At 68.5% G+C, this 57,671-nt stretch carries 50 protein-coding genes and 1 pseudogene (1 of these 51 running past the window's edge); 17 read left to right on the forward strand and 34 right to left on the reverse strand.

The annotated features are described in order from the left end of the window. From TY25_RS15490 to TY25_RS15505, 4 genes are all read right to left on the reverse strand, one after another. On the reverse strand, nt 1–1,508 hold a 1,508-nt coding region (locus TY25_RS15490), incomplete at its 3' end, for an acyltransferase family protein (RefSeq protein WP_042256926.1). A gap of 108 nt (nt 1,509–1,616) precedes the next feature. Continuing rightward, the gene (locus tag TY25_RS15495) at nt 1,617–2,813 is read right to left on the reverse strand and encodes a helix-turn-helix domain-containing protein (RefSeq protein WP_042256882.1); all 1,197 of its coding nucleotides are present in this window, start codon (nt 2,811–2,813) and stop codon (nt 1,617–1,619) included. Between the two features lie 88 nt (nt 2,814–2,901). Continuing rightward, a complete protein-coding gene (locus TY25_RS15500; RefSeq protein WP_042256927.1) occupies nt 2,902–4,182 on the reverse strand; it encodes a lipase family protein in 1,281 nt (426 codons plus the stop codon). 211 nt (nt 4,183–4,393) lie between these two features. Continuing rightward, nucleotides 4,394–5,035 (reverse strand): TetR/AcrR family transcriptional regulator, encoded by a 642-nt coding sequence (locus TY25_RS15505; RefSeq protein WP_042256884.1) that lies wholly within the window; start codon nt 5,033–5,035, stop codon nt 4,394–4,396. Here TY25_RS15505 and TY25_RS15510 point away from each other — a divergent pair. Further along, nucleotides 5,034–6,419, forward strand: a complete 1,386-nt coding sequence (locus tag TY25_RS15510) for a lipase family protein (protein WP_042256928.1) — start codon at nt 5,034–5,036, stop codon at nt 6,417–6,419. The genes TY25_RS15505 and TY25_RS15510 overlap by 2 nt on opposite strands. 7 nt (nt 6,420–6,426) lie before the next feature. On the opposite strand, the gene TY25_RS15515 is transcribed toward TY25_RS15510, so the two are convergent. Both TY25_RS15515 and TY25_RS15520 read right to left on the reverse strand, forming a co-directional pair. After that, a complete protein-coding gene (locus TY25_RS15515; protein WP_042256886.1) occupies nt 6,427–7,386 on the reverse strand; it encodes an acyl-ACP desaturase in 960 nt (319 codons plus the stop codon). A 9-nt stretch (nt 7,387–7,395) separates the two neighbouring features. Beyond that, nucleotides 7,396–8,160: a sigma 54 modulation/S30EA ribosomal C-terminal domain-containing protein gene (locus TY25_RS15520; protein WP_052382991.1), complete on the reverse strand. Its 765-nt coding sequence runs from the start codon at nt 8,158–8,160 to the stop codon at nt 7,396–7,398. Between the two features lie 246 nt (nt 8,161–8,406). On the opposite strand from TY25_RS15520, the gene TY25_RS15525 reads away from it, so the two are divergent. Continuing rightward, nucleotides 8,407–10,230 carry a hypothetical protein gene (locus TY25_RS15525; RefSeq protein ID WP_042256888.1) on the forward strand — a complete coding sequence of 608 codons (1,824 nt, stop codon included), beginning with the start codon at nt 8,407–8,409 and terminating at the stop codon, nt 10,228–10,230. Between the two features lie 55 nt (nt 10,231–10,285). Then, complete coding sequence (locus TY25_RS15530) at nt 10,286–13,111, forward strand: hypothetical protein (protein ID WP_042256889.1); 2,826 nt, start codon at nt 10,286–10,288, stop codon at nt 13,109–13,111. A gap of 12 nt (nt 13,112–13,123) precedes the next feature. Here the strand turns inward: TY25_RS15530 and TY25_RS15535 are convergent, their stop codons facing one another. Then, nucleotides 13,124–14,269: an acyl-CoA dehydrogenase family protein gene (locus tag TY25_RS15535; protein WP_029900652.1), complete on the reverse strand. Its 1,146-nt coding sequence runs from the start codon at nt 14,267–14,269 to the stop codon at nt 13,124–13,126. 244 nt (nt 14,270–14,513) lie between these two features. Between TY25_RS15535 and TY25_RS15540 the strand changes: the two genes are divergently transcribed. Next, nucleotides 14,514–16,502 carry a glycosyltransferase family 39 protein gene (locus tag TY25_RS15540; protein WP_042256891.1) on the forward strand — a complete coding sequence of 663 codons (1,989 nt, stop codon included), beginning with the start codon at nt 14,514–14,516 and terminating at the stop codon, nt 16,500–16,502. Nucleotides 16,503–16,987: 485 nt separating this feature from the next. On the opposite strand, the gene TY25_RS15545 is transcribed toward TY25_RS15540, so the two are convergent. From TY25_RS15545 to TY25_RS15570, 6 genes are all read right to left on the reverse strand, one after another. Then, the gene (locus TY25_RS15545; RefSeq protein WP_052382992.1) at nt 16,988–17,887 is read right to left on the reverse strand and encodes a lysophospholipid acyltransferase family protein; all 900 of its coding nucleotides are present in this window, start codon (nt 17,885–17,887) and stop codon (nt 16,988–16,990) included. Between the two features lie 975 nt (nt 17,888–18,862). Beyond that, nucleotides 18,863–20,308 carry a GTPase HflX gene (hflX, locus tag TY25_RS15550; protein WP_042256932.1) on the reverse strand — a complete coding sequence of 482 codons (1,446 nt, stop codon included), beginning with the start codon at nt 20,306–20,308 and terminating at the stop codon, nt 18,863–18,865. Nucleotides 20,309–20,549: 241 nt separating this feature from the next. Further along, nucleotides 20,550–21,440 (reverse strand): diaminopimelate epimerase, encoded by an 891-nt coding sequence (gene dapF, locus TY25_RS15555; protein WP_042256892.1) that lies wholly within the window; start codon nt 21,438–21,440, stop codon nt 20,550–20,552. A gap of 24 nt (nt 21,441–21,464) precedes the next feature. Further along, complete coding sequence (locus tag TY25_RS15560) at nt 21,465–22,301, reverse strand: TrmH family RNA methyltransferase (RefSeq protein WP_042256893.1); 837 nt, start codon at nt 22,299–22,301, stop codon at nt 21,465–21,467. Beyond that, nucleotides 22,298–23,230 (reverse strand): tRNA (adenosine(37)-N6)-dimethylallyltransferase MiaA, encoded by a 933-nt coding sequence (gene miaA, locus TY25_RS15565; RefSeq protein WP_042256894.1) that lies wholly within the window; start codon nt 23,228–23,230, stop codon nt 22,298–22,300. Before miaA ends, TY25_RS15560 begins: the two co-directional genes overlap by 4 nt. A 61-nt stretch (nt 23,231–23,291) precedes the next feature. Beyond that, entirely contained in the window at nt 23,292–24,047 is a 756-nt protein-coding gene (locus TY25_RS15570) for a class III extradiol ring-cleavage dioxygenase family protein (RefSeq protein WP_042256934.1), read from the reverse strand. A gap of 253 nt (nt 24,048–24,300) precedes the next feature. Here TY25_RS15570 and TY25_RS15575 point away from each other — a divergent pair. Then, a pseudogene (locus tag TY25_RS15575) lies at nt 24,301–25,667 on the forward strand (DUF349 domain-containing protein). Between the two features lie 177 nt (nt 25,668–25,844). On the opposite strand, the gene TY25_RS15580 reads toward TY25_RS15575, so the two are convergent. Both TY25_RS15580 and miaB read right to left on the reverse strand, forming a co-directional pair. Continuing rightward, entirely contained in the window at nt 25,845–26,420 is a 576-nt protein-coding gene (locus TY25_RS15580) for an Rv2732c family membrane protein (RefSeq protein WP_042256937.1), read from the reverse strand. Between the two features lie 708 nt (nt 26,421–27,128). Further along, complete coding sequence (gene miaB, locus TY25_RS15585; RefSeq protein ID WP_042256896.1) at nt 27,129–28,688, reverse strand: tRNA (N6-isopentenyl adenosine(37)-C2)-methylthiotransferase MiaB; 1,560 nt, start codon at nt 28,686–28,688, stop codon at nt 27,129–27,131. A gap of 374 nt (nt 28,689–29,062) precedes the next feature. Between miaB and TY25_RS15590 the strand changes: the two genes are divergently transcribed. From TY25_RS15590 to TY25_RS15610, 5 genes are all read left to right on the forward strand, one after another. Further along, a complete protein-coding gene (locus TY25_RS15590) occupies nt 29,063–29,791 on the forward strand; it encodes an amino acid ABC transporter ATP-binding protein (protein ID WP_014986798.1) in 729 nt (242 codons plus the stop codon). Nucleotides 29,792–29,850: 59 nt separating this feature from the next. Next, the gene (locus TY25_RS15595) at nt 29,851–30,687 is read left to right on the forward strand and encodes a glutamate ABC transporter substrate-binding protein (RefSeq protein ID WP_029900663.1); all 837 of its coding nucleotides are present in this window, start codon (nt 29,851–29,853) and stop codon (nt 30,685–30,687) included. Between the two features lie 97 nt (nt 30,688–30,784). Next, a complete protein-coding gene (locus TY25_RS15600) occupies nt 30,785–31,465 on the forward strand; it encodes an amino acid ABC transporter permease (RefSeq protein WP_014986800.1) in 681 nt (226 codons plus the stop codon). Then, on the forward strand, nt 31,462–32,364 hold the full coding sequence (locus TY25_RS15605; protein ID WP_042256897.1) for an amino acid ABC transporter permease: 903 nt from the start codon (nt 31,462–31,464) through the stop codon (nt 32,362–32,364). The genes TY25_RS15600 and TY25_RS15605 overlap by 4 nt, the downstream gene beginning before the upstream one ends. A gap of 132 nt (nt 32,365–32,496) precedes the next feature. Next, nucleotides 32,497–34,752 (forward strand): M20/M25/M40 family metallo-hydrolase, encoded by a 2,256-nt coding sequence (locus TY25_RS15610; protein ID WP_052382993.1) that lies wholly within the window; start codon nt 32,497–32,499, stop codon nt 34,750–34,752. Nucleotides 34,753–34,982: 230 nt separating this feature from the next. On the opposite strand, the gene TY25_RS15615 is transcribed toward TY25_RS15610, so the two are convergent. The 7 genes from TY25_RS15615 to TY25_RS15645 form a co-directional block, all read right to left on the reverse strand. Then, nucleotides 34,983–35,747 (reverse strand): SDR family NAD(P)-dependent oxidoreductase, encoded by a 765-nt coding sequence (locus TY25_RS15615; protein WP_172595821.1) that lies wholly within the window; start codon nt 35,745–35,747, stop codon nt 34,983–34,985. A 215-nt stretch (nt 35,748–35,962) separates the two neighbouring features. After that, a complete protein-coding gene (locus TY25_RS15620; RefSeq protein ID WP_236639120.1) occupies nt 35,963–36,433 on the reverse strand; it encodes a hypothetical protein in 471 nt (156 codons plus the stop codon). A gap of 187 nt (nt 36,434–36,620) precedes the next feature. After that, nucleotides 36,621–38,639: a DUF4328 domain-containing protein gene (locus TY25_RS40595; RefSeq protein ID WP_162184204.1), complete on the reverse strand. Its 2,019-nt coding sequence runs from the start codon at nt 38,637–38,639 to the stop codon at nt 36,621–36,623. 208 nt (nt 38,640–38,847) lie between these two features. Continuing rightward, a complete protein-coding gene (locus tag TY25_RS41675; protein ID WP_174484636.1) occupies nt 38,848–39,393 on the reverse strand; it encodes a hypothetical protein in 546 nt (181 codons plus the stop codon). 101 nt (nt 39,394–39,494) lie between these two features. Then, nucleotides 39,495–40,046, reverse strand: coding sequence for a recombination regulator RecX (recX, locus tag TY25_RS15635; protein WP_042256946.1), 552 nt, complete (start codon nt 40,044–40,046; stop codon nt 39,495–39,497). 358 nt (nt 40,047–40,404) lie between these two features. Then, nucleotides 40,405–41,445, reverse strand: a complete 1,041-nt coding sequence (gene recA / locus TY25_RS15640; RefSeq protein WP_014986809.1) for a recombinase RecA — start codon at nt 41,443–41,445, stop codon at nt 40,405–40,407. Between the two features lie 168 nt (nt 41,446–41,613). Further along, nucleotides 41,614–42,660, reverse strand: a complete 1,047-nt coding sequence (locus TY25_RS15645; protein WP_042256900.1) for an Lrp/AsnC family transcriptional regulator — start codon at nt 42,658–42,660, stop codon at nt 41,614–41,616. A gap of 98 nt (nt 42,661–42,758) precedes the next feature. Here TY25_RS15645 and TY25_RS15650 point away from each other — a divergent pair, with 98 nt between their 5' ends. After that, the gene (locus tag TY25_RS15650) at nt 42,759–44,168 is read left to right on the forward strand and encodes an MFS transporter (protein ID WP_042256902.1); all 1,410 of its coding nucleotides are present in this window, start codon (nt 42,759–42,761) and stop codon (nt 44,166–44,168) included. Nucleotides 44,169–44,217: 49 nt separating this feature from the next. On the opposite strand, the gene TY25_RS15655 is transcribed toward TY25_RS15650, so the two are convergent. From TY25_RS15655 to TY25_RS15665, 3 genes are all read right to left on the reverse strand, one after another. Continuing rightward, nucleotides 44,218–44,667 carry a nuclear transport factor 2 family protein gene (locus TY25_RS15655; RefSeq protein ID WP_042256904.1) on the reverse strand — a complete coding sequence of 150 codons (450 nt, stop codon included), beginning with the start codon at nt 44,665–44,667 and terminating at the stop codon, nt 44,218–44,220. Nucleotides 44,668–44,682: 15 nt separating this feature from the next. Beyond that, entirely contained in the window at nt 44,683–45,564 is an 882-nt protein-coding gene (locus TY25_RS15660; protein WP_042256906.1) for a pyridoxamine 5'-phosphate oxidase family protein, read from the reverse strand. 71 nt (nt 45,565–45,635) lie between these two features. Further along, a complete protein-coding gene (locus TY25_RS15665) occupies nt 45,636–46,097 on the reverse strand; it encodes a VOC family protein (RefSeq protein ID WP_042256908.1) in 462 nt (153 codons plus the stop codon). A gap of 153 nt (nt 46,098–46,250) precedes the next feature. Here TY25_RS15665 and TY25_RS15670 point away from each other — a divergent pair, with 153 nt between their 5' ends. Next, the gene (locus TY25_RS15670) at nt 46,251–46,769 is read left to right on the forward strand and encodes a CGNR zinc finger domain-containing protein (protein ID WP_042256909.1); all 519 of its coding nucleotides are present in this window, start codon (nt 46,251–46,253) and stop codon (nt 46,767–46,769) included. 2 nt (nt 46,770–46,771) lie between these two features. Here the strand turns inward: TY25_RS15670 and TY25_RS15675 are convergent, their stop codons facing one another. The 3 genes from TY25_RS15675 to TY25_RS15685 form a co-directional block, all read right to left on the reverse strand. Then, a complete protein-coding gene (locus TY25_RS15675; RefSeq protein ID WP_226887237.1) occupies nt 46,772–48,010 on the reverse strand; it encodes a phosphotransferase in 1,239 nt (412 codons plus the stop codon). 2 nt (nt 48,011–48,012) lie between these two features. Further along, nucleotides 48,013–48,204 carry a DUF3046 domain-containing protein gene (locus TY25_RS15680; protein ID WP_029899185.1) on the reverse strand — a complete coding sequence of 64 codons (192 nt, stop codon included), beginning with the start codon at nt 48,202–48,204 and terminating at the stop codon, nt 48,013–48,015. A 67-nt stretch (nt 48,205–48,271) separates the two neighbouring features. Then, a complete protein-coding gene (locus TY25_RS15685; protein ID WP_042256911.1) occupies nt 48,272–49,435 on the reverse strand; it encodes a glycosyltransferase in 1,164 nt (387 codons plus the stop codon). Between the two features lie 122 nt (nt 49,436–49,557). Here TY25_RS15685 and TY25_RS15690 point away from each other — a divergent pair, with 122 nt between their 5' ends. Next, nucleotides 49,558–50,124 carry an HD domain-containing protein gene (locus tag TY25_RS15690; protein WP_226887236.1) on the forward strand — a complete coding sequence of 189 codons (567 nt, stop codon included), beginning with the start codon at nt 49,558–49,560 and terminating at the stop codon, nt 50,122–50,124. A gap of 79 nt (nt 50,125–50,203) precedes the next feature. Here TY25_RS15690 and TY25_RS15695 read toward each other — a convergent pair whose 3' ends face one another. From TY25_RS15695 to TY25_RS42680, 6 genes are all read right to left on the reverse strand, one after another. Then, the gene (locus tag TY25_RS15695) at nt 50,204–50,917 is read right to left on the reverse strand and encodes a PIG-L deacetylase family protein (protein ID WP_042256912.1); all 714 of its coding nucleotides are present in this window, start codon (nt 50,915–50,917) and stop codon (nt 50,204–50,206) included. A gap of 211 nt (nt 50,918–51,128) precedes the next feature. Next, nucleotides 51,129–51,302 (reverse strand): hypothetical protein, encoded by a 174-nt coding sequence (locus TY25_RS43405; protein WP_014986821.1) that lies wholly within the window; start codon nt 51,300–51,302, stop codon nt 51,129–51,131. Between the two features lie 115 nt (nt 51,303–51,417). Continuing rightward, complete coding sequence (locus TY25_RS15705) at nt 51,418–52,626, reverse strand: Bcr/CflA family efflux MFS transporter (protein ID WP_201773673.1); 1,209 nt, start codon at nt 52,624–52,626, stop codon at nt 51,418–51,420. 26 nt (nt 52,627–52,652) lie between these two features. Beyond that, a complete protein-coding gene (locus tag TY25_RS15710) occupies nt 52,653–53,162 on the reverse strand; it encodes a MarR family winged helix-turn-helix transcriptional regulator (RefSeq protein ID WP_042256915.1) in 510 nt (169 codons plus the stop codon). A 149-nt stretch (nt 53,163–53,311) separates the two neighbouring features. Beyond that, nucleotides 53,312–54,064, reverse strand: a complete 753-nt coding sequence (locus tag TY25_RS15715; RefSeq protein ID WP_042256916.1) for a PRC and DUF2382 domain-containing protein — start codon at nt 54,062–54,064, stop codon at nt 53,312–53,314. 81 nt (nt 54,065–54,145) lie between these two features. Continuing rightward, complete coding sequence (locus tag TY25_RS42680) at nt 54,146–54,313, reverse strand: hypothetical protein (RefSeq protein ID WP_156055100.1); 168 nt, start codon at nt 54,311–54,313, stop codon at nt 54,146–54,148. Nucleotides 54,314–54,595: 282 nt separating this feature from the next. Between TY25_RS42680 and TY25_RS15720 the strand changes: the two genes are divergently transcribed. From TY25_RS15720 to TY25_RS15735, 4 genes are all read left to right on the forward strand, one after another. Then, the gene (locus TY25_RS15720) at nt 54,596–54,853 is read left to right on the forward strand and encodes a hypothetical protein (protein ID WP_146153912.1); all 258 of its coding nucleotides are present in this window, start codon (nt 54,596–54,598) and stop codon (nt 54,851–54,853) included. A 129-nt stretch (nt 54,854–54,982) separates the two neighbouring features. After that, nucleotides 54,983–55,678, forward strand: coding sequence for a response regulator transcription factor (locus TY25_RS15725; RefSeq protein WP_042256918.1), 696 nt, complete (start codon nt 54,983–54,985; stop codon nt 55,676–55,678). Further along, nucleotides 55,675–56,874, forward strand: a complete 1,200-nt coding sequence (locus TY25_RS15730; protein WP_042256920.1) for a sensor histidine kinase — start codon at nt 55,675–55,677, stop codon at nt 56,872–56,874. The genes TY25_RS15725 and TY25_RS15730 overlap by 4 nt, the downstream gene beginning before the upstream one ends. Beyond that, nucleotides 56,871–57,671, forward strand: the 5' portion of a protein-coding gene (locus TY25_RS15735; protein WP_042256922.1) for a DUF8320 family protein. 312 nt of this gene lie beyond the right edge of the window; 801 of the gene's 1,113 nt are visible here — the first part of the coding sequence; the start codon lies at nt 56,871–56,873; its stop codon lies off the right edge, out of view. The genes TY25_RS15730 and TY25_RS15735 overlap by 4 nt, the downstream gene beginning before the upstream one ends.

Genomic DNA, 57,671 nt, shown 5'->3' on the forward strand with positions numbered 1-57,671 from the left:
ACCGTCGTCGCCGAACCCGATTCGCCCGCAACGCATTCGGGTTGACCGACGTCGAGCCAGGAACGGACGCAACCGTTGCCGAACACCGCAGCCTTGTCGCCGGGGGCCTCAGCGAGCGACGGATCGAGATTCGCTGGGACGGCACGCAACTCGGCCGACGCCGCGATCGCCGCCTGCACCTGCGCGCTCAGCTGCCGCACGGTCACCTCGTGCGGGTCGATCGCGCCGGTCGGCGGGGCCGGCGCCGTCGTCACCGCGAGGGCCTGCGCGGCCGCACCACGCCCGACCGGCGCGGGCACGACCGCCAGCAACGCCACCACCACACAGACCACGGCCGCGGTGACGACACCGCCGCAGACCAGACTGAACTCGGCCGAGCGCCGCAGCGGCGCCGCGAACCGCACGGGATCCTCGACCAGCCACAGCGTCAGCATGGCCAGGCCCGCGGACACCGCGACCGCGCCCAGCACGCCGACCGTGCCGAGACCGTGCCCGAGCAGCCGGGGCGCCAGCTGCAAGACCGGCCAGTGCCAGAGATACCACGAGTAGGACAGCCTGCCGATCGCCCGTAACGGCGCGGTGGACAGCACACCGCCGACGCCTCGGCCCGGTGCGGCACAGCCCGCGGCGATGATCGCCGCGGTGCCGAAAACCGGTAGGAGCGCGGCAGTTCCGGGATAGGGCGTGTGCTCGTCGAGGCGGAGACAGGCGAGGACGATCGAGCCGAGGCCGGTCCATCCCGCGGCGGCGGCAACCAGCGGCGGCAATCGCCGCCACAGCGGGACCGAGAGCGCCACCAGACCACCGACGGCCAGTTCCCAGGCTCGGGCGGGCAGCGTGAAGAAGGCCCAGGGCGGGAGCGTGCGGGTCCAGTGCAGCGCGGTCACGAACGACACCGCGGCGATCAGGGCGAGCGCGATCGAGTAGGGCATCGGCGAACCGCCCGCCACGCGCCGGCGCGACACGCACCAGGCAAGACCGACGAGCAGCACGGGCCACAGCAGATAGAACTGTTCCTCCACACCCAGCGACCAGTAGTGCTGGAACGGCGACGGTGGTGTGTCGGCGGCCAGATAGTCGGTGCCGTGCACCGCCAGTCGCACGTTGCCCACGTACAACGCGCTCGCGATCGCGTCGCCGAGCACCGCGCAGGCCTGCAAGGGCGGCAGCGACGAGACCGCGGCGATCGCGGTCACGAGCAGCACGACGCCCGCGGCGGGCAACAGCCGCCGAGCCCGGCCGCCGTAGAACCGGGCCAGAGCGATGGTGCCGGTGCCCGACAGCTGCCGCCACAGCATGCCGGTGATGAGAAATCCGGAAATGACGAAAAAGACGTCCACACCCGCGAATCCGCCGTCGATACCACCCAGACCCGCGTGGAACGCGACCACGGCGAGTACCGCTATCGCCCGCAATCCCTCGACATCGGGCCGGAATTGCGCAAGCAATACCCGCGGCCCCGAATCGTCCTGCCGAATAACCAATTCGCGCGTGGCAGTCCGTGTCATGGACAGCATTCTTACCAACGCTCGCCGGTGATGTCCCGACAACTTTCGGCACTTCGAGCCGATCTGAAAACTGCTGTTAGAACTACTTAAAGCAGCCTTCCGAGAAGGTCAGGGCCGGAAGGATTTCGAAAGGAGCCGGCGGGCCACCCGGGCGGCCATGAGGGTGGAAATGCCCGCGGGGTCCTGGGGGTCGTAGCCGGTGAGGTCGGCTATGCGGGACAGACGGTAGGTGACGGTGTTGCGGTGGATATAGAGGGCGCGGGCCATCGCATTGTGGTTGAACTGATTGGCGATGTATTCGTCGAGCGTGCGAATGAGCAGCGGGTGCTCGTCGAGCGGTTCGAGCGCGGCGGCCAGATTCGGCAGCGCGGCCCCAGTGGTGGAGATCGCGTACTCGAACATCATGTCCTGGCGCCGGCAGGCCACGTCGGGCCGATCGAGACAGCGCGCGGTATCCGCGACGATCCTGGCCTCGGCGTACGCGGCCGGGATGGCGGCATGCGTGGCGGCGGGGGCGACGCCGATCCAGAAGCCGGGATGCGGCTGGTCGGCGCGCAAGCCGAGCCGGCTGGTGAGCGCACCGACCGGGTCGGCGTGATCGTCGAGCGGGATCAGCGCGGTCCAGCCGCCGCTGTCGCGGTGCAGGAACGCGCCGGGCACCTTGCCGATGCGATAGCGCAGATCGGTCAGCCGTCCGGGGGTGATCTCGCCCTGCCGGACGGCCGCGACCAGGAACGCGTCCGCGAGCGGGTCCTCGAGCTCGCGCGCCCACTCCCCCGGGTCCCGTCCCGCGAGCAGCGCGGCGGCGATCTCGTTCTGCTCCAACAGATCCCATCGCGGCTGACGCGCGTCCTCCACCAGCGCGATCGCGATACGGGACATCACCAGTCCCGCGTAGGTGGTCAACCGCAAGCCCAGTTCCGGGACGAGCGGATGATCCTCGGCACTCAGCGCGGGCATCAGCTGCGCCCAGAAGAAGGAGACGCCGACGCGGTAGTTGGTGAGCACCTCGTCCAGCGGCATCCCGTCGCGCACGAGCCGCACAGCCCGTTCGACGAGCGGGCCGGTGTCCTGCTCCGACGGTTCCACGCCGTCGGCGGCGTAGCGGAAGAACAGTTCGACATTGAGTTCGGCGCTCGGCACGAAATCGGCGTCGAACATCGACTGCGGCAGCTGCGCGTAGGGCGCGGCAGCAACCCGGAAGTCGCTGGCCAGTGTGGCGGCCCGCATGCGCAACTGCGCGATCATCGTCGGCCAGCGGTCACCGTCGCCGGTCACGGCGGCGGCCAGGGAGAAGTGCGTCATCGAACTTCCTAGCTACTCGTCACAACTCCCTCGGACGATACGCGGTCGGACCGCCCGGCAGCATCTGCCGCTGCCGCCGGGCGATATTTCAGCTACCGGGGAAACCAGGAGGCAGCGGCTGGAAGTCCGCCTTGAACTTGGGGCCCGGCGGCAGGCCGCGCAGCACTGCGCTGGTCCACGCCACCGCAGGCGGCCACCCGGTCACCGCGTTGGTGATGTGCTCGGGCACCGGCACCGTGTAGAAGCGCAGATCGGCGCCGCGTTCCCAGTACGAGTTCACCGTCGGGATCACCACCGAGGGCGGGATCAGCTCGTCCCAGAGTCCGTGCCACCACAGCACCGGGGTGTCGGGGATGTACTTGCCGAGGCTGTTGTCCTGGAGCACCTTGATGATCTCGGGCGAGGATTCCAGCGACTTGCCGGGCTGGTAGTAGGCGCTGATCGGCCGGTAGACACCGGACAACGCGATGGTCGCGTAGCAGCGGCTCTGGAAATCCCGGAGCAATTGCTGCCCTTCGGTGGTGAGCAGTTCGTCGACCTTGAAAACGTCCGGGTATTCGCGCGCCAGGCCGGCCAGTCCGAGCCACATCGTGAAGTTACTGGTGCCGGTCAGTCCGGGCTGCTCGCGCGTCGCATAGGCCGCTTCGGCGACCAGGTCACCGGGCGTACCGCCGATGGTGGTGCCGAGGATCCGCACGTCGGGTGCGTAGGTGGCGCGCAGTTCGGCGGCCCGGATGGAACCGGAACCACCGCCGGAGTAGCCGTACAGCGCGATCCCCGAATCGGCGAGGCCGAGCCCGCTGTCGTTCTTCACCGCCCGCAGGCTGTCCAGCACCATCTTGCCCTCGGCGTAGGTGTTGAACGTGTTGAATTTGCCGTCGAAGTCGGGCACGTTGATCGCGAAACCCTGCAGCAACCAGTACACCGCGAGCGCGGATTCCTTCATGGTTCCGGTCTGCAGGGTGTAGGACGGATTGCAGGTGGAACTGGTGGAGTCGATCGCCTCCTGGAACGACAGCACCGGGCGGGCGCTGCCCTGCCACGGGATGCCCGGCACGATGACCGTCGTCGCGGTCACGATCGGGTTGTCGTGCACATCGTTCGACCGGTACAGCAGCTGCTTGGTGTACACCGGGAACGGGAGGCCGAGCAGACGGGTCTGCACCTCGCGCGAACGGACGATCGCACCGGGTGCGTAGGACTCCAGGTTCGGCGGGTCGTCGTACCAGGGATCCTCGCTCGGCGTCGGGATCGGCAGCAGGTCATAGAGCTGCGGTTCGGTCGGCAGCTGCGGCAGCTGGTTCTGATCCGGCGGAAACGTGGGGAAACCAGGCTCCGCCGACGCCATCCCGGCGCCACTCATCGCCATGACCGCCGACACCGTCACTACGACGAGCCGCCGCCACCTAGACCTGTCCACTTGCCCTCCAGCACCATTGCCTACCTATCGCCGACGTCACACTCACGCGTCGACAGGATCATGCTCACAGCTCCGGACAGCAATGCGCTATCGGCATAACGCCGACGGTCCGGCGCGGGCGTTGTGCATTTGCACTGTTCGCCGCCGACAACGGCGCGGCTCACCTGGCGTGTTGGGTCTCCAGACTGGCGGCGTAGGCGAGGACCATGTCATTGACGACCCCGAGCACGGCCGCGTCCAGGCCGGGCGGCGAGTAGACCGGGCGGATGACCGCCTGACCCGAGAAAGTGTGCAGCATCGCGAAGAACAGTGGCTCGCGCAGTGCCACGGGAAAGCGGCGCAGTGCGCCGGATTGTTCTGCGGCAGTGAAGATCTGGGTGTAGAAGTCCGCGAGGGCGGGCGCGATCCGGGCATGCAGTTCCGGGTCGGAGCGCGCGGCGACGATCACCTCGCGCAGCGCGTGCGTGAGGTTCGAGGATTGAGCCTGCTGGAGATAGCGCAGGGCCACGCCGAGCGCTTCGTCGTCGTCCTCGACACCGGCGAGCAGGGTCTGGAAGGTGGCGAGCTGGCGGCCGACGATCTCGCGCGCGGCGGCGACGATCAGGTCGAAGCGCCCGTCGAACTGCCGGAACATCGCACCGACCGACATGCCGGCGGCCTTGCACACGTCCTGCACCTTGGTGCGGTGATAGCCGAATTCGGCCAGCGACGCGATCGTGGCGTCGGTCAGTTTCGCCACGGTCGCCGCGCGCCGCTCCTCCTGGGTCCGCCGCCGCGGCTTGGTCGATGCCGTGTCCGGCATGATTCTCGCGCTGATCTTCGGCTTGCTGACCGCCGCCGGAGTATCGGCTCCGGCCGCGAACGCGGGCCCGCCGCTACCCGAGAACGATCCGTTCTACGCCGCGCCGCCCGGCTTCGAACAGGCCGAGCCGGGCACGATCCTGCGGTCGCGTCCGGTGACGATCGCCGCGCTCAACCTGTTCCCCGTCCGGGTCCAGGCGTGGCAATTGCTCTACCGCACAACAGACTTCAACAATCAGCCGTATACATCGGTGACCACGGTGATGGTCCCCGAAGGTCCCGCCAGACCGCGGCCGCTGCTGTCGTACCAGACCGCGGTGGACGCGATCGCGGGGATGTGCAGTGCCTCGTATTCGCTGCAACAGGGCTCGCCGATAGATTTCGGCAATCCCGCGGGTCCGCTCACCGCAGGAGCCGGAGCTGCCGAAATCCTGTTGGCGGCCAGCGGTCTTGCCCGCGGGTGGGCGGTGGCGATCCCGGATCAGGGCGGCACCCAGCATCGCTTCGCCACACCGCGCGAACCGGGTTACGTTGTGCTCGACGGCATCCGGGCCGCCGAACAGTTCGACCCGCTGGGCCTGGACGGAACACGCACCCCCGTGACGCTGTGGGGCTACTCCGGTGGCGGCATCGCCACCGCGTGGACCGCGGAGATGCAGCCCGAGTACGCACCGGAATTGAACATCGTCGGGGCCGCCGTCGGCGCTCCGGTCGCCGACCTGTTCGGCGGATTGAAGGCGGTGAACGGCGGCCTGCTCGGTGGGCTCATTCCGATCGCGGTGGCGGCGATCGCCAAGGACTCACCCGAATTCGCCGCCGCCATCGACCGATACATGTCCCCCGAAGGACAGGCGCTCGTCGCCGATGTGCCCGGCCGCTGCACCTCGCAGACCGCGCTCAACACCACACTGCACGAACTGCTTCGCCACTTCTCGCTGCCGGATGTCACCCGGTACCTGAGTGTGAGCCTCGACGAACTGCTCCAGGACCCGGTCATCCGCACCGCCATCGAGGAACGCACCCTGGGCCGCCGGGCCCCGAGCGCGCCCGTCTACCTCTACAACAGCGTCAACGACGAGGTGAGTACCGCCGCCGGAGCCGACGGCCTCGCCGAGTCCTACTGCGCCGCAGGCACTTCGGTCACGTACCGGCGTGATCAGTTCCCGCCGTTGGTGAGCCCGCACGTCAACTTCGCGGTGCTTGGCGCGCCCGACGCGTTCAACTGGCTCGTCCGCCGCGCCGAAGGGCAACCCGCACAACCCGGTTGCGATATCCGGACCATGCCGTCGACGTTGCTCGACCCGGCCGCGATCGGCACCCTGGGCAGCAGCGTCGGCGCCGCCCTGGCCGCGATGCTCGGCCTACCGCTCGGCGCGGGGAGGTAACCGAGATTCAGAGGCGCGCTCGTGCACGGGCGAGCGAACGATCGCGCTGCTCCTCGAACCTGGGGATCTTCACCTGCTCCAGATCGTCGAGGTAGGCCCCGAGACGGTCTCGGATCTCGTCGCCGCGCGCGGTGAAGTCGGTGCGGCCGAAGATGTTCCACTGCCGCAGCACCGGGGTCAGCACCTCCTCGAAATGCTGCCGCAGATCGTAGACGCCGTGCTTGGCCATCAGCACACCGTTGCGCCGGAAGTTCGGCATGCCGGCACCGGGCATCTGAAAGTTCCGCACGATCGCATCGATGGCTTCGATCGCCTGATCCGGAATGAGATCGAGCGCGTTGCCGCAGATCGTCCGATAGAAGATCATGTGCAGGTTCTCGTCGGCGGCGATGCGCTGCAACATCTTGTCCGCGATCGGATCGCCGCACACCCGGCTGGTGTTGCGGTGCGTCACCCGGGTGGCCAGTTCCTGGAAACTCACGTACGCGACCGAATGCAGAAAGCCCGCACCGCTTTCCACGTCGGCGGCGGTGGCGCCGGACGCGAAGCCGTTGGTCATGTGGATCATCCGGGCGTGTTCCAACGCGACCGGATCCACGCCGCGAGTCACCACGAGGTAATCGCGGATGACCGTGCTGTGGCGCATCTCCTCCGCGGTCCAACGGCCGACCCAGGTGCCCCACGCGCCGTCCCGGGAGAAGTTCTCGGCGATCTCGCGGTGGTAGGAGGGCAGGTTGTCCTCGGTGAGCAGGTTGGTGATCATCGCGGCCTTGGCGACCTCGCTGAGCTTCGATTGTTCGGCGTGCCAATCGGTTCCGCCCAGCATGGCGAAATTGCGGCCCTCGTCCCAGGGTATGTAGTCGTGCGGGTGCCAGTCCTTGGTCATCGAAAGATGCCGGTGCACACAGTCTTCGGCGATCGGTTCGAGCTCGGTCAATATCTCGCGTTGGGTCAGCTCACGCGGCACGCTCAATGCCTACCTTTCGATTTCGGATGATGTGACCGAGGTGAGGTCGCCGTCGTAGCGGCGATAGAGCAGCCGTCCTCGGCCACCGACCGGCTCGGTGCTGAACACGAACGGCAAGCCGTAGCGGCACAACCGCTCTGCGGCCTCTTGCTCGCTGAGATGCAGTGTCGGATAGGGATTCACGGTGAGCGTGGACGGTGCCGCACCGGCAGGCAGGCCGAGCCGATGCTGCCTGGCCAGCCGCACACCGCGCGGTCCGGCGCGGTACACCACCGCGTCCATCCCGGTCTCCGCGTCGACGAACAGGTGGGCGTCGTAGTCCATGGTGGCGAGCACCGTGGTGGCCTCGGCCACCGTCGAACGCGACAACGCACAGCGTTTGCGGCGGACCACCGGCGCGAGCGCGGTGCTGCGGGCCAGCAGCGGGCGCCGCGGATCGGGCCAGCGCGGGCGGAGCGCGCCCGCGCGCACCCCGTCGAGTATCCGGTCCAGCCGCTCGGCCACGAACATCGCCGCGAAGCCACCGGGTCCGATCGCCTGCGCACGCACCGGCAACTCCCCGAAATCGAGATTGACCTGGATCACCAACGGGCCCTCCGGGTTCGGACCCGCGCCGATCCGGACCCGCGCGACATCCTCGGCCCGGTGCCGTCGCAGCACCCAGCCGATCGTCCGCCGCGCCTGTGCGAGCTGCCCCTCGGTCACCGCACCGCAGGTCGTCACCAGCAGCGACGTCGTGCCAGGTCCCGCGTACCCGAGCTCGGAAACTGTCATGACATGGCCCCGCTTCCCTCTTGTCCGGCACTCTCAGCCGCCCCATGCCACCACCGCGGCCCCGCCACCGGCCAGAGCCCAAAGTCACGGCCCCCGAGGACCGACGACCCGAACAAGTCCCTCCCGAGACCACGGGAGAGTGCGTCGCGGCGCCGGGTTCGGTGGACGGACCATTTGCTGTACAGCCGCGTTCGCCCGCCACCACGATGTGATCCGACACTGCGCGGGCCGAAAGCGGGGACAGCAATGGCGGATTTCAGCATTACCGTCGATTGGGGTGCGCACAGCGAGCAGGTGCGCAGGCAGCATTCAGATCTGCGCGCACAGCGCAGCTTCCTGCTCGCCGACGCGCCGTTACCCGTCGCGGTGAGCGTCGTCGATGCCGCGCAGTCCGCGCAATGGGATACGGCCACGCTGACACCACTGCCGGTGATATCGGTGGCGGGGGCATCGAAAGCCACCGTGACAATTCCCGGCACCGCCAAGCAGATTCGTCTCGATTTCGAATTGCGGGTGACGATAGGCGGCACCACCTCGACCTGTCTTGCCTTTCGTCAACTGTTCACCGTCGCGACCGGTGGCGCGCTCTCACCGCATCAATATTCTTTCGCGCAGATCGAGGTGCAGCCAAGTTCCGGCGGATTCCCGCACACACCGACCGTGGTCCCGACGGCACGGCGGTCGTTTCTCGGGGCAAGTCCCCTGGTGGCGGTGGCTCCCGGGACGGTGACGATCAATTGCGAATTCCTCGATGTCACCGAGCTGTGGTGGGCGACGTGGGCGGACAAGGACGTCTTCGGGTGGTACCTGAACCCCTCGTTCGGCGGGCGTCCCGGCCGACTGCGGGTATTGGCATGGACGAGCGGCACGGCGCCGATGCTGTGGTTCGTCTCGGTCTCCGACAAGGCCGCCGACGGCAACGCGTCCGGCAGCATCGGTGCGAAAGCGGCGGACAAAACTCCGCGACCGGGAGCCGATATCGTTTTCTTCCGAGCGCCCGCCGGATTCAATTCGTTCTTCTACGCCGCGGACAAGAGCGGGTTCCTCAACCCGAAACACGGAGATCCGAATCAGAACCGTGGCGGGTCGACGATGTTCCATCTCGCGCGCTGGCTGTTGACACCGCAACCGCCGGCGGTGGTCGCCGCCGAAATGGCCCGCTCGAAAACCAGCGGGCGCCCGCTATGGCCGGAACTGACAGGTATGCGCTTCCTGCCCCGCGCGACCACGCCGAAGATCGACCCGGCCGACCCGATGGACTTGATGACATCGGATATCAGGTGGGCTTTCCGTCCGGTCGGTGTGGAGTCAGCACTGCAGCACGCACCGGCGGAGGACATCGCGGTACTGCCGTTGTCGTTCGACGGTTTCGGCGGCTTCCCGCAGGGCGGGTACTCGGCGTTACAGAAGCGCGACACGCTCGATCCGATCCTGCGTAGCATGTGGCAGCTGCTGTGGATGCGCGGCGCCGTGCACACGAAAGACACGGCGACCCCGGCACGCAAACGGCAGACCTGGCTACTGGCCAACAGCGGCGCGAACATCCCGATGGCCGGATGCCTGCGCGCGAACGCCGCGACGATCGACCGGGTGATCAGTTGCGACGCCACACCGCCGGACGGCCCCCAGGGAAACCTTGTGCCGCATGTCATCCCGGCGCTGAAAGCCGCGAACGAGCTGCGTGGAAAGCAGTCGAAACCGTTCAAGGTCTTCATGCTCACCACACCGAACATGTGGGCGAACAAGGCTGCGTATCTGCATCGCAAGAGTCAGATCGACGCCACGAGGGCCGATGTCAGCTACCTGCCCGGTGATGCCGAATGGGACGACTACTGGACCTATCCACCGACCGCGACCGGCAATCCGCTGCTGTTCGACCTGCTGTCGAGCTGGCATGGCAAGGGTCTGGAAAAGAGCAAACGCTTCGGCACGGTGGCCGGGGGACGCCAATTCCTGTTCTGGCACGAATGGTCCGTCGACGGTGGGCATTTGGAGATCGTGACCAACCCGGCGCCCGCACCACCGACACCGCGGGTGCGCAGTTGGCTGGAGGACATTCTCGGCACGTAAGCGAGCCGACGGTGAAACACCTTATGACACACAGATATCTACTCGGGAGGGTCACATGAAGGTCGACTTCAAGCAATTCGAAGGAACGTTGCCGTACAACTCGCAGCTGTACGGCGTGTATCAGCCACTGCTCGGGTGGAAGTCGAAACGGCTGCAACGCCGATTCCAGGCCGCACTGAGTTCGGTGGGTGAGGGCGCACTGATCCAAGCGTCCGCGGGCATCGTGCCGGTGGTCCGGCCGGATCCCGGACCTCATGTGAGCGGCGACGGTCCGGATGACCCTGCCGCCCTGGCGAACCCGCTGATAGTGAGCTTGGGCGCAACGGCACCGGCCACCGCGACCAATGCCGCCGACGCCCTGGACAGTGTCTTCGCGAGCGTCCTGCGCGAACAGCTGAAGCCGTACGGCCGCAACGAGATCGCCAAATGGCGCCCGTTGTTCACACCGGAGCAGCTGCAGAAGACTCTCGACATCGCGACGAAGCGAGTGACCACCGCGCATCTGACCGCGGTGCGCGCACTCGACCAGGTGACACCCGCCGACGCGGCCGTCGATGACGCGCTGCTGCTCAGCAAGCTCAATCGCGAATCCGTGGTCGCCGGCTCGGTGCACGCGTTGAATCAGCAGGATCAGGTGGGCGCGCTGAGCCAGTTGTTCTTCGCCGACCCCGATCAGAAAGTCGCGCCGGCCGACGTCGGCGGCCTGCTCGATCCGCTGAACACCCTCGACCCGACACACGGCGGGCTGAGCCAGGTCTCGCTGTCGCCGATCGGCACCGTCCACCTTTTCCGGCAGTACTTCTTCGAATTCGCGTCGTTCCTGGGTACCCCGGTCCAGCACGTTTGGCTCAGTCCCGGCGGCACCGTCGAGTTGATCGAGGTGTCGACGCGAAAGACCACGGTGGACAAGCTCACCGAAATCGCCCTGGAGCAGATCCAGAAGACCGACACCTCGACCATGACGCAGGAGGAACTGTCCGACGCGGTGCGCGAGGAGAACCAGCAGAACTCCAAACTGGGTTACGGCGCGACCGCGTCGGCGAGCGGCGGCGTCGGTTCGGTGTTCACCGCGCAGGGCAGCACCAGCCTGAACTTCGAGCTCGATACGTCGCTGAAGCAGGCAAAAGAGCAGACGCACAAGCAGACCCGGCAACAGACGCAGTCCGCATCCAGTCAGATCAAGAGCAACTTCAAGTCGACGCTGCGGGTGGTCACCGAGAACACGGACACCAGCAGCAAGCGGTACGTGCTGCAGAACACGACCGACCGGCTGGTGAACTACGAGCTGCGCCGCAAGATGCGCCAAGTCGGCGTCCAGCTGCAGGATCTGGGCACGCAGCTGTGCTGGCAGACCTATGTCGACGACCCCGGCGCCGAACTCGGCGTCGCGAAACTCGTCCACATCGCCGAACCGCCGGACCTCGGCCGAGTGCAACCGCCACAACTGATTCCGGTACCCGAGCCCGAGGTGAAGGATGCGCCGGTGTCGCTGAACATCGAGTGGTTCTTCGAAGATCGCAAGTACGGTTTCGTGGGCATCGGCGGCAAACTCCAGCTGGTACCGCCGCGGTCGGGCTACCTGTTCGACCGGGCCGAGGTGGTGGTGACCTCGGGCGAGCACTGGGCGTGGGGCTACCAGATCGGCGATTCCCAAGAGGTCGACGACGGCGCGAGCGGCAAAGAGAAGAGCGTCACGTCGATCATCGTCGGAGTGACCACGGCGCCAGGCGGTTTGGAGACCGACGAGCATCCGAAATTCACTCTGCAGGTGACGCCGATCTGGCGACCGTCGAAGAAGCTGATCAAAGACATCGCGACGAAGAACGAGGCGAAGATCGCCGAGGTGGACGCGGAGAAGACCCGCCTGGCCCAGGAGGCCTACATCACCGCGGCGCGAGATCGAGTGAAGGCCGCCAGCAGCATCGCGCCCCGCCCGTATGCCGAACTGCGTGAAGAAGAACGAATCGTGGTGTTCCGCAACCTCATTCGTCAGCTCACCAAGGAGGTGGGCCTCGACGGGGAGAAGCCGCAGGTGCGCCACGTGGTAGCGGAACTGATCCAGGCGATGTTCGACACCGACTCGATGCTGTACTTCGTCGCCCCCGAGTGGTGGATTCCACGGGTGCGCCAGCGCAAGATCTTCAATTGGACCGTCGCCGAACAGTCGCCGCAGAACATCGGATTGGACGGAGCCTTCCCCGATTTCGACAAGAAGCAGACGGTGTCCTGGGGCGGTGCCAACGCCAATCGCCCCGACAACTACTACATCACCGAGGATTCCACGCCCGCGCGGCTCGGCAGCTCGCTGGGCTGGGTGCTGCAGCTCGACGGCGACAACTCCCGCAACGCGTTCCTCAACGCGCCGTGGGTGAAGGCCGTGGTGCCGGTGCGCCCCGGCAAGGAACTCGCCGCAGTGAACTGGTTGCAGCGCAACGCGGTCGAAGGCACCGACGGGCTCGACGATCTGTATCAAGCGGGCAGTGCGGCCGCGGCGAAGCAGGTGCTCGACAGCCTGAAGGCGTATGCGTGGCCGGCGGGCAGCCCGCAGCGCCGGCGCTACGACACCATCACGGCCGCCGAGCTCACCATCCGCGACGCGATCGCCTATCTGGCGATCCGGATCAACGAGAAATATCAGACCTCGCTGCAAAAGGTGAAGGACCCGGCCGACCCGACGGTCAGCTATCTGCCGACCGACAAGGTCTACGAAACCGGATTCGACCATCTGCAGGGCGGTTTCGAGGCCGCGGGCAGCAAACCCTTCGCGGTGTTCGACGAGTGGATCGAAGTGATGCCGACGGACCAGATCGTCGCGGTCGAGGTCAAGTACGACCCCAGGACCGGCCAGCAGCTGCCGCCCGGTCCGTTCCCAGCGGTCTGAAAAAGCCTGGGGTCAGGACAGTTTCAGGGAACGACCGATGATTTCCTTCATGATCTCGGTAGTGCCGCCGTAGATGGTCTGGACGCGAGCGTCCATGTACGCCTTGGCGATCGGGTATTCCTTCATGTAGCCGTAGCCGCCGTGCAACTGCAGGCAGCGGTCGATGAGCTCGACCTGCTCCTCGGTGCTCCACCACTTGGCCATCGCGGCGTCCTCGACGGAAAGCCTTCCGGCATTGAGGTCTTCGATGAAGCGGTCGACCAGCACGCGCACCGCGGTGGTCTTGGTGGCGAGCTCGGCGAGCACGAAGCGGGTGTTCTGGAAGGTGCCGATCGGCTTGCCGAACGCCTTGCGGTCGCGCACGTACTGACAGGTCATGTCCAGGCAGGATTCCATCGCGGCGGCCGCCATGACGGCGATGGACAGCCGCTCCTGCGGGAGGTTCTGCATCAGGTGGATGAAGCCCGCGCCCTCCTGCCCGAGCAGGTTCGCGGCGGGCACCCGGACATCGGTGAAGCTGAGTTCGGCGGTGTCCTGCGCCTTGAGACCGAGCTTGTCCAGGTTGCGGCCGCGCTCGAAGCCGGGCATGTCGCGCTCCACCACCAGCAGGCTGAAGCCCATGGCGCCCTTGTCGGGATCGGTCTGCGCGACCACGATGACGATATCGGAGTTGATGCCGTTGGTGATGAACGTCTTGGCGCCGTTGAGCACCCAGTCGTCACCGTCGCGGACCGCCCTGGTCTTGATGCCCTGCAGGTCCGAGCCGGTGCCCGGCTCGGTCATCGCGATCGCGGTGATGATCTCGCCCGCGCAGAAGCCGGGCAGCCAGCGCTGCTTCTGCTCGTCGTTGGCCAGTTCCAGCAGGTAGGGCGCGATGACGTCGTTGTGCAGGGCGAAACCGAGCCCGGAGTACTGACCGCGCACCGATTCCTCGGCGACGATGGCGTTGTAGCGGAAGTCCTTGACCCCGCCGCCGCCGTACTCCTCGGGCATCGCCATGCCGAGGAAGCCCTGCTTGCCGGCTTCGAGCCAGACCGACCGGTCGACGATCCCCTGCTCTTCCCACTGCGCGTGGTTCGGTGCGACGTGCTGATCGAGAAACTTGCGGAACGACTCCCGGAACAGCTCGTGCTCGGGTTCGAACAGTGTGCGCTCCACACCAACCTCCTAGTGACCACAGCGGCCGGACCACACCGACCCGTCGTTCTGACCTACGGTACCCGGAACCAGAATCGCTGTTCACTTCTGGGGCAGAATTGTTGTCCGACCAGGCATGGCGCGACGGACGCTGGAAGGAGACCGAGATTCGCCGCAAACCGCGGTGTCCCGGCCCACACAATTGCGACGCGGTGTTAACCCGCAGTCCAACTCCCGGTGAACACCGCCGTGCGACCGTGAGGCCATGGCGGCGACCCTCATCGCGACGGCACCGACCGGTTCCGTTGCCTCCTCCCCCGATCCGGTGGACCAGCCTCCGGCGCGTCCGATCGAACGACTCGGACTGGCCGTGCTGCTGCTCGGCACCGCGATCGCCTACCTGTGGCACATCACGGTCAACGGTATGGCGAACAACTTCTACGCCGGCGCCACCTGGGCCGGCTCCCGGAACTGGCAGTCGCTGCTGTTCGGGTCGCTGGACCCGGGCAACTTCATCACGGTCGACAAACCACCGGTGTCGCAGTGGATCATGGGCCTGTCCGGACAGCTCTTCGGCTTCAGCAGCGCGAGCATGCTGGTGCCGCAGGCGCTGATGGCGGTGGGCGCGGTCGCGCTGCTCTACGGCGCGGTCACCCGGGCCACCGGCAGCCGCGGCGCGGGCTTGCTCGCCGGTGCGATCCTGGCGGCAACTCCGGTGGCGGCCATGATGTTCCGGTTCAACCACCCCGACGCGGTGATGGTGCTGCTGATGACGGCGGCTGCCTATTGCACGATCCGGGCCGCCGCGCACGCGCACGGCCGCTGGCTCGTGCTGGCCGGTGTCGCACTGGGATTCGCGTTCCTGTCGAAGATGCTCGAAGGGCTCATGGTCTCGCCTGCGCTCGCGGTGAGCTATTTGATCGTCGCGCCGACCTCGCTGCGGAACCGGTTGTGGCACTTGGCCGGTGGTGCTGCCGCACTGGTCGTCTCAGCGGGGTGGTACGTGCTGCTCACCGTGCTGTGGCCCGCATCCTCGCGGCCCTACCTGGCGGGCTCGACGGACAACACGTTCATGAACACGGTGCTCGGCTACAACGGCTTCGGCCGGTTCCTCGGCGATACCGCGCCGAGCGGCAGTATCGCCCTGCCCGACGGGTATCAGGCGCCGTCCGGGCTGCTGCAAAGCTTCAACGATTTCGGCGCGCCCGGCGCGGGCCGGCTGTTCGCGGGTGAGAGCGGCTTCGAGATCTCCTGGCTGATTCCGGCCGCGTTGCTGGCGTTCGCGCTGGTCATCGCGTCCCGGTGGGGCAGCCCGCGCACCGATCCGGTACGCGGCGCGGCGCTCACGTTCGGGCTGTGGCTGGTCACGATGGGCGGGGCGTTCAGCGTGATGGGCGCGATCGAGCACTCGTACTACACGCTGGCCCTCGCCCCCGCCACGGCCGGAATCGTCGCCGTCGGCGTGCACGAGCTGTGGCGCCGGCGCGACGAGATGTTCGGCCGGCTCGGCACGGCCGCCCTCGTCGTCGTCATGGGCGGCTGGGCTTTCGTTGTGCTGCAACGCAATTCCGAATGGTTGCCGTGGGTGCGGTGGACCGTCGCCGGGACGAGTGCAGTGGCCGCGCTCGGCTTGCTCGGCACCGCGATACCGGCGACCGCAGGATGGCAGACGGCCCGGGCGCGCGGCACGGCGGTACTCGTGATCGTCGGAGTGCTTGCCGGACTGGGTGGTTCGACCGCCTACGCGGCGGCGACCCTGCCGCAGGCGCATACGGGTCGCAGTCCCGTCGTCGGCCCCGCCAAACCGGTGGAGACCGGGATCGCGGCACTGATCCGGCGCCAGACCCAGAACTTCGCCGACGGCGGCGCGTTCACCAACCCGCAGATCGTCTCGCTGCTGACGAGTTCGACCACTACCTGGTCGGCCGCGGTGGATCGCGGATCCGTCGCCGCCGCACTCGAATTGGCCAGTCGCACACCGGTGATCGCCATCGGCGGGTTCGCCGAAGCGGACCCGGTCCCGACGCTCGAGCAGTTCCAGGGCTACGTGCGCGACCACCGTCTCAGCTACTACCTGGTCCAGGAAATGCAACTACCGGCGTCCTGGCGCACCGGCAGCCAACCCCCCGCCACTCCCAGACCCCCCTGGCAGGTAACCGGCAAACCCGAAATCGCAGACTGGGTCTCCCACCACTTCCCCGCCACCCACATAGGCACCATCGCCGTCTACGACCTCACCGCCCACCCCAACTAGCCCTCAGCTCAGGACGCGACGACGCCCAGCTCGGTAGGCGGGACGACTTTCTCCGCCGTCCCCTGGTTGCCGCGAACAACCGCACCACCCAGCACGGCAGCTGAACGCTCGCGGACCCGCCAGTCCAACGATCACACCGCCCTGGCCCAGCGGCCAATCGGCGCAACGCATCAATAGCCGTCCGGCTCGACGGCCGAGCGGCCCAACGGCCGGCCGACCCGATACCCGGCGGCGACGCCAACCATAGCGACGGCTCCGCGGCCCAGCAGCAATCCGCTGCGACGGCTCAATAACGGAAGCAGTCGCGGTGACGGAGCGGTGATGCCCGACCACGCAACGCCTCATCGGCGGTGCCACCACGGCTGCGGCCCAACGGGGGAACCGACCACGGCTGCGACTCAACGAGGAAACCGACCACAGCCGCGACTCAACGAAGAAACCGACCACAGCCGCGACTCAACGAGGCAACCGGTCGCGGGTGTGGTTCAGTGGCGGAGCCAGTCGCGGAGGCGGCCGGTCAGGTGGCGGCCGGAGTCCCGGGCGCGTTCGGCGAAGAGGAACTCCAGTTCTCCTTCGAGGGCTTTGCGGGTGACGTCGCGCAATTCCTTTGCGGCCGTGGTGTGGTCGGGGGCGTCACGCCAGGGCGCCGGGTCGATGGGGGTGCCCGCGGAGAAGTAGAAGCGTTCGGGGCGGGGCAGGACGGTGGGGCCGAGGCCGCGCAGCAGGGGCGGGGTCAGGTCGGGGTGGAGGCCGAGGGCCTGCACGGTCCAGCGCAGGGGGCGCAGCACCGGATGGTCGCCGTCGACCACGATGTCGTAGGCGTCGTCCACCCCGATCATCGCGACCGGCACGATCGGCGCGCCCGCCTCGATCGCCATGCGGGCGAATCCGCTGCGGCCCTCCCATTTGAGGACGTACTTCTCGTTCTTGCGGCGCACCGCTTCCCGCCCGCCGCCGGGGAACACGATGACGGCGTCACCGCGCTGCAGCATGGCGAGGCAGTTGCCGCGGGTGCCGCGGACCGCGCCATAGCGGTGCAGGAAATGCCGCAGGCCGGGAACGGAGATCAGCACGTTCTCGGCGAGACCGCGGATCAGCCTGCCGCGGCGGCGCAACACCTCGGGCAGCAGCAGCGGAGCGTCGATTCCGCCCATCAGGTTGTGGTTGCCGACCAGCAGCACCGGGCCTTCGGCCGGAATGTTGTCCAGGCCGTAGAACCGCGGGCTCGTCCACGCGCGCAGCGGTGCGAGCAGCGCCTCGATCACCCGCACGTCGGTGTCGGACAGCGAGACGTGCAACGGCGCGCCGTCGCTCAGCGTCTGCTGCTCGAGTACGTCCGATCGCCGATCTCCGTGACCGGCCGACCCCGCGCGGTCGTGCGACATAGCACCCTCCTGATGTCGTTGCGACCGACGATATCGTAACGAAAACCACTGTGTCGCATCACATGTGAGCCCCGACACAGTCTGGACGGTCTGCCGCGCACCCCGACGGCCCGCCGCCCGAGCCGCCCACGTGCCACGCGAATGCGCGTGCAACGCCGTGACGTCGCGCTGGGCGAACAGGTTTCAGTGCGAGACCGAAGCGGGACCACGGCCGCCTACGGGGAACGATGTGAGCGAGTTAACCCTCGCCGAGGTCAGGATGGGCGATCCGAAGCTTCGAGGCTGAACGCGCGTCCGCCACATGCACGGCATCCCGACATCTACCGCGCTACCTCCACTGCCCGATATTCGAGTCCTGGTCGGTCAACCCGGCCCTCCACAGCGGCTGCGGATTAGGCGGAAGCCGACGAGCCATATTGGTCAGTCGATCACCAGGTAATGGTGGCAGCGGCCTCTCGACCGATGCCGCCACCGTGACCTGATGATCAGCCGGCCAGTTCAAACCGGGCGCGTCGACGTGCGTGTCGCGAACGTCCGTCGGCGGACTCCGCGCAAGGCATGTCGCGCGCGGATTGCACCTCCAGAGCGCTGCTGAACGCGGTCCCCGCTGTGCGGTGGCGGTGTCGGTCAAGCGATCAGGAGGAACTGGTGGCGGCAGCCTCTCGACCGATGCCGCCACCATTACCTCGTGATCAGCCGACCAGTTCAAACCCGGCGCGTCGACGTGCGTGTCGCGAGCGTGCGGCGGCGAACTCCCGCGTAAGGCACGCCGCGCGCGGATCCAGACTTCGGCCCGCTGCTGAGCGTGGTCCGCGCTGCGCGGTGGCGGTATTGGTCAGTCGATCAGGAGGACCTGGCGGCGGCGGCTTCTCGGCCGATGCCGCCAACACTTCCTCGTGATCATCCGTCCACGTCGAACCCGGCGTGCCGCCCCCACCTGCGGATGCCGGGGCAAGGCACGTCGCGGTGCGAGTCTCAGATTTCGGCGTGGCCGTTCGTCTCCGGCCCACCTGCGTGTGCGTATTCCGCGAGGGCCGCGGCCAGCGAATGCGGGACGCGGGCGCGGACTCGGGTGCCGCCCTCCTCGTGGGTGGAGGTGATGATGCGGCCGTCCGCGTGGATGCGGGCGAGCAGGTCGCCGCGGGTGTAGGGCAGCAGGACGCCGACTTCGACGTCGAGACCGCCGAGCACCTCGGCGAGCCGATCACGCAGGGCGTCGATGCCGATATCGGCGTGCACCGAGACGAACTCGGCGTCGGGGAGCTGGCCGCGCAGGCGGGTCAGCGCCAGCTGATCCAGCGCGTCGATCTTGTTGACCACCAGCAGTTCCGGCGGCGCCACCGTGCCCTGCTCCTTGATCACGTCGGTGATCACCTCGCGGACCGCCTTGATCTGTTCGGCGGGTAGCGGGTCGGAACCGTCGACCACGTGCAACAGCAGGTCGGCACCGGTCACCTCTTCCAGGGTGGACCGGAACGCCTCGACCAGTTGGGTCGGCAGATGCCGGACGAAACCGACGGTGTCGGTGAAGACGACCTCCCGGCCGTCGTCCAGATCGGCCCGCCGGGTGGTCGGGTCGAGGGTGGCGAACAACGCGTCCTGCACCAGCAGCCCGGCACCGGTGAGCGCGTTCATCAGGCTGGACTTGCCCGCGTTGGTGTAGCCGACGATCGCGACCGACGGGATGCCGCTGGAATTGCGGCGCGCCCGCATGGTGTCGCGCGCGGTTTTCATCTCGCGGATCTCGCGGCGCAGCTTGGCCATTCGCTCGCGGATGCGGCGACGGTCCGTCTCGATCTTCGTCTCACCGGGACCACGCAGACCCACACCGCCGTTGCTGCCCGCGCGACCACCGGCCTGGCGGGACATGGACTCACCCCAGCCGCGCAGTCGCGGCAGCATGTATTCCATCTGCGCGAGGGCGACCTGGGCTTTGCCTTCTCGCGAGGTGGCGTGCTGGGCGAAGATGTCCAGGATCAGCGCGGTCCGGTCGATCACCTTGACCTTGACGACCTTCTCCAGCGCGGTCAGCTGCGCGGGGGTCAGTTCACCGTCGCAGATCACCGTGTCCGCGCCGGTTTCCAGCACGACGGCACGCAGCTCGTCGGCCTTGCCGGAGCCGATGTAGGTGGCCGGGTCCGGCTTGTCGCGGCGCTGGATCAATCCTTCCAGCACCTCCGAGCCCGCGGTTTCGGCGAGCGCGGCCAGTTCGGTCATGCTCGCGTCGGCCTGGGCTGCGCTGCCCGCCGTCCACACGCCGACCAGCACGACGCGCTCCAAGCGCAGCTGCCGGTATTCGACCTCGGTGATGTCGGTGAGTTCGGTGGACAACCCGGCGACGCGACGCAGCGAGCTGCGTTCGTCGAGCTGCATTTCGCCGACCGTCGGTTCGGCCGGAGTCCATCCCCCGGAACGCTTCATCCGTGCCGCGTGCTGGGCCACGACATCACCGGTCTCGGCATCCTCGAACTCGCCGCCGGTCATATCGTTGTCGAAATCAGAGGTACTGATGTCCTCGGCCCCCTCGGTGAAATCTTCGGCACGTGTGAATTCGTCAGTGTTTTGTTTCGTCATACAGGTTCCATGGTCCCACGAGATACCGACATGGCGCATTCGGATATTCGGCACCGCCGTGCCCCGCGTGTCCCGATCCGAAATCGCGTCAGAGGTGCTGCCACCAGCTCTCGGCGATGCGGCCGGCGGCGAGCAGCACCGAGGGCCCGCGCAGTGTCGCGACGCCCTCGACCAGTCCGACGGTCACTTCGCCGCCCGGAATGCGTACCCGCACCTCGCCGCTGTCGGTGCCGACGCGGAAGCCCTCGCGCAGCAGCGCCGCGGTCGCCGCGGCGACGGTTCCGGTTCCGCAGGAACGGGTTTCGCCGACGCCGCGTTCGTAGACCCGCATGTCCACGGCGCGGTCGGCGTCCAGCGCGGTCAGGATCTCCACGTTGACGCCGTGCGGGAACAGGTCCGGGTCGTAGCCCGGCGGCACGCTCAGGTCGAGCTTGCCCAGCGCGTCCACGGTCAGCTCCGGATCGACGCAGGCCAGGTGCGGGTTGCCGACGTCGATGCCGATGCCGTGATAACCCCAGCCGGCGATGGTGGCGGTGGATTCGCCGAGTTCCCGGACCCGGCCCATGTCGACGGTGACGTCGCCGTCGACCGCGGTCGCGGAGTGGACCACCACCGGCCGTCCCCCGGCCCGGCTGCCCACCACGAACGTGTCGCTCGTCTCCAGTCCGGAGGCCACCAGGTAGTGCGCGAACACGCGGGTGCCGTTGCCGCACATCTCGGCGATCGAGCCGTCGGCATTGCGGTAGTCCATGAACCAGTCGGTGTCGCGCACGCCCTCGGGCAGGTCGGTGAGCACGCCCGCGCGGCGCAGCGCTTCGGCGCGCGCGACCCGCAGCACGCCGTCGGCGCCGAGACCGCGCTGCCGATCGCACAGCGCGCTCACCCGCTCCGGGGTCAGGTCCAGCCGAACCTCGGGATCCGGCAGCACCACGAAATCGTTCTGGGTGCCGTGCCCTTTGGCGAACTCGAAATCCGACACGTACGTGTTCTCCCTAATTCGTCGTCATTTGGCAAACGTCCGGCGCTGCCGGGAAATTTCGTAGAGCGCCACGGCCGCCGCGGACGGCGCGCCGAGCGAGCTCGCGGTGCCGCCCATCGGAATGTGCACCAGGTCGTCGCAGGCTTGCTGCCAGGCCGCGCTCATTCCGCCGGTCTCGTTCCCGACCACGAGAATGGTCGCCTCGGTGAAGTCGTGATCATAGGCCGCGCGCGGTCCGTGTTCGTCGGTGCCGACGATCCGGGTCGGAATACCGCGCTGCACCTGCCGATCCCGGAATTCGAGCACCTGCGCGGGACCGGCCGCGCGCAGCACCGGCATCGCGAACAGCGAGCCGGTCGAGGCGCGGACCGCCTGCGGGTCGTACTGGTCGGCGCCGTGCCCGGTGACCACGACACCGCTGGCACCGAACGCGTCCGCGGATCGGATCAGCGTGCCGAGGTTGCCCGGCGAATTCGGCCGGTCGAACACCACGACCACGGGCGCGTCCTCGCCCGGCTCCCCCGGTTCGAACGTGGCGAGTTCGTCCTGGCGCGAGATCGCCACCGCGACCACTTCCGGTATGCCGCCGGACTTTTCGCCGAGTTCGGCCATCAGCTCGGGGACCAGCCCGACCTGCGGGACGTCGCTGGTGTCCAGCAGCTGCCTGGCCCAGCTGGACAGATCGGGCGTGCCGAGACGGTAGAGCAGCGTCTCCAGCGGCCAGTCGTTGGCCAGGGCCTGGGTGATCGGCCGCACGCCCTGCACCAGGAAACGACCGTCACGGTGGCGTTTGGTGCGGTTGTTGAGGTAGGCCTGCCACACCTGGACGGAGGCGTTTCGGGTGCTCACACGTCGGGTCACTGCGGAGTCCGTTCTTTCTCGTCGAGCAGGGCGAGCGTCGTCGCCACCAGGTCGGGCGCGGCGCCGTCCACCCAGCGCACCCGCGGGTCGCGGCGGAACCACGAGCGCTGCCGCCGAACGTAGCGCCGGGTGCCGATCAGGGTGCGTTCTTGCGCGTGTTCCAGGTCGTATTCGTTGTCGAGGTACGACAGGACTTGTGCGTAGCCGATGGCGCGCCGGGCGGTGACGCCTTCGCGCAGGCCGTGCTCGAGCAGCGCGCGTACTTCGTCGACGAGTCCGCCGTCGAACATCCGCGCGGTGCGCCGCTCGATCCGCTCGTCCAGTTCGGCGGTGTCGCGGTCGACGCCGATGATCACGGTGCCCCAGCGCGGGGTGCCGATCTCGGGCGCGGAGGCGGCGAACGGCCGGCCGGTGAGTTCGACGACCTCGAGCGCGCGCACCATCCGCCGCCCGTCGGTGGGCAGGATGGTGGCGGCCGCGGCCGGATCGGCGGCCCGCAGCGCGGCGTGCACGGCCGCGACACCGCCTTCGGCGAGCACCGCCTCCCAGCGGGCGCGCACCTGCGGATCGGTCGCCGGGAACGCCCATTCGTCCAGCAGCGCTTGGACATACATCATCGACCCGCCGACGATCACCGGGACGCGACCGCGCGCCATGATCGCCGCCACGTCGGCACTGGCCGAGCTCTGGTAGGCGGCGACCGTCGCGGTCTCGGTCACCGCCAGCACGTCGAGTTGGTGGTGCGGGATGCCGCGGCGTTCGGCGGGGGTCAGTTTGGCGGTGCCGACATCCATACCGCGATAGAGCTGCATCGCGTCGATGTTGACGATCTCGCCGCCGAGCCGTTCGGCCAGCGCGAGCCCGAGGTCGGATTTGCCGGTGGCGGTCGGGCCGACCACCGCGATCGGGGTGATCTGCGCGCTCACCACGCCTCCTCGCTCGGCCGCGGGCGGTGACGCTGTCGCGGACCGGCAGAACGACCGGCTGTGCTCACGCCGCCTCCGCTCCGGACGGATGCCACAGGCTCACGTGATAGCCGACGCCGAAAGGCGCGGCGCAGTACCGCGTCTCGACTGCCGGATCGCTGCCGAACAGCCCGGCGAGCACCTGATAGGCGGCGCGACCGGACAGGACCAGCTCGGCGCACAGTGCGGGATCCAGCGCACGCAGAGCGGCCAGATCACCGGCCGACAGGGCGCGATCGAGTTCGTCCTGCACCGGGGCGGCCCGCTCATCGAGATATCCGGGCGCCTTCAACGACAACGTGGCCGCGCCGTCGGCGACCACGAGCACACCGTGCCGCACCGCTGAATTGTCCATTTCCGCGCGCAGTTTCGCGCCGAACTCGACGCAGCTGTCCACCGGGGTATCCACGGCGACGAGGCGAACCTCGGCGCTCACGGCCGGCGCGACCTGTCCCCGCAACCACCCGGCGATCAGCACCGGCAGGGGAAGCTGGGGATTCGGCTCGGCCGCGGCGGAGCCGGACAACGCGACGCGCACGTCGGCGCCGAAACCGCGGAAGGTACCGACCACCTCGGGACCGAACACCTGGTCGGCCGCGCCCACGCCGACCACGGTCCACCGGTCCGTCGCTGCCGCCAGCTCGTGCGCGACACCCAGAACCGCAGCGCGCAGCGCCGCGCGCGGGTCACCGTCGTGACCGGGGATCGCACCCGTCCCGGCACCGCAGAGCTCGGGCACCAGGATCGGTGGCGACGGGATCAGGGCGGCAATCGAGAACACGTCGTAACCGTAACCGTTGCCTCGGCCACCGCCGCGCACCGCGGGTACCGCCCCGGTTCGAGTGTCTCTGCCGCAAAGTGCGCCGAGATTGATACTGTTCGAGAAGCTACAACCCAGGTCATCAGGGGTTGCAATCCCCGAGATTCCTCCGAGTGAAGGCGTGGGTCGATGGTCACAAGGGCTCGGACCGGGTTCAATGGGATGAGCTAGGGCGTAACCAGGCAGCCGTGACGCGCGGCAGGGACGAGGAGCAATGACCGACAGCAACGGAACCGCGAAAGCCAGCCCCGGCAAGATGCCGCGCTCTTCCGGTGCCCCGAAACCCGGCGGTTCGATCCAGCCCCCAAACCGCACGCGACGCCGGGCCCGGCACAGCAGCACCCGCACCCGGTCGTCGTGCCGACCGTCACCGACCCCAGCGTCTGGGGCCGGGTCGACGACGACGGCACCGCCTGGGTGAAGACCGCCGACGGCGAACGCCAGGTCGGCTCCTGGCAGGCCGGTGACGCGGCCGAGGGGCTCGCCCACTTCGGTCGCCGGTTCGACGACCTGGCCACCGAGGTCGCGCTGCTCGAAGCCCGCCTGGCCGCGGGCGCGGACGCGCGCAAGACCAAGGCCGCGGCGCTCGCCATCGCCGAATCCCTGCCCACCGCCGCGGTGATCGGCGACATCGACGGACTCGCGAAACGGCTCGACGCCATCGCCGAACACTCCGAAGAGGCGGCCGCGCACGCCAAGGAGGAGAAAGACCGGGCCCGCCACGAGCACACCGAGCGCAAGGAAGCGCTCTGCGCGGAGGCCGAGAAGATCGCCGCCGAATCCACCCAGTGGAAGGCCGCCGGCGACCGGTTACGCGAGATCCTCGACGAATGGAAGTCGATCCGCGGCGTGGACCGCAAGGTCGACGACGCGCTCTGGAAGCGGTACTCGAAGGCCCGCGAGGCGTTCAACCGCAGACGCGGCGCACACTTCGCCGAGCTCGATCGGGAACGCGCCGCGGCCAAGACCCGCAAAGAAGAGCTGTGCGTGCGCGCCGAAGAGCTGTCCGGTTCCACCGACTGGGTCGGCACTGCGGGCATCTTCCGCGACCTGCTCGCCGAATGGAAAGCCGCGGGCCGCGCGCCCCGCGAGGCCGACGAGGCGCTGTGGCGGCGTTTCAAGAGCGCGCAGGATGTGTTCTTCGCCGCGCGCAACGCCGCCGTCACCGAACGCGACGCGGAATTCGAGCAGAACGCGACCGCCAAGGAAGAGCTGCTCGCCGCCTACGAGCACATCGACCCGGCCAACGGCCTCGAGGCGGCCCGCGCCGGCCTGCGCGAACTGCAGGACAAGTGGGACGCCCTGGGCAAGGTGCCGCGCGAGCGCATGCAGGAACTCGAAGGCAAGCTGCGCGCCATCGAGAAGCGGGTCCGCGACGCCGCCGACGCGCAATGGCGGCGCACCGACCCCGAGGCCATGGCGCGCGCCGCCCAATTCCGCGAGCGGGTCGCACAATTCGAGGAACAGGCCGCCAAAGCCCAGGCCGCGGGCAAGGCGCGCGACGCGGAGAAGGCGCTCGAGCAGGCCAAGCAGTGGCGGGAGTGGGCCGAGGCCGCGGAAGGTGCCGTCACCAACCGCTGAAGTCCGTCAGCACTGCCGACGGGCCGTGAGCACCAGCGCCACAACGGACATACACCCCCTCTGACGCGACGCACCACTTCTGATCTCCCGCACCCGCTGTGGCCTGGCAGAACGGGTGCGGGAAAGCAGAACTGGTGCGTTCGACGGCGGACTACGCGCCGGTCAGGCGGCAGAGGATTACTCGCCGGCGAGGCGGCGGCGGTCCTGCTCCTCCTGGGCGGCGGTGGCGTTGCGGCGCTGCTCCTCGGCGGCCAGCTGCAGCGCGGTGCGGCTCCAGACGACGCGAATCCAGTGGAAGGTCAACACGATCGCGGCGATGACGCCGAGGATGAGGCCGATGCCCGGGCCCGCACCGTGATAGTTGCCGATGCCCGGGGTCTGCCGGTGCCAGATCGAGAAGACGCCGAACACGCTGGTGATGGCGGTGCCCGCGACGGCGATCCAGGCGAGGATCCAGCGGCGGGTCATCAGGGCCAGCGTCGAGAAGCCCACCGCGAAGATCACCGCGAACCACACGAAGATGCGCGACGGCAGGCCGATGTGCTCGGTGCGGGCGATCTCGGTGCCGAGCAGCACGTCGAAGCCGCGCGCACCGCCCGCGTGCGGCAGCACCAGCGAGAACAGCAGGACGAACACCGCGCCCGCGACCACCATGGCGCGCACGCCCGGGTCGATCTCCCCCGCGATGCGGCGTTCCACCGCGTCCAGGTCGTCGCGGAACTGCTCGAAATTATTGGTCTCGACCGAGTTCACGGATCCCTCGTTTCGTTCGGCTTCGTGGTGCGCCGCGCCGGATTGCACCGCCGCCGCACCGGGTTCGTCTGACGCTTCGCTGCGTTGGTCTGCTGCGTTGGGTTGGTCTGCTGCGCTGCGTTGGTCTGCTGCGCTGCGTTGGTCTGCTGCGCTGCGTTGGTCCGCTGCGCTGGGCCGGTCCGCTGCGCTGGGCCGGTCCGCTGCGCTGGGTCGGCCTGTCGCTGTGGTGGGTTCGTTCTTCGCCGCATTGCGGTCGGCCTTCGCCGCGCCGAATTCGGTGGCAGCTGCACCCTGTCCATGCTCGACTGCGCCGGACCGGCCGCCCGCGTCCACTGTGCCATCACCGGATCCAGGCGCCGCACCCGACCCACTACTGCCGGTAGTAGGTTCCGGCGTTTCGGACTGCCCACCGCCTCGGGCCGAGTCGTCGCCCGCGCTTCCGCCTGCCTCCGTCATGACCGAACTCCATTCCCGTTGTCCCGCACGCACCTCGTCCCGGCGCCCGCGACAACGCACGTCACGGACGAGCCGGCTCGGTACAGCACGCCCCGGCACCAGACGCCCGCACTCGCCGAAGCCATGGTGCGCCACTTGCTCCGCCCGCGCCAGCACCTCCGGCGTCCCGCACCCCTTCTGACGCCGCGCACCCCGCCTTGCCGCGCAACACGCCGCGTTTCGGCACAGAAGGCGTGCGGGAAGCGCCCGAACTTACGTCCCGCAGCCGGTGGCACAGCCGGCGACGGCCGCGGGCTCCGCGGCGGGCGCGCCGATGCGGGGCAGGCCGAGGCCGACGCCGATGGGGGCGGTCTTGGGAGTGATGCCGCGTTCGTGGGCGTCGCCGGCCGCGGTGCGGCGATGCGACTTGATCGGGGCGTCGGCGATCAGGTGGTGCGGCGCCGCCTCGGTGATATCGACGGTGATGATGTCGCCGGGCCGGATCGCCTCGGGGGTGCCGCCCGGCCGGAAGTGCACCAGCCTGCCGTCGCGGGCACGACCGCTCATCCGCGCGGTGGCCGCGTTCTTCTTGCCCGCGCCCTCGGCGACCAGCAACTCGACTTCGGTGCCGACGAGCGCGCGGTTCGCGTCGAGCGAGACCTGCTCCTGCAGCGCGATGAGCCGCTCATAGCGTTCCTGCACAACGGCTTTCGGCAGCTGGTCGGGCATGTCGGCGGCGGGGGTACCCGGGCGCTTCGAGTACTGGAAGGTGAAGGCGCTGGTGAAACGCGCCTGCCGGACCACGTCCAGGGTCTCCTGGAAGTCTTCCTCGGTCTCACCGGGGAACCCGACGATGATGTCGGTGGTGATCGCGGCGTGCGGCATCGCGGCCCGCACCTTCTCGATGATGCCGAGGTAACGCGCCTTGCGATAGGAGCGGCGCATCGCCTTGAGCACCTTGTCCGAGCCGGACTGCAGCGGCATGTGCAACTGCGGGCAGATGTTCGGGGTCTCGGCCATCGCCTCGATCACGTCGTCGGTGAATTCGGCCGGGTGCGGCGAGGTGAACCGCACCCGCTCCAGCCCGACGATGCTGCCGCAGGCGCGCAGCAGCTTGGCGAAGGCACCGCGATCACGCGCTTCGTCGGGATCGGCGAACGAGGCGCCGTAGGCGTTGACGTTCTGCCCGAGCAGCGTCACCTCGAGCACGCCCTGGTCCACCAGGGCCTGCACCTCGGCGAGCACGTCACCCGGACGACGGTCGACCTCTTTGCCGCGCAGGGACGGAACGATGCAGAAGGTGCAGGTGTTGTTGCAGCCCACCGAGATCGACACCCAGCCGGCGTAGGCGGACTCACGCTTGGCGGGCAGGCTCGACGGGAAAGCCTCGAGCGCCTCGAGGATCTCGACCTGGGCCTCGGCGTTGTGCCGCGCCCGTTCCAGCAGGACCGGCAGCGAACCGATGTTGTGCGTACCGAACACCACGTCCACCCACGGCGCCTTGCGTACCACGGTGCCGCGGTCCTTCTGCGCGAGGCAGCCGCCGACGGCGATCTGCATGCCCGGCTGGTCGGCTTTGATCGACGCCAGGTGACCGAGGGTGCCGTAAAGCTTGTTGTCCGCGTTCTCGCGCACCGCGCAGGTATTGAGCACGACGAGATCGGCCGTCGCGCCCGGCGCGGCCTTCACGTATCCCGCGTCCTCGAGCAACCCGGACAAGCGTTCGGAGTCGTGCACGTTCATCTGGCAGCCGAAGGTGCGGACCTCATAGCTGCGGGCGCCCTCGGCGGGGTCGAGGGTGGGAGTCAACACTGCCTGTCCGATCGAATCCACCCGTCCAGGGTACGGGCAGGGCCAACCCCAATTTTAGGGGCATGCGGACGGCGAACGCGCCACTGAACGACGGCACGTTGAGCGTCGGCCCGCTTCCTCACGGCCCTCGGGTTGGGAAGCAAAGTGGCCTCTGATCAGGCACGCTGTCGCGTCGACGGCGGCGCGGGTCGGTGCGCAATGCGATCTTTGGGACGAACCAGTCGGCCAGGTTAACGTGACGTGTCATCTCGGCGCGGCAAAAAAGGGTGGTACCGAAACTCTGGCAAATCCCCGATTTGCCCTTAAGGTCTTGGACCATGACCGACGACGCCGCCGCGCCCGATACAACGGGGGACGCTTCTACAAGGGACGCCAGCGCCGCCAACAGCGCGCCGATGATCTCGATGCGCAATGTGCAGAAGCATTTCGGTGAACTGCATGTACTGCGCGATATCAACCTCGAAGTCCCCAAGGGACAGGTCGTCATCGTTCTCGGGCCCTCGGGCTCCGGGAAGTCGACGCTCTGCCGCACCATCAACCGCCTGGAACCCATCGACTCCGGCGACATCGCCATCGACGGCGTCCCGCTGCCCGCCGAGGGCCGCGGGCTGGCCGCGCTGCGGGCCGACGTCGGCATGGTGTTCCAGTCCTTCAACCTGTTCGCGCACAAGACGATCGTCGAGAACGTCATGCTCGCGCCGCTCAAGGTTCGCAAGATCAAAAAGGATGACGCGCGCAAGCACGCCATGGAACTGCTCAACCGCGTCGGCATCGCGAACCAGGCCGACAAGTACCCCGCCCAGCTGTCCGGTGGTCAGCAGCAGCGGGTCGCCATCGCCCGGGCGCTGGCGATGAATCCGAAGGTGATGTTGTTCGACGAGCCCACCTCGGCCCTGGACCCGGAAATGGTCCAGGAGGTGCTCGACGTGATGGTGTCGCTCGCCAAGGAAGGGATGACCATGCTGGTCGTCACGCACGAAATGGGCTTCGCCCGGCGTGCGGGCAACCGGGTTCTGTTCATGGCCGACGGTCAGGTCGTCGAGGACGCCGAGCCGGAGGTCTTCTTCACCGCACCCAAGTCCGACCGTGCCAAGGACTTCCTCGGCAAGATCCTGAGCCACTGAGCCGTACGGCGACGAGCTCACCACAGACCAACAACCCACCAGAGAAGTAAGGAAATTCGATGAGGTTCAACCGTGCCCTGCGACTCGGTGTCGGAGCGATCGCTCTGACGCTCACCGCCATGACCGCCACCGCGTGTGGCGGCGGCGAGACCAAGTCGGCCCTGGACAACGCCAAGGGCGGCAAGCTCACCATCGGCATCAAGTTCGACCAGCCGGGCCTGGGCCTGCGCGACAAGGACGGGTCCTACAGCGGATTCGACGTCGAGGTCGCCAAGTACGTGGCGGACAAGCTCGGTGTGAAGCCCGACGGCATCACCTGGAAGGAAGCCCCGTCCGGCCAGCGCGAGACGCTGATCGAGAACGGCCAGGTCGATTACATCGTCGGCACCTACTCGATCACCGACGCCCGCAAGCAGAAGATCGACTTCGCCGGCCCGTACTACGTTGCCGGACAGTCGTTCCTGGTGCGTGCCGACAACAACGACATCTCCAGCCCGGAAAGCCTCAAGGGCAAGAAGGTCTGCTCGGTGAAGGGCTCCACCCCGGCCCAGAACATCGAGAAGAACTTCAAGGACACCCAGCTGCAGACCAACGACACCTACTCGCTGTGCCTCGAGGGCCTGCGCGCCGGTTCGTGGGACGCGGTGACCACCGACGACATCATCCTGGCCGGCTACGCCGCGCAGAGCACCGGCGCGTTCAAGGTCGTCGGCAAGCCGTTCACCACGGAGAACTACGGCATCGGCCTGAAGAAGGGCGACAAGGAGTTCCGCGACAAGGTGAACGACGCGATCGAGGCGATGTTCGCCGACGGCTCCTGGAAGAAGGCGTTCGACGCCACCGTCGGCAAGTCCGGCTACCAGGCGCCGGAGCCGCCGAAGGTCAACCGGTACTGAGCATTTCCTCCTGCACGGGTGGCCCGGTCCTACCGGTCCGGGCCACCCGCCGCATTTCCCTGGCACATCGAAACCCGATCGGAGGGACGCGTACGCCGTGTTCGACCTGATCTCGAGGTATGACGACCAAATCCTCGACGCCTTCTGGGTGACCATCAAACTGACCGTCGCGTCGGCGGTCGGCGCGCTGATCCTGGGCACATTCGTCGCCGCGTTGCGCGTGTCCCCGGTGCCCATCGCTCGCGCGGTCGGCACAGCCTACGTCACCATTTTCCGTAACACCCCACTCACGCTGATCATCGTGTTCATGTCGCTCGGCCTGTACACCACGATGGGCTGGAAGCTCGCAGGCGAAGGACCGAATTCGGTCGCCGAGAACAACTTCCGGTTCGCCGTGCTCGGACTCAGCATCTACACCGGCGCATTCGTCTGTGAATCGCTGCGCTCGGGCATCAACACCGTGGCCATGGGCCAGTCCGAGGCCGGTCGCTCGCTCGGCCTGACCTTCACCCAGAATCTGCGGCTCATCGTGCTGCCGCAGGCTTTCCGGTCGGTCATCGCGCCGCTGGGCAGCGTGCTCATCGCGCTGACCAAGAACACCACGATCGCCTCGGCGATCGGCGTGGTCGAGGCCGCGACCCTGATGGCGAACATCAACGAGAACGAGGCCGCGGTGGTCGCCGTCGGCGCCATCTTCGCGCTCGGCTTCGTCATCCTGACCCTGCCCACCGGCCTGTTCTTCGGCTGGCTGGCCAAACGATACGAGGTGGCTCGATGAGCGCTGCGTCTTCGGTGCTCTTCGACGCACCGGGCCCCCGCGGACGTATCCGGCACTACATATACTCGGTCGTGGTCGTCGCCGCCGTAGCGGCGTTCCTGTGGGTGCTCTACAGCGGCTTCGCCGACAAGGGACAGTTCACCGCCGAGAAGTGGAAGCCGTTCCTCGAGGCCGACGTCTGGACGACCTACCTGCTGCCGGGTTTGCAGGGCACGATCGTCGCGGCCTTGCTGTCGATCGTGTTCGCGCTGATCATCGGCATGGTCTTCGGCATCCTGCGGATGTCGGACCACCGCTGGGTGCGCTGGATCGCCGGTGCGATCGTGGAGGTCTCCCGGGCCATCCCCGTGCTGATCCTGATGATCTTCCTGTTCGCCCTGTTCTCCAAGAACAAGGTGTTCAAGGTCGACGATCTGGCGCTGGCGGCCGTGGTGATCGCGCTGACCGTCTACAACGGCTCGGTCATCGCCGAGATCGTCCGCGCCGGCATCAAGTCGCTGCCGCGCGGCCAGACCGAGGCCGCCGTGGCCCTCGGTATGCGCAAGAACCAGCTGATGCGGTTGATCCTGCTGCCGCAGGCGATCACCGCGATGCTGCCCGCACTGGTCTCGCAAATGGTTGTCGCGCTGAAGGACTCGGCGCTCGGCTACCAGATCACCTACACCGAGATCGTGCGCTCCGGGCAGCAGCTCGGTGCGGCCGAACAGAACACGATCCCCTCGCTGATCATCATCGCGATCGTGATGATCGTGCTGAACAGCGCGTTGACCTTCGTGGCGACGAAGCTGGAGCAGCGGTTGCGGGCGCGGAAGAAGGCCAAGGGTGGCGGCGGCGTCGTCGCGGCCGACTCGATTCTCACCGACGCGGCGCCCGGAGTGGACCTCGCCGGTAAGAAGTAGTTCGACAAGCCGAATGCGCTGGAACGGTAATCCGTTCCAGCGCATTCGCCGTTTCCGGGCCGATGCGCCGCTGCGGCGGGTCGTCATTTCGAGTGATGCCGGGCGGTCGACACCGTCGATACGATCAAACGTGTGCACATAGGACCGCGGGTCTCCGGTTTGCTGGCGTTTGTCGTGCTGCTCCTGGTCGCCGGCGCGACCGCGTGGGAGCAACAGCCGCACGGGCATCGTCCCGAGTCCGCGCCGGTCGCGGAGTTCAGTGCCGCACGGGCGATGCGGATCGTCGAGGAGATCGCGCAGCGGCCGCATCCGGTCGGCACACCCGAGCACGATCGGGTCCGCGACCACCTCGCCGGCGAGCTGCGCGCGCTCGGCTTGGACACCGAGATACAGCAGGGCGTCGGCCGCTACCCCACCGGCGTCGTGCGCGACGTGCTCGGCATGGGGCGCATCGCGAACATCATCGCCCGGCTGCCCGGTACGAACTCGACGGGCACGGTTTTCCTTACCGCGCACTATGATTCGGTCGCGTCCGGGCCCGGGGCGAACGACGACGGCGTGGGCGTCGCGGCGATTCTGGAGACCGTGCGCGCCCTCCGCGCCGCGGGCACCACGGTGCGCAACGACGTGGTCGTGCTGCTCACCGACGGCGAGGAACCGGGACTGCTCGGCGCGGAAGCCTTCGTCGCCGCGGGCATGGACGGCCGGAAGACCGGCGTGGTCGTCAATCACGAGGCGCGCGGCGCGGGCGGTCCGGTCCTGATGTGGCGGGTCACCCATCCCGACGGCGCGCTGGTGCGGGCCGTCGCGAACGCCGCCCCACACCCCAACACCGACTCGCTGACCACCACCCTGGCCGGTGCGCAGACGAGCAGCAACACCGACTTCGCCTCCTTCGAACCGGGCGGCCTGCGGGTGCTCGACTGGGCCTACGCGGGGCGAAGTGCCTACTACCACAACCGATTCGACGATCCCGCCCATGTGGATCCGGCGACGGTGCAGCAGATGGGCGATAACAGTCTGGCCCTGGTCCGCGAACTCGGCGACGACGATCTCGCCGCGGCCGACGACGTCGATCGCTCGTACTTCCAGCTGCCGTTCGGGGTGCTGATCGTCCTGCCGATCTGGGTGATCTTCGCGCTCGCGGTAGTCACCGTCGTGGTGGTGGCACTGGTCGTGCGGCTGTTCCTGCGCGCGGGTGGGACCAGCCTGCGCCGCGTGCTCGGTTCCGGTGCGACGGCCTTGCTCACCGCGCCGATCGCCACCGGTGCGGTGTACGGGATGTGGGAGCTGCTGAAGGTCGTCCGGCCGGAGTATCGTCCGCTGTTCGTCGACCCGTATCGACCCGAATTCTTTTATGTCGCAATCCTTGCCGTGTCGGCCGCGGTGCTGTTCGCCTGGTTCGCGCTCGCCCGGCGACTGTTCGGCGCCGACGCGGCGGCGGCAGGATTGCTGAGCTGCCTTGCCCTGCTGGGCGGTGTACTCACGGCGCTGGCACCGACCACCGGCCATCTGCTGGTGGTGCCCACCTTCGCGGCCGCGGTGGGCGTGGGGATCACGTTCGCGGTACCCGAGCGGTGGCGGCTGCCCGTGCTCACCGTGTTCCTGATTCCGGCCGCGATCTTCCTCGGCAGCGCGACCTGGCCCGCACTGCAGACCGGCATCACCACCGCGCCGTTCCTGGTAGCGCCGGCCGTCGCGCTCGTCGGCGGCCTGCTGCTGCTCACGCTCACGAAAACCTGGCCCGCACAGCGCGGTTGGGCCATACCCGGCGTAGCCCTAGCGCTCGCCGTCGCACTCGCGGCGACCGGATTGATGGTCGATCGTTTCGATGAGCGGCACCCACTGACCTCACAGCTCGTCTACGCCTTCGACGCCGATCGCAATGAGGCGCAATGGATTTCCCGGGAATCACCCGACCGCTGGACGCGCGAGCTGGTCGGTGCGGCGACTCCCGGCCCACGATTCACCCAACTCTGGCCGAATATCGGCGCCAGTGGTCCGGCGCCGGTTGCGACGTTGTTGCCACCGATCGCCGAAATCCTCTCCGATACGACGGTTTCCGATCAACGCACGGTTAAGCTGCGGATCCGGTCGCAGCGCGACGCCACGATCATCGACCTGCGCTACGAGACCGCCCCGCGGTCCCTGCGCGTCGCGGGCCGCGACGTGAACGAGCCGCCCGCGAAAGGTATTCACTTCAACGCGCCTCCGCGCGAAGGGATCGAAATCGAACTCACCGCCCCCGCAGGCCCACTCGCGCTCGACGTAGTCGACTACACCTACCTGCCCGACTCCCAGCTGACAGTGCTCCCACCCGTCCCAGGCGACATCTACTTCCGGCAGGACAGCTCGGCGGCCGTGTTCACCGCGGTCCGCGGGCTGTGATGCTGGGCGGTATCCGCACCAGACCTGCTGATCCGCACCAGTTCCTATGACCCGCAACAGTTCTCGAACCCACACCGGCCTCCAGTGCCGCCGCACCAGCCCCAGTGCCCCGCACCGGCTCCCGCGGCCCCACACTGATTCTCGGACTTCGCACCGGTTCTCGGACTTCGCACCCCCTCTGCAGGTATAGAGCAGGTGTGAAGGTGCGTGTTCGCGTATTCGGCGCGTGGCTACCAGGGCAGCGGGACGCCGTCGCGGAAGAAGCCGCCGGTGGGTCCGTCCGGCCCGAGAGTTGCTGCCCAGACGACACCCTTCGCGCTCTCCTGAGGGCTGCGGGCGTTGTCTTCGTCGCCGGTCTCGGGATGGGTGGCCGTTTCGCCGGGGCACACGGCATTGACCAGCACGCCGGTACGGGCGAAAGCGTTGGCGAGCTTGACGGTCAGCGCATTGAGCGCGCTCTTCGACAGCGAGTAGCCCGGCACCAAACCACCGATCCAGGAATCGGACAGACCGTCTGCGAACGATCCCGCCGCGCTCGACACGTTGACGATGCGACCGTGGCCGGACTCGCGCAGTAGGGGCGCGAAAGCAGCACAGGTGTGCCAAGGACCGAAGAAGTTCACCTCTATCGCGTCTCGAGCCCGCGCCATATCGGTCGTCAACAGCGACTGGTCGATATCGAACCCACCCGCGGCATTGTTGATCAGCACATCGAGAGTGCCGAACCTGTCGCGGACGAACTCGACACTTTTCGCGATACCGACCGGGTCGGTCACATCGAGTTGCGTGGCGCACACCGAAAGCCCCTCAGCGGCAAGCCGTTCGGCGAGCGGTTCGGTCCGGCTCAGATCACGACCGGTGACGATGACCTGGTGACCCCGGACAGCGAGTTCGCGAGCAACAGCGATGCCGAGACCCTGCGCGCGGCCGACTCCGGTAACGAGCGCGACCTTAGACTCCAGCACGCCCTGAGCACTGTCGGTTGGGTTGTTCATGCGACGAGTATCGACACGGGCACTGGCGTCGTTCTTGCAAGACGCTGTCATACCGGACGAACCAGGGTCTCGCGGCGCGAACCTATCTGCCCGCGCTGGTGAGCGAGGTCCGCGCACTGCGTGCCCGCCTGGACCGCGAGCCGTCGTGAGTTGCCGCTGCTCCGGATCAGTTCAGCTACAAGGTGTTCGGACGAAGCTGGGCAGCCGGGTGGATATCAAGCCGTGCAGGCCGAGACGTCTTCGATCGAGGTCACCGATTCGAGCTGTTCGTCGCTCAACCGGTTGATCTTCGCTTTCAACGCTTGCGCTTCCGGCGTGGTCGGCAGACCACCGGACCACACCCACGGCAGGCACAATTCGTAGCCGCAGCGGGCACGCGCACTGTAGCGATGCCGATTGCGCGCCACCACCGACGCCACCCGCACCGCATGCTCGTTGCGCGGCGGCACCCCGGGCCGATCGATCTCCCGCGCCGAATACCGGAACCCGTCCATCAACTCGCAACGCGCACAACCACTCGGCCCCGACCCCAGAATCTCCCCGCATTCCGCGCAGTCGAGCAGATCCAGCGCCGCATCCACCACCCGCCACTGGAACGCCCCCGGATCGTCCACCACCAGCCGAGCCAACTCGACCTCCTCCGCACTCCCCGCCCGCACCCCTTGCTCCCCCAACAACTCCCCCACCCCCGATCAATACTGTCCTCCACCTCCCGCAACGCCACCGCCGGCGCACCCCCACGCGGCAACACCCCATAACGCCTCATCCCGCGACGATAACCGCCCCGCCCATCCCCCGCCTCCGATTTTCCGCCACCACCAGCACTGTTCATCGCCACTGCGGAAACGATGCACCGGGCGTGCCCTCGGGAAGTCAGCGGATGGGAAGGTGCGGGAGGAGGGCGGTGAGGACGGATTTGGCTCGGCTGCAGGCGGCGGGGTGGTCGACGCCGCGGGATTGGTCTTCGCCGACCTGGATCGCGACGATCTCGACGTCGTCTCGGCCTCCGTCGACGGGGGCGTGAAAGTAGCGCACTTCGCATTCGAACTGTTGTGGGAGCGATCTAGCCGAGGTGGGTGAGCCGACGCTCTCCCCTGCTCGTACTTCGAAGGCGGGGCGGCCATCGATCTCGAACGGTATGAGGTCGCGGGCGATCAACGGGTGGCTTCGAGACGGGCCGGAACCCAGCGTGATCTGCAAGGAGGTTTGGTTGCCGGAGTGGCGGCACACGTGCACCCCGCTCTTCATGGACCGGTTGCGTTCGTCGCCGACCGCGCGGCGGAGCACCGATGGATCGACCCGTGTGCAGGGATCCACGCCGATGAGCGATCCTGGAGCGGACTGCACCCGGGAGGTGCTGTGGGCGAGCCGGGCCAGCACCCGCGGGACGAGGTTGGTGGCGATTTCGCAGTCGCGGCCGTTGGGCAGTTCGCTCACCTCGATCTCGATCCCGTTGCCTTCGGTGGTCGCGACCTGACGGACACAACCGCTACCCCGGTCCGGCTCCACCATGGTGAGCCCGAACGACGTTTCGCCGACCGGCCGGGACGGGGCATCGAAGTACGTCCAGCCTGCCCTGACCCAGACCAGCGGGGAATCGGTGTCGTATTTCGCGGTGCGATGCTCCGGACGCACACACTCACCCCACTCACCGGGTTCGGGGGCGGGTCCGGGACCGATCAGATCCAGCGCCCCCTGGTCGAGCAGGGTGCACGGGTCGATCAGCCGGAGCATATCCGCGTCGGCCGTCAGCGTCCCCGCAGCCGAATCCCCTTGGCGCACCACGAAAGCAGCGCCCACCACGACAAGAGTGACCACTCCGAGCACCACACCGGCCAGCACGGCGACTTTGCCTCGAGAACGCCCCCCGGATGCTCTACCCGCAGTGCCACGAAACGCTTCGGGTCGCACCGAACCCGCAATAGACGTACCGGATTCACGCCCGCCGGGCACGGGCGCAACGGACTCGCCAACCCCAGAGCCGCGCGCCCCGGACGCAGTGGAGTCGCTCTCGCCGAATCCGGTGCCGGCCTCCGCCCCAGCTCCCGCCGCGAAGGACTCGCGCACTTCGGGTCCGGCCGTGACGGCGGACGTGGTGGTCACTGCCAGCGCTGACGGGGGCGCGCTCGCGTGCGGCATCACGGGGACGGCACCGGTGGGTGCGATCTCGGGACGGTGTGCGGTGGTCGAACTTGCGGCGGCGCGGTGTCTTTCGGCCTGCCAGCGGCCGACTCGGGTGATGACGGCGATGAGGCAGGCTGCTGCGACGGCGAACAGGAGCCAGCTGACCGCCTCGAGTGCCATGGCCACGGCTGCGGGGACGGGGTCGAGGGACAGTGCGGTGAGCAGTCGATAGACCGTGGTGACGCCGAGCATGATCTGGCCGCCGAGCAGCGCGAGCCACCACAGCACGACGAGCGGCGTCGTGGCATTCGCGGTCAGGCGCGTGGCGTGCGGGGCGGTGCCGGGATCGCTGGCTCGCACCACGTCGTCGACGAGCACCGGCGGGAACCACAGCGAGACGATCGGCACGAACCAGCCGCCGACCACCCATCCGCGCGCCAGCCGATGCCTTGCTGCACAATCGAGCTCGGCGTTGGAGCGCGCCCGCCACAACCAGGCGATCACAGCCGACAGCGTGAAAATTGTCGTCAGCGCGGCCACCGGCAGCGACAGCGCGAACCAGACGTCGAGTTCTTCACTTCGGCGCAACAACTCCGACTGGCCGACGGCACCCGAAGCGTAATCGTCCAGCAGCACATAATTTCGCCAGTTGGCGACCCAGAACACCGCGCGCACAACCATATTCGCGAGCAACGCGACGATCGCGACGGCCCCGAGCGTCTCCAACGGCCGATAATGCCGCTCCCCCACCGCATGCGGCACAGCCACAAACCCTCCGTTCGGCATCAAGAACCTCGCAGACTAGAGCTGATCACCGCCCCCGGGCAGCCCCTCTTTCCTTGGGCTCCGGGCCAACGGTGTGAATCGGCGTCGAGTTTGCCGCGCGAACGTCGACACCGTCTTACTGATCAGTCACCGAAATAGAGCCGGTCCGGGTCGATCAGTTGAATGTCCTTGTCGCGCTCGGCCGCGCGCATCAAGTCTGCGGTGAAGCCGGCCCCGCCGAAGAGGGCGAGCTTGATTTTCGCCGCAGGAACGTCCTTGCGGGTGCAGATGAGGTCGCGGACATGCCGGAGCCGCCGAAGGTCGCATCTGCGGCGTGCCATCGAGCCCATTCGCGGCAGACCTGCTCGAAATGCGGGCCGACGACCTTGCCTCGAAAGGTCGGCTGAACGCGTTGCCATACGCGGTGCGCCCGGCCCGGGCGCTCGAGATCACCCCAATTCACCCGCGTGATGGCGTGATAGAAGCTGATCAGCGGCTCAGCGATCCGGTACTCGGAGCGGTTCTCCCGGAATGCGTCTTGCTCGTGTGTGATCATGCCGACGTCTTGCAGCACTGCCAGTGGGTCCGCGAGGTCGGTCGACTTTCTGGCAAGGTAGCTCGCGATACCGCCGCGGCTGGCATTTCCGTCGGCGATCGCGGCGAGCACCGAATGATAGAGCGCGGTATCACAGAGGGCCGGCTCCTCGGCGAGGAGATACCGTCCTTCGCGAAACAAGGGCCGAGCCGGATTCAACACTGCGCGCACCACCCAGTCGTCGAAGTCTGCTGGGCCCGCCGGGCTGTCCCCTCAATGGATAGCTGTACTTATTATAAGTCTAGCTATCTATAGCGGAGAGGTTATTCCTCCTGGTCGAGGTCGGCGGTGTCGAAGGTGGCTTCGGCGAGTTCGGATTTGACCACGGCGAAGGCGGTGGATTGGTTGTAGCCGCGGCGGGCGAGCATGCCGACGAGGCGGCGGAGCGCTTTTTCCCGGTCGAGGGTGGTGGGGAGGGTACGGAGTTTGCGGCGGACCAGGTCTCGGGCGCGGGATTCTTCGTCGTCGTCGGTGATGGTGTCCAGGGCGGGGGCGGCGTCGGCCGGGTCGACACCTTTGCGGCGAAGTTCTTGGGCGAGCGCCTGTTTGCCCTTGCCGGAGAAGGTGTGCCGGGAATGGACCCACTGTTCGGCGAAGGCGGCGTCGTCGATGAGGCCGACCTCGGTGAGGCGGTCCAGCGCGCGATCGGTGACGTCGGCGGTGTAACCCTTGGCCGCCAGACGCTGCGCGAGTTCGGCACGGCTGCGGGCGCGGACGGCGAGCAGGCGCAGACACGCCTCTTTGGCCTGCTCGACCGTCCCGCCTGGCGGAGTCTGCTCCGTGGAGCGCGCACCCCGCTCGGATCCGGCCGCCACCGGATCCGCCCATCGGCTTTCGGTACTTTCGGTATCAGCCGAGTGGGAATCTGTGTGCGGGAACGCCTTCCGGCGTCCACGACGGGACGAGCCCGCGCGGGACCCGGTCGAACGCGCCCGCTGCGGATCGGACGCGCTCGACCGAGTTCCCATGGTGTCCTGTTCGGCCGAACCACCTTCGGCCGACGGGACTCGTCCGGGTTCCTGTCCGCCGAGCCGAGATCCGATCGGATCGGTGGCGGCACCAGAGGCAGACAGGAGTTCTTGGAGCCGGCGCCGCATCTCCTGCACCGGTTCGGACCGCGACTCATCGGGCGCGGTCCGGCGCGGGCGGGGCGAGCGCCGGCCGTTCATCGGATCAGAAATCGGCGGGAACCTCGGCGGCCGGGGCGCTCACATCGGCGCCGATGCCGAGCTTCTCCTTGATCTTCTTCTCGATCTCGTCCCGCACATCGGTGTTCTCCAGCAGGAACTTCCGGGCGTTCTCCTTGCCCTGGCCGAGCTGGTCGCCCTCGTAGGTGTACCAGGAGCCGGACTTGCGCACGAAGCCGTGCTCGACCCCCATGTCGATGAGCGAGCCCTCCTTGGAGATGCCGTGGCCGTAGAGGATGTCGAACTCGGCCTGCTTGAACGGCGGGCTGACCTTGTTCTTCACGACCTTGACGCGGGTACGGTTGCCGACCGCGTCGGTGCCGTCCTTGAGCGTCTCGATGCGGCGCACGTCGAGGCGGACCGAAGCGTAGAACTTCAACGCCTTACCACCCGTGGTGGTTTCGGGCGAACCGAACATGACACCGATCTTCTCGCGCAGCTGGTTGATGAAGATCGCGGTGGTGTTGGAGTTGCTGAGCGCACCGGTCATCTTGCGCAACGCCTGGCTCATCAGGCGGGCCTGCAGACCGACGTGGCTGTCACCCATCTCGCCCTCGATCTCGGCGCGCGGCACCAGCGCGGCCACCGAGTCGATGACGATGATGTCGATGGCACCGGACCGGACCAGCATGTCGGCGATCTCCAGCGCCTGCTCACCGGTGTCCGGCTGCGAGACGAGCAGCGCGTCGGTGTCGACACCCAGCTTCTTCGCGTATTCCGGGTCGAGCGCGTGCTCGGCGTCGATGAAGGCCGCGATGCCGCCCTGCGCCTGCGCGTTGGCAACCGCGTGCAGCGCCACCGTGGTCTTACCCGAGGATTCCGGGCCGTAGACCTCGATGATGCGGCCGCGGGGCAGGCCGCCGATGCCGAGCGCGACATCCAGCGAGATGGAACCGGTGGGGATCACCGCGAGCGGCTGACGTACCTCTTCGCCGAGGCGCATGACCGCACCCTTGCCGAAGCTCTTCTCGACCTGAGCCAGTGCGAGTTCGAGAGCCTTGTCGCGGTCGTACGCCTGTGGTGCCATGTCCTGATCCCCTTTTCGACGGGTAAGTCTCTGCTGTGGTTGGCGCCAACATTAGAGGGCGGCACCGACAAGTTCTGGCGCCAAGATTAGACGAACAGATGTTCGAGTCAAGCGACGCGCCCGGCAACACGCGATCCGAGTTTTGCGTCCTCGGCAAACGCGGCGCGATCACCGGCCCGGGGCGACCCGGTCGCTGTCGAGCAGCGTCTGCGCCTGTTTCAGGACCCGCAGCGAGGGTGTGACCTCCAGATCGGTGATGCCGTCCAGCGCGCCGAGCCGCTCGGTGATGTAGCGGTAGAGATGGGGCGTGTCGCGGCACAGGACGGAGGCGAACAGGTTGGTCGGCCCGGTGGTCGCGGCCACGAAAACGATCTCCGGATGCGTCGCCATCGCCCGCCCCACCGCGTCCAGTTCGGCCGGGCGCACCCGCAGCCACAGGCCGCCGCGCACGGTGAACCCCATCCGTTCCACCGCGAAGTCGAGATCGAAGTACAGCACGCCCGCCCGCTCCAGCTCGGCCATCCGGCGCGCGACTCGTGGTGCGGTCCACCCGGTTTCGGCCGCGATCTGCGCGTAGGGCGCGCGGCCGTCCCGGCCGAGCAACGCGAGCATGGCCTCGTCCTCGGCGGACAGGTCCACCGGCAGCTCCGGCCCGAACTCCTCGCCCAGGGAACGCGCCGAACCCGACGCGCAGCCCGACCGCTGCCCCAGCGCGCACAGCTGCGGCTCGGTGAACAGGTGACCGAAGCGCGGCCATTCCTCGTCGGCCGGGAACCGGTGCATCACCTCGTGCGCGGTCACCCCCAGCACCTGGCTCGCCTTCGGCAGCGTGTGCAGCAGCAGCGCGTCGCGCCGTTCGATCGAGCGCGGCCGGCTCACACACGTCACCTCGGAGCCGGTGGACAACAGCGTCACCCAGCTCAGATCCGGGAATCTGGCCAGGGATTCGGCCAATCGCAGCGCTTTGTCGGGCGTCGAGCGGATCCGCAGCACCCAGCGCGCGTGTCCGAGCGGCACCGCGTTCACCTGCCCCGAGACGTGCAGGATCCCGCGCTGGCGCAGCGCGCGATAGCGGCGCGCGACCGTCTGCTCGGAGACGTCGAGGATGGCGCCGAGCTTGGCGAAGGGAATTCTGGCGTCGCACACCAGCGCGTGCACGATCTGCTTGTCGAGCACGTCGAGCGCGGAGGATTCCACGGACCCATCGGACTGCATGGGAGGAATCTAACGTAAGGCCCCGCCCGGCTAGGTGAATGCGTTCGATTACCGCACGCTTGGCGACGATATCGTTCGATTCCGCCGTGGAGGCTCCTGTGAGGAAATGGCTCCCCCTATTCGCCGCGTGTCTCGGCACGTTCATGCTGCTCATCGACGTCACGATCGTGAACGTCGCACTGCCCGACATCGCCGTCGATCTGCGCGCCGGGCTGTCCAGCCTGCAGTGGGTGGTGGACGGGTACGCGCTGGCGCTGGCCGCGCTGCTGCTCGTGCTCGGCTCGCTCGCCGACCGGGTCGGCGCGAAACGCGCCTACCTCGCCGGGCTCGTCCTGTTCGCCGTGGCCTCCCTCGGTTGCGGCGTCGCCGGTACCGCGACGAATCTCATTGCGGGACGGGTACTTCAAGGCGTCGGCGGCGCGGCCATGTTCGCGACCACGCTGTCACTGCTGCACGCCACCTACACGGGGCGCGACCGCGGTATCGCGTTCAGCATCTGGGGCGCGGTGACCGGCGCCGCGGCCGGTATCGGCGTGGTGCTCGGCGGCGTGCTGACCGACCTGCTGTCGTGGCGCTGGATCTTCTTCGTCAACCTGCCGATCGCGGTGGTCGCTATCGCGTTGACCGCCACGGTGTTTCCGGCCTCGGCCCGTCGCGGCGATCGCGCAGTGGACGTACCGGGCATGCTCACGTTCGCCACCGCCGCGACGGCACTCACCTACGGAGTGATCCGCGGCGGCGAGCACGGCTGGTCGGACGGTCCCGCCGTGCTCGCGCTGCTGCTGGGCGTCGCGGCGCTCGCAGGTTTCGCGCTCGTCGAATCCCGCAGTGCCGCACCGATGTTCCCCTTGGCCCTGCTGCGCAATCGCGTCTTCGGGGCGACGCTGCTCGGCGCGAGCGGGCAGACCTTCGCGGCTTTCGCGTGCACGCCCCTGGTGTCGCTCTGGCTGCAACAGCAGTTGCGGATGACGCCGCTGCACGCGGGACTGGCCCTGCTGCCGATGGCCGCGACCGCTTTTCTGGTCGCCGCGGTGTTCGGCCGCTTCCTGCACGAGGTCGAACCGAAGTGGACGATCGGCGCCGGACTGGTCGTGATCGGCGCGGGGACCGGGCTGCTCACCTTGATCGGACCCGGATCATCCTGGACCGCACTGCTTCCCGGCTTCGTGGTGCTCGGCGCCGGCGTCGGCATCAATGCGCCCGCGCTGGTCTCCGTGGGCATGGCCGCGGTGCCGCCGCAGCAGGGCGGTACCGCGGCGGGCGCGGTGAACACCGCACGCCAGCTCGGCCTCGCCCTCGGGGTCGCCGTGCTGGGCACGGTGTTCCGCGGCGTCGCGGGGCCGGGGCAACCGCTGTCGTTGTCCCGGTTCGTCGCGGGCCTCGACGCCGCGTTCGTGGTGGCCGCGGGCGTCGGCCTGGTCTTCGGAACCGCGGCCTTCGCTCTCTTCCACCGGGCGCGGACCGCCGCCGCCTCCGGCGCACCGGATCGAGAAGCGGTCGCCGCCTGACGGTTTCGCGCGGGTGCCGCCGTCCCGGCCGGGACGGCGGCACCCGTCGTCACTGTTGCGGCAGCACCGAGGTGTCGCCCGCGGGGCGCGGCCCGTGGATGCGGCGATCGGATTCGGCGATGGCGACATCGTTGATGCTGGCCTCACGGCGCGACATCAACCCCTCGGGGGTGAACTCCCACTGTTCGTTGCCGTAACTGCGCCACCACCGGCCGGATTCGTCGTGCCATTCGTATTGGAAGCGCACCGCGATACGGTTGCCTTCGAACGCCCAGAGATCTTTGCGCAGCGCGTAACCGTTCTCCACCGACCATTTGCGGGTGAGGAATTCGACGATGGCGGCACGGCCGGTGAAGAACTCGTCGCGGTTACGCCAGACCGAATCCTCGGTATAGGCCGCGGCCACTCGCTCCGGATCGCGGGTGTTCCAGGCGTTCTCGGCGGCCAGCACCTTCGCCTTGGCGGATTCGAGATCGAAGGGAGGCAATGGGGGTCGCATGGACGTTTTCCTTTCTCAGGGGTTGGCCGGGGACAGTTCCGGCGCGGTCCACCGGAGCGGGCCGGCGGGGTGGTCGACCACCTCGGCGATGGTGAAGTCGATCGAGCATTGCGCGCCGGGCGCGGAAGTCCGCGACGCCCAGACCAATTCGGCGGTGCCGGTGAGCTGGAGCGCGCCGCCGGTGGCCCAGTTCGGGACGAGCAGCCCGCAGCGCGGATTGACCTCGATATTGCCGAGCGTCATGAACATCGAGTTGCCGCGGTAGTCGGGCCAGCGCAGCCGGGTGGGGGAAAGCACCTCCAGGAAGCCGGGATTGCCGCCGCGGTGCGAGGCGTCGGCGTTCCCGTCGGCGTCGGCGGTGGCCGTGAAGAACGCGTCGGCCGCCGCGATCGCTGCCCGCTGCCCCGCATCGAGTGCCGTGCTGTGGCGCGGCGGCTGCTCCGCCCCCGGCTGGTAGGACTCGATCTCTCTGCGGGATATGTACTTCGGGCAATTGGAATAGACCTGGTCGGTCACGATCCGCAGACCCGCGCCGTCCGGGGTGACCGTGCCGTTGACGCGCATCCGCCTGCGCCGCTGCGGCTGCAGGGCGATCATGCCGATCCGCGTGGAACCGGTCAGGGTGTCCCGCAACGGATCCCCGGCCACGGGACGCGCCGCGACGGCGATCGTGCCCGCGTCCACGGCGTGGATGAACCCGGGCGGCCCGACCAGCTCGCTCGCCCACAGCCTGCCCGCCGCATCTGCGGCGGCGATCACCAGCATCGGCTGCTCGGCGAGGAAAGCCGCGGCGACGGCAGGGATGTCGGCTCGGATCATCCGGCCGACCCGCCCGGCGATCTCCGCCTGGCCCATCCGCTGTTGGACGGCCAGCTCGCCGGAGTGGAAGGGAGCCATCGCTTTACTCCTGTCCGAGAGGTACCGCGATGGGGGGACCTGCCCATCGCAGCGTGCAACGGTCGTGCGGCTCAGAAGAATCCACAGGTGGGCGCGGCACCGGTCGGCGCGGGCGCGCATTCGGCGCCTGCGGTCGCGTAGACCTCGAGCCGGATGCCGTCGGGGTCGGTGAAGAAGATGCCGCCCGAGCTCGCGCCCTCGCTGTGCGCGACGACGCCGTCGTGGGCGAACGACACCGACCGCTCGCGCAGCACCGCCTCGACCGCCCGGACCTGGTCCATGGTGTCCACCTGGAACGAAAGATGATGCAGGCCAGGTGTTTCGGTAGCGAACTCACCGCTGCTCTGCTCCCACAGGGTCACCATCACCTTGCCGTCGTTCCCCATGAACGCCCACTTGCGGTCGTCCCCGGTACTCGCGGCCACTTGCTCGAAACCCAGTGCGCTGCGGTAGAAGTCGACCGAACGCGCCAGATCGGCGACGTTGAGCCCGATGTGCCCGGTGACGAGCGTGGGCGCGGCGACTGCGGTCATGTATTCCTCCTCTAACCTGCCAAACCGTCTTTATCGGTTTGACTGGTTAGAACATAGCCACGGCAGCACCCGGCGTCAACCACTAAAATTCATATAGACAGTTAGAATGACACTGATGCTCCGACCCGCCGCAGGAGGTGGATACCCTCAGTCATGCACGATCCCCGCCCCCACCTCGGCGAACCGCTGGCCCTCGACCTGCTGGACACGCGGTGGAACAAGCACGGAGAGCTGCAGGACCTGCTCACCGACGTGACCGGTCTGGCCATCTGGCTGTCCTCAGCCGGGCTGACCGAACGGGCGCACGCCGACGAGGCGACCCTCGCCGCGACCCTGGCGGCGCGTGCCGCCATCTACGACGTCGTCCGGCACGCCACCCACGACCCGCTGAACGAGATACTCGACCACGGCCGCCTCCGGCGTACCCTCACCGACGCCGGTCCCGCGGAGGTCGTCGACGTGCCCGATCCGGCCTGGCTACCCGCCTGGCTCGCGGCCGACAACCTGCTGCGGCTGCTCGCCGACGCGCCGGACCGCATCCGGCAGTGCGCACACGCCGACTGCGTGCTGTTCTTCTTCGACACCTCGAAGAACGGCACCCGCCGCTGGCATTCGATGGCGACCTGCGGCAACCGCACCAAAGCGGCCCGGCACTACGCGAAAAAGACCTGACCTCAGAACAATTCGTCGAGCAGGCGGTAGTACTCCAGCCGCACGGGATCCGGCTCGGCCAGGCCGTAGGCGGCGAAGAACGCCGTCACTTCCGCCGCACCGAAATCGTCGCGCAGATCCCGCACGGCCAGCGCGAGATCGCGGTAGCGATCGGCGACGCCGAGCGCGCCGACATCGAGCAGGATCGCGCCTTCGAGCACGTTGGGTGGCGTGAAATCGCCGTGCGCCACCACGAGATCCGTCTCGGCCGGACGCTCGGCGAGCAGCCGCTCGAGCACCTGCTCCGGCGAGGAATCCTGGTTGTCGTCGTCGAAATCGCCGGCGTCGACCAAACCTTCGATCACCTGCCGCCGAGCCTGCGCCAAGACGACGTCGAGCCGTCCGTCGAACGGGCACTCGGCGATCGGGATGCCGTGCAGGGTACGCAGCAGCGTGCCCATGATCGTGCCGACCGAGTCCGCGCCGGTCCCGGGTTCGGCGCGCGCGGCCAGACTCGGCACGCCCGCGTCGGCGAGCACCAGCACGTCCTCGGCGTAGACGGTGATCTCGGGTAGGCGAATCCCGCGCTCGCGCAACCAGTTCAGCCGTTGCTGTTCGGCCACCGCGCGCGGCCCCCGCTTCACCCAGTAGGCCCCGTTGACGAACGAGACGCCACCGCTCATCCCTTCGTGCTCGTCGGACCAGGTCGGCGCCTCGCCGAGCACCGCTGCGACCGCGGGCGGCAGCGAAATCGGCAGCGCGGACAGGGTTTCCAGCGCCACCCTGGTGGATTCGATCTCCTCCGGGTCCCCTTCGGCGATCCGCAGCTCGAGCGCTTCCCGCAGCAGGGTGTGCGCCTCGTCCAGCCGATTCTGTTCGGCCAACGCCTTGCCGAGATGCTGCACGGCGAACGACAGCACGCCGGGCGCGGCGGCCCGCGCGTGCGCCACGGCCCGCGTGTACAGCGTCTCCGCGGTGGCAGCGTCGCCCTGGTAGCGGTACACGTCGCCCAGATTGATCCACACGGTGATCCGGCGCTGTTCGGTATCCACGAGTTCCAGCGCGCGATCCAGGTGGTCGAGGGCCTCGGCGTAGCGCCCGAGCAGCATCGCCTCGATCCCGGTCTGCCGGAATCCCGCGAAATCGGCCGGCGCGGCCGCGGCGAGGCGCGCGGCCAGCCGCTCCGGATCCACCGGGATCATCCGCTGCCGCTCGTCGAACCGATACAGCGGCTCGTCGTGGCCGACCGCCCGGCCGGACACCGTCACCACCGCCCCCGCGGCACATCGAACTCCGCGCACAGGGCCCGCCACACATCACGCGGATCCACGCCCGCTTCGATGGCATCGGCGCCCGTCCGCCCCAGCGAAGGGATCACGTGATCGGCCAGCAGGGCGTCGCCCCTGGCCGACCCGAACTCGGTATGCAACAGTTCCTGGAACTCCGTCAACCGCACTGTGCCCAAGATACCCGCGCCCGCCCGGCCGCCCCACGGCCCCCGTTCGCGGCGGCGCGGCACCGCGCTATCCGGCCCGCACGCCGTCGAGCACTCGGTGACACAGATCGACCGGGTCGGCCACCTCGTTCGCCGACTCCGCCGCGGCCCGGGCGGCAACGGCGAAACTGTCGGTAGACAGGATCTCCAGGACGGCCGCGCGGACCGCTTCGGCCGTCAACGGCCGCACCAGCAGCGAACTGCCTTGGCGAGCCGCCCGGTTGGCGAGCTCCCACTGGTCGCCGCCGCCGGGCACGGTCACCAGTGGAACCGCCGCCGAGAGCGACTTGGCGAGCAAGCCGTGCCCGCCGCCGCCCACCACCACCGAGGCGTGCGTGAGCAATTCGTCCTGACGGCCCAAACCGGCGGTGGCCCAGGCGGGCAGCTCGGCGGGCGGGGTGTCGAGCATCGAGATCGCCACGCGGACACCGGCATCGGCGAGCGCGGCCAGGACGGTCTCGACCATGCCGGTCACCCCGGTGTGCGCGGTCGAGGGCGCGACCATCACCAAAGGGCCGTCCCCCGTGGGCGGTTGGAGAATTTCCGCGGTGGGCTCCCAGAACAGCGGCCCGATGACGTGCGCGTTGTCCGGCCAGTCCGGGCGCGGCACCTCCAGCGCGGGCAGCGTCGCGATCAACCGCGCGGCCGGGCCCGGATCGGCGGCGGGCAGGCCGACGCTCTCGCGCGCCTGTTCGCGCTGCCGCAAACCGTGCCGGATGTCCCGGGCGGTCATCGTGCGCAGCATGCCGTCGCGCATCCGGCCGCGCAGACCCGTGCCGGGTGCGAGGCCACTTCCGATGGGCGGCAGAGCTTTCGACGGGAGATACAGCGGATGCGGCGACAACTCGACCCACGGCACGCCGAGCCGTTCCGCGGCCATACCGCCACCCGCGGTGAGCACGTCGGAGACCACCAGCTCCGGGAGCATCGCGCTCAGGTCGGGCAGGATCTCGGTGGAGATGTGCGCGGCGCGCTCGTGGATCCGCTGGCCGGCGTCGGTGTCGTCGTCGGCCGGGCGCGGGGCCAGGCCCTTCAACCGGCGCACGCCGATACCGGCGTCGCGGGCCGCCTCGAACCAGCGCGGACCCGTGAACAGCACCGGTTCGTCGCCGGCGGCCAGGAAACGCAAGCACAACGCGATGGCGGGAAACGCATGCCCGGGATCGGGCCCCGCGACTACGGCTACTCGCATCGACCCAGCCTGCCACACCACATCACGGCCGGGTCACACCCAGCCCCCACTCGGTCACCTGCTCGACAGCAGAACTTCACGTGACCTCGCACCGGACCGGCGATATGGTCTAGACCAATCGAGTGGAAGTGGGAACGATCGTGCAGGTGTCCACGGTGGACGAACTCATGGTGCTGCTGGCGAACGGCGCGGACGTGTGGGACATGCCGGACCGCAGCGGCGATCCGGTCGACATCCTCGACCACGACCGGCAATGTGCGGAACTGCTGCGCCTGCACTGCCCGGACGACGAGGAACTCCAGGTGGCCGGACTGGTGCACGACATCGGCCACCAGCTCGTCCCCGGCGACGACGCGGGCCATGGACGGCACGGCGCCGCGGCGATCCGCGGGCTGCTCGGCGCGCGGGTGGCGCGGCTGGTCGAACTGCACGTCGTCGCGAAACGCTATCTCGCAGCGACAGATTCGGTGCATGCCGCGGGCCTGTCACCGTCCAGCCGCCGCACACTGGTGGCGCAGGGCGGACCGATGGACGACGCGGAGATCGCGGAGTTCCGCGCCGACCCGGACTTCGAGTCCGCCCTCACGCTGCGCCGCGCGGACGACGCCGGAAAGGTCGTCGGCCTCGCGGTCGCACCGCTGGCGTCCTGGCGTCCGGTGCTCGACCGGGTCGCCGCACGGCACGGCTAGCCCTATTCGCGCACCACTTCTGTTTTCCCGCACCCGATTTCGCAGGCCAGAGCGGGTGCGGGAAGTCAGAACGGGTGCGTCAGTGGCCCGCGGCGAAGTAGTACAGTTCGAAGCCGACCGCGTGTGGGGCGGGAAATCCGTCGATCGGGGCGGTGGCGCGCTCCACGATCGCGCGCACCTGGTCCTCGACCGGTTCGGCGCTGAGCACCTCCAGGTAGCGGCGATGTTCGGACAACGAAGCCTTCGCCTGGTCGACGTGGGCCGAGACGTCCACGGCGTGCGTGGCTTTCGGGCCGGCCACCGCGCCCCAACGCGCCGACCACGGCGGCTCGGTGAGGTCGGGGAAGATCCACTCGTTGCCCGCGTCGGCGATGGCGTCCAGCGCGGCCCGGCCGACGGCCCGATGGTCGGCGCTGTTGGCGAAGCCGGGAGCCCAGGTGTCACCGAAGTTGAACAGCACCACCAGTTCCGGTCGATGGCGGCGGATCGCTGCGGCCAGGTCGCGGCGCAGCTGCAGGGTTTCCTCCACCCGGCCGTCCGGGTAGCCGAGGAACTCGACCCGATGCACGCCGACCACCGCGGCGGAGGCGATCTCCTCACCCTCGCGCAACGGACCCGACTGCGCGGGCGGCATTCCGGCGATACCGGCCTCGCCGCTGGTGACCAGGACGTAGCGAATGTCCTTGCCCTGCCCCGTCCACCGGGCCACGGCGGCGGCCGCGCCGTACTCGATGTCGTCGGGATGCGCCACGATCACCAGCCCGCGCTGCCAATCCTCGGGTACTTGCTCCACTGAACCCCTCTTTCGGATGAGTCAGGCCAGCGTACGCAAGTGGGCCGTGTGCTCCCCCCATCTGGGGAGCACACGGCCCATCGGTCGGTCGGCGCGCGACTTCGCTCGCGCTACCCGGTGGCATCCCGGCCACACCTGGTTCCGCCGACCCCCGCCCGCACCGTGACTCCGCAGCGCCCGACGCGCGCTGAAGCCACTGCGCGGCCGGAAACTACAACTTGCTCACGGTGGACTTGTCCGAGCCCGCCACCGCCTTGTAGAGCAGGTACAGCCCGAACACGATGGCGCTGATCACCAGGATCGGGAACAGCCCCTTGATCAGCGCACCGATGATGGCCAGCGCGATCCAGACGACCGCGACGATACCGATGATTTTCCAAAGCATTGCCAGCCTCCGAGGTCTCGTGAACCGCCCCTCCGACGATCCGACATGTTCCATGCTGGCACCTCGACACCGAGAAATCACCAGGTCAACGACGATATCCGGGGAAAATCAGGGTTCACCCTGAGCCCGGATCACCCGTTGGTCGCGTCGCCACCGCGGCGACCGTGGCCGCCGCGAGCGCCACTGCCATCACCGCGGCCATCGGAGCCGCGCCACGCGTGCCGAAAAGGCCCACGAGCGGCGAAGCCGCCGCGCCGAACAAGAACTGCCCGCCGCCCAGCAGCGCCGACGTGGCGCCGGGCGCCGCACGACCACGCTGCTGCGCGAGGGTGACCACGGCGGGAAAGAAGACACCGAACGCGGTGAGGGAGAACAAGAGGCAGAACCAGGTGACGGCGAGCGAACTGCCGATGGTGACCGAGACGGCGAACAGCGCGGCGGACCCGGCCAGCGCGAGCGCCGAGCTCGCCACCAGAAGCGTTGCCGCGGACCAGCGTTTCACGAGCCGGCCGTACCCGAGGCTGCCCGCCATATTGCCCACGGCGTTGCCGCCGTAGACGAGGCTCGCCGCGGCCGGCGTGAGCCGGTGGACGTCCTGGAAGACGAACGTGGTGCCCGCGATATAGGCGAAAACCGCTGCTCCGCCGAAGGATATGACCAGCACCGGACCCAGGATGTCGCGCCGGGCGAGGAGCTCGGTCATGGCACGCAACCCCGCGGTGATGCCGCCCGCCGAACGCGCCTGCGGTGGCCGCGATTCCGGGACCCAGCGCCACACGCCGACGGCCAGCACCGCGCCGAGCGCGGCGAGCACCACGAACACAGCCCGCCACGGAAACACCAGTAGCAGTAGCCCTCCGGCCAGCGGCGCGAGAATCGGTGCGGCGGCGGTGATCGCGCCGAGCCTGGCATACACGCCGGCGAGATCGCGATCGGCGAAGAGGTCGGCGACCACGGCACGGGCGAGCACGATGCCCGCCGCACCGCTCACGCCCTGCCCGAACCGGGCGGCATCGAGGACCGCCATCGTCGGCGCCGCCGCGCAGATCGCCGAGAACACGACGAAGCAGATTGTGCCGCAGAGCAATACGGGGCGACGGCCGACCGCATCGCTCAGCGGCCCCAGGATCAGTTGACCCGCAATAATTCCCGCCAGGAAGCCGGTCAACGACAGTTGCGCGGCGGCGGCATCGGCACCCAGCGACGACGCCAGCTCGGGCAGTCCAGGCACGTACATATCCGTCGCCAACGGTGCCGCACCGCTCAACCCGGCCAGCACCGCCAGGAGCCGAATCCGCTGCCCGGCAAGCAGACTCGTCGACACCGACGCATCTGTCCGCGCGTGCCGCGTCACAGCGCGGGCGCCGCCCCGTCGGTCCGGGCGGCCGGTAATCTGTCGCCGCCGGTTTCGGCGGCGGCCAGCTCGCGCAGCAGATCCGCGGCGATACCGAGCACCGCACGTTCGGCATCGGTGAGCGTATGACGCAGCGCGGCGGCCAGCCACGCATTGCCGTCACGTACGTGCTCTCGCAAGGCTTCCCGGCCTCGGTCGGTGATCACGATGTGCTGCTGTCGCGCGTCGGTGTCGCTGCGCGAGCGGCGAATCCGGCCGTGCTCGTCGAGTTCGTTCAGCACTCGGGTGAGCGACTGTGGTTGCAGCCCTTCGATGGCCGCCAATTCGGACGCGGTGAGCGGGCCGCCGTGCGCGAGGTTCGCGAGTACCGACGCGGCCAGGCGCGGGAGCGGCCGCGCGCTACCGGGCTGTTCGGCCCGCAGCCGCGAGGCCAATCGCGACACCGCCCACCGCAGCGACTCGGCGACGCGCAGATCGTCCTCGGTGTATGCACCCTCATCGGCCATAGCTTCCAAGCTAAAGCTTGCAATCTATCGCGTCAAATGGAGGATTCTGCGAGAATTTACTAAGCCAATGCTTCTTACCGCGGAATCAACGCGGACAGGACAACGGGTGGAGCCCGGCCAGCTTGGGCTCCACCCGTGCCGATGCGGCGTTACCTGTCGTGCCTGCGCTGGCGATCCTTGTCGATGCCCTCCGCCTCGATCCGTTCCTTGCGGACCGTGCCGGAGACCGTCTCCGAGTCCTCGACCTGATCGACGGCCAGGCGGACGCGTTCGACCGGGACGGTTTCCTTGTTGACGGTCACCCGCTCCTCGTGCAGGGTCACCTCGCGTTCCTGCTCACCGATGTCGGCCCGGCCCACCGCCGAGGGGTCGGTGATCGGCTCGCGCTCGATCCGGACCTCCTCGTGCATGGTCGGCACGTTGACGGACTGCTCCTCGGTGACCACGTACTTGTGCAGCCGCGCGGTGCCGGCCTCCTCGGTCTCCTTGCCGACGGCCAGTCGCTCCTCCGAGCGCACCAGACCCGCAGCATCGTCGGGGCGCATGCCGCCGCGCATCTGCTGCTTGCCGCCCATGTCCCAGCCGGCCCGATTCGGGTCGATGTGGTAGTGCGCGAACAGTTCTCGTTCGGACTCGGCGCTGATCAGCCCGTCGTGATCGAGATGCGGCGCGCTCTTCACCTCCGACTTCTCCACCCGGACCTGCAACGTCTCCGGGTCGTGCCGCAGCTCCGCACCGGCCAGCGGGACCAGTGAGTCGTCGCTGAACATGCCGGTGGAGACGGCCACCCAGGTCGGCGAGCCGGAGGTGTTGTCGACATAGACCCGCTTGACCTTGCCGATCTTGTCACCGCCCTGATCGAGGACGGCACTTCCGATGAGTTCTTCCAGCATTCCGGTCATGGTTTCGATTCCTCCGCGTGCATTCGGTGCGGACGCAGGCCGACGGAACACGACCCGGCTGCCGCATTCGATGAAAAATATTCAGGCACTTGTCTTGTGCTCGGACTGGTCGAGATCGTCGGCGAGGCGCCTGGACCGCCGCGTGCGGCGGACCGGATCTGCGACGTTGCCCCAGGCCAGATATCGACTGATATCGAGCCGCTGCGTGTCCTGGTCGATCGCGGACTTTCGGTAGGCAATATCAAGCATTGTCTGCTCCTGCCCTTGTAGTGAAGATTCCCGATCTCGTGTCCGAGGTCAGGCCGATCAGCTACACGATGGCAACTACCCGGGTCTGCGGGCCCCAAACACCTCCGCGCAGAATCGGCGATCGACCGGGGGAACAGCGGCGACGCGACGGACGCGCCCGGCGGGACGACCCGCGCGCACCGCGCGCCGAAGCCCGGGCATACTGCGGGGAACGTCCGCGAACAGCGCCGCTCGGGACCGTCGAATTCCGCTCTCCCGGCCGTGACCTGGTTCAGTGTACGGTTGTACTCTGATCTTGCGGTAGCGCTCGAGGGAGCGGAAGTCGAAGGGATGGTCGGCCGCCTGATGGAAAACGAACTCGCACAAGAACTCGCCGCCGCGGCGCGCAGGCACGGCGGCGCCATCGCAGGCATCGTGGGCGGTGCCGCCCGTAAGGCGTCCTGGGAAGTACTCGATCTGATGGCCGAGGGTCGCGAGCTGGTAGGGGCCGCACTGCGGGCCCGCGCCGAGGAGTTGCGCCGCCGGGACCGGCTGCGCTGAGGCACGGGAAACCGGCTGGTTCGAAACCGGTAAAAGAAGATGCCATCCGGTACAAAATGACGAATACCCTTGGCAGCCAGGCTGCTTGATGATTCAATCCGACGCATGGGGATTCGCCGGCTACTCGCCATGGCAGGCGTGGCCGTCACGGATCTGCCGGGCGCGTACGCGATTCCGGGACAGGTCCGCCGCATCGGCTGTGTCGAAGACCATCAGGCCGTCGCCGTCGGGCTGGCCGCCATCCTGTCCGAACAACCCGACCTGACCGTCGTCGCCATGGCCCCGACGGTTCCCGAACTCCTCGCGCAGACAACGCGATTGGATCTCGCCATCCTGGATCTGCGGCTCGCGGACGGCTCCAGTCCGCGGGCGAACGTCGAGCTGTTGCGCGAACACGGCATCGACTGCCTCGTCTACACCACCGGCGACTGGCGCGACCTGATCCGCTCGGCCGCCCAAGCCGGCGTGCTGGGGGTGGCGTTGAAGAGCGACCCGGCCGAGAAGACCACGGCCATGGTGCGGGCCGCGGCCTCCGGGCGGCATGTGGCCACGTCGGTGTGGGCCTCCGCGATCGACAGCGACCCGGCCCTGACCAATATCGATCTGCCGCCCCGTCAGCGGCAGGTGCTCGAGCTCTACGCCAACGGCGAGACCGCGGCCTCGGTGGCGCGCAAGCTGGAGCTGTCCGAGCACACGGTCAACGACTATCTCGCGCGCATCCGCCGCCGCTACGCCGAGGCGGGACGCCCGGTGCGCACCCGCGTGGACCTTTACCGCGAAGCCACCCGGGACGGATTCATCGGCAGGGAACCACGGGAGCGATGATCGGCGCGCACCGGCCCGCCGACGCCGAGGCGCAGCGCGGCGCCGAGGCCGAGCTGGTGCGCGGTGCGAGCCTGTTCGTCGGCTTCGGCGGCGTGTTCTACGCCGCGCTCACCGCGCCGACCGCGCTCGCGCAGACCTCGCTGGCCGCGCCGTGGTGGACACCCGTCGCCTTGATCGCGGTCTATCTGCCGACGGTGGTGCTCGTCGTCGCGGCCGCGCGCTGGCGGATGACGCTCGTGCGGCGGGCCGTGCTCGTTTTCGCGGCCGGTTACGCGCTCGCCGCGCTGAGCTGGCCGCTGCTGCGCACCGGCGAGATCGTCACGCCCGAGCAGTATCTGTGGCTGGGCTGGATCCCCGGTCTGCCCGCCGTCGCCATGTGCCTGTTCTGGCGGCTGGTGCCGTTCGGGTATCTGGCGGGCGCGGCGGTCGTCGCGCAATTCGATGTGATGCTCGCCCGCGGGCCCGCTGTGCACAATCCGCTGCTACCCGAAATGCTGTTCGCCTTCGCGTATTCGGCGTTCCCGTGCGCCGCCTGCGTGGTGCTGGTGCGGATCGGCCGGATGCTCGACCAGACCAGCAACTCGGCGCTGGCCACCGCCACCGCGACGGCCGCGGCGGCGGCCCGGCGCTTCGAGCGGCGGCGGTTCGACGCGCTCACCCACGACGGCGTGATCGCCACCCTGCTCGAGGCCTCCCGCACCGCGAACTCCCCGATCCTGACCCACTACGCGCAATCCACGCTGCGCAATCTGGCGCGGCTGCGCTCCGGCCTGCCCGCCCAGGACGACCTCGACGTCGACCTCGTCGTCGCCGGGATCCGGGCGGCCGCCGCCGAGGTGGACGACCGGATCCCGCTGCGCGTCGCCCCGCACGACGGCGCCGAACTCACCGTGCCGCCCGAGGTGGCGACCGCGCTGGCCGCCGCCACCGGCGAGGCGCTGCGCAACTGGAAGAAACACGCCTGCTCGCCGGTGCGCGAAGCCGCGTGCGAGGTGACGGTGACCGCGACGCCCGCCGACATCCGGGTCGACGTGGTGGACGACGGCATCGGCTTCGATCCGGACACGGTGCCGCCCGACCGGCTCGGCCTGCGCGCGAGCATCGTCGATCGGATCGCGCAGTTGCCCGGCGGCTGGTCGGCGATCGAGTCCACACCGGGGCGCGGCAGCCGGGTGAGCGTCGGATGGGCCGCATGACCACGCTGCGGCGACTCGCGCATCGTTTGCGCGGCAGGACGATCCGGCGCGACGGCGATCCCGCGGACGTACGCGACATCCTCGGCATGCGCACGCCCGCCGCCTATCTGCTGTGCGGGCTGTTCGCGGTGTCGATCTACTCGATGGCGTTCGCGGCCGGCGACGGCATCCGGCACCTCTGGATCACCGGTGTGGCGGCCACGATCATTCTCGGCGCGGGTGTCGGCATGCTCCTCGCCCCCGGCGACCCGCTCCCCCGCCATCTCGCGATCCCGCTGGCCGCCGCCGCGCCGGTGGGCACGACGCTCGCGCTCTGGCAGCTGCCGGTACCGATGGTCAACTCGACCCAGATCTGGTTCCTCGGAGCCGCTTCGGCGTATCTCAACTTTTTGTGCGTGCGCGGCGCGGCGAGCTGGGCCTGGGTGGCGATGGCCTGTCAGATCGCCACCTGCGTCGCCTGGACGACGGCCACCGGTCAGGGACCACTGCTCGGCGCCGGGTTCTCCTTCATCAACATCACCCCGTTGCTCATGGCCACCTTCTTCGCCAAAGTCGTCCGGCCCATCGCCCATTCGATCTTGAGCTTGCGCCGGCAGGAAACCGAACGAGCCGCGGCGGAGGCGGCCGCACTGGCCGCGCAAAGCGAGCGTGACGCGCGCATCGCGCGACTGGACGGCGCCGCGCGTCCGCTGCTGGAGATCATCGCGCGCGGGCGCCCGCTCACCCCCGAACAACAGCAGGAGTGCCGGCTGGTCGAGGCGCAGTTGCGAGACGAGATCGTGGGCGGGCTGATGGTG

Source organism: Nocardia brasiliensis NBRC 14402, from assembly GCF_000308475.2.
GTDB lineage: Bacteria > Actinomycetota > Actinomycetes > Mycobacteriales > Mycobacteriaceae > Nocardia > Nocardia brasiliensis.

Excerpts from the sequence above, each read along its gene's own strand:
- TY25_RS15710 (WP_042256915.1), bottom strand. The coding sequence starts at position 53,162 with ATGGCCGATGAGGGTGCATACACCGAGGACGATCTGCGCGTCGCCGAG.
- hflX (WP_042256932.1), bottom strand. The coding sequence starts at position 20,308 with ATGAAGCGTTCCGGGGGATGGACTCCGGCCGAACCGACGGTCGGCGAA.
- TY25_RS15530 (WP_042256889.1), top strand. The coding sequence starts at position 10,286 with ATGAAGGTCGACTTCAAGCAATTCGAAGGAACGTTGCCGTACAACTCG.
- TY25_RS15510 (WP_042256928.1), top strand. The coding sequence starts at position 5,034 with ATGATTCTCGCGCTGATCTTCGGCTTGCTGACCGCCGCCGGAGTATCG.
- TY25_RS15605 (WP_042256897.1), top strand. The coding sequence starts at position 31,462 with ATGAGCGCTGCGTCTTCGGTGCTCTTCGACGCACCGGGCCCCCGCGGA.
- TY25_RS15590 (WP_014986798.1), top strand. The coding sequence starts at position 29,063 with ATGATCTCGATGCGCAATGTGCAGAAGCATTTCGGTGAACTGCATGTA.
- TY25_RS15500 (WP_042256927.1), bottom strand. The coding sequence starts at position 4,182 with ATGGCGATGAGTGGCGCCGGGATGGCGTCGGCGGAGCCTGGTTTCCCC.
- TY25_RS43405 (WP_014986821.1), bottom strand. The coding sequence starts at position 51,302 with ATGCTTTGGAAAATCATCGGTATCGTCGCGGTCGTCTGGATCGCGCTG.
- recA (WP_014986809.1), bottom strand. The coding sequence starts at position 41,445 with ATGGCACCACAGGCGTACGACCGCGACAAGGCTCTCGAACTCGCACTG.
- TY25_RS15645 (WP_042256900.1), bottom strand. The coding sequence starts at position 42,660 with ATGCAGTCCGATGGGTCCGTGGAATCCTCCGCGCTCGACGTGCTCGAC.
- TY25_RS15505 (WP_042256884.1), bottom strand. The coding sequence starts at position 5,035 with ATGCCGGACACGGCATCGACCAAGCCGCGGCGGCGGACCCAGGAGGAG.
- TY25_RS15660 (WP_042256906.1), bottom strand. The coding sequence starts at position 45,564 with ATGGCTCCCTTCCACTCCGGCGAGCTGGCCGTCCAACAGCGGATGGGC.
- TY25_RS15670 (WP_042256909.1), top strand. The coding sequence starts at position 46,251 with ATGCACGATCCCCGCCCCCACCTCGGCGAACCGCTGGCCCTCGACCTG.
- TY25_RS15495 (WP_042256882.1), bottom strand. The coding sequence starts at position 2,813 with ATGACGCACTTCTCCCTGGCCGCCGCCGTGACCGGCGACGGTGACCGC.
- TY25_RS15540 (WP_042256891.1), top strand. The coding sequence starts at position 14,514 with ATGGCGGCGACCCTCATCGCGACGGCACCGACCGGTTCCGTTGCCTCC.
- TY25_RS15730 (WP_042256920.1), top strand. The coding sequence starts at position 55,675 with ATGATCGGCGCGCACCGGCCCGCCGACGCCGAGGCGCAGCGCGGCGCC.
- TY25_RS15725 (WP_042256918.1), top strand. The coding sequence starts at position 54,983 with ATGGCAGGCGTGGCCGTCACGGATCTGCCGGGCGCGTACGCGATTCCG.
- TY25_RS15615 (WP_172595821.1), bottom strand. The coding sequence starts at position 35,747 with ATGAACAACCCAACCGACAGTGCTCAGGGCGTGCTGGAGTCTAAGGTC.
- TY25_RS15665 (WP_042256908.1), bottom strand. The coding sequence starts at position 46,097 with ATGACCGCAGTCGCCGCGCCCACGCTCGTCACCGGGCACATCGGGCTC.
- TY25_RS15520 (WP_052382991.1), bottom strand. The coding sequence starts at position 8,160 with ATGACAGTTTCCGAGCTCGGGTACGCGGGACCTGGCACGACGTCGCTG.
- TY25_RS15525 (WP_042256888.1), top strand. The coding sequence starts at position 8,407 with ATGGCGGATTTCAGCATTACCGTCGATTGGGGTGCGCACAGCGAGCAG.
- TY25_RS15685 (WP_042256911.1), bottom strand. The coding sequence starts at position 49,435 with ATGCGAGTAGCCGTAGTCGCGGGGCCCGATCCCGGGCATGCGTTTCCC.
- TY25_RS15655 (WP_042256904.1), bottom strand. The coding sequence starts at position 44,667 with ATGCGACCCCCATTGCCTCCCTTCGATCTCGAATCCGCCAAGGCGAAG.
- TY25_RS15545 (WP_052382992.1), bottom strand. The coding sequence starts at position 17,887 with ATGTCGCACGACCGCGCGGGGTCGGCCGGTCACGGAGATCGGCGATCG.
- TY25_RS15715 (WP_042256916.1), bottom strand. The coding sequence starts at position 54,064 with ATGACCGGAATGCTGGAAGAACTCATCGGAAGTGCCGTCCTCGATCAG.
- TY25_RS42680 (WP_156055100.1), bottom strand. The coding sequence starts at position 54,313 with ATGCTTGATATTGCCTACCGAAAGTCCGCGATCGACCAGGACACGCAG.
- TY25_RS15595 (WP_029900663.1), top strand. The coding sequence starts at position 29,851 with ATGAGGTTCAACCGTGCCCTGCGACTCGGTGTCGGAGCGATCGCTCTG.